Origin of the sequence: Streptomyces sp. UW30, from assembly GCF_008042075.1 — a bacterium.
Classification (GTDB): domain Bacteria; phylum Actinomycetota; class Actinomycetes; order Streptomycetales; family Streptomycetaceae; genus Streptomyces.
In genome coordinates, this window is the sequence record NZ_RDBN01000037.1 from 1,792,749 (window position 1) to 1,849,428 (window position 56,680).

The 56,680-nt window shown below is 71.9% G+C and carries 49 protein-coding genes (2 of these 49 only partly in view); 28 read left to right on the forward strand and 21 right to left on the reverse strand.

Going from position 1 to position 56,680, the window contains the following annotated elements:
• On the reverse strand, positions 1-156 hold the beginning of the coding sequence (locus tag EAO75_RS26950; protein ID WP_147997592.1) for a LacI family DNA-binding transcriptional regulator. It extends 894 nt beyond the left edge of the window; only the first 156 of its 1,050 coding nucleotides appear in the window; the start codon lies at positions 154-156; the stop codon falls past the left edge of the window.
• A 215-nt stretch (positions 157-371) separates the two neighbouring features.
• On the opposite strand from EAO75_RS26950, the gene EAO75_RS26955 reads away from it, so the two are divergent.
• Positions 372-1,325 (forward strand): ROK family protein, encoded by a 954-nt coding sequence (locus EAO75_RS26955; protein WP_147997593.1) that lies wholly within the window; start codon positions 372-374, stop codon positions 1,323-1,325.
• Positions 1,326-1,411: 86 nt separating this feature from the next.
• Here the strand turns inward: EAO75_RS26955 and EAO75_RS26960 are convergent, their stop codons facing one another.
• Complete coding sequence (locus EAO75_RS26960) at positions 1,412-3,424, reverse strand: NPCBM/NEW2 domain-containing protein (protein ID WP_187284585.1); 2,013 nt, start codon at positions 3,422-3,424, stop codon at positions 1,412-1,414.
• A 192-nt stretch (positions 3,425-3,616) separates the two neighbouring features.
• Between EAO75_RS26960 and EAO75_RS26965 the strand changes: the two genes are divergently transcribed.
• The 3 genes from EAO75_RS26965 to EAO75_RS26975 all read left to right on the forward strand — a co-directional run bounded on the left by EAO75_RS26965 (position 3,617) and on the right by EAO75_RS26975 (position 6,159).
• On the forward strand, positions 3,617-4,615 hold the full coding sequence (locus EAO75_RS26965; RefSeq protein WP_147997594.1) for a TIGR01777 family oxidoreductase: 999 nt from the start codon (positions 3,617-3,619) through the stop codon (positions 4,613-4,615).
• A 30-nt stretch (positions 4,616-4,645) separates the two neighbouring features.
• Positions 4,646-4,975: a hypothetical protein gene (locus EAO75_RS26970; RefSeq protein WP_147997595.1), complete on the forward strand. Its 330-nt coding sequence runs from the start codon at positions 4,646-4,648 to the stop codon at positions 4,973-4,975.
• A gap of 143 nt (positions 4,976-5,118) precedes the next feature.
• Positions 5,119-6,159: an NUDIX hydrolase gene (locus tag EAO75_RS26975; RefSeq protein WP_147997596.1), complete on the forward strand. Its 1,041-nt coding sequence runs from the start codon at positions 5,119-5,121 to the stop codon at positions 6,157-6,159.
• Here EAO75_RS26975 and EAO75_RS26980 read toward each other — a convergent pair.
• Together EAO75_RS26980 and EAO75_RS26985 are read right to left on the reverse strand one after the other, a co-directional pair.
• A complete protein-coding gene (locus tag EAO75_RS26980) occupies positions 6,129-7,175 on the reverse strand; it encodes a serine/threonine-protein kinase (RefSeq protein WP_147997597.1) in 1,047 nt (348 codons plus the stop codon). The two genes, EAO75_RS26975 and EAO75_RS26980, sit on opposite strands and share 31 nt — an antisense overlap.
• Positions 7,176-7,200: 25 nt before the next feature.
• Positions 7,201-8,556, reverse strand: coding sequence for a dipeptidase (locus EAO75_RS26985; protein WP_147997598.1), 1,356 nt, complete (start codon positions 8,554-8,556; stop codon positions 7,201-7,203).
• Positions 8,557-8,689: 133 nt separating this feature from the next.
• On the opposite strand from EAO75_RS26985, the gene EAO75_RS26990 reads away from it, so the two are divergent.
• Positions 8,690-9,928, forward strand: a complete 1,239-nt coding sequence (locus tag EAO75_RS26990; protein ID WP_147997599.1) for a geranylgeranyl reductase family protein — start codon at positions 8,690-8,692, stop codon at positions 9,926-9,928.
• Between the two features lie 12 nt (positions 9,929-9,940).
• Here the strand turns inward: EAO75_RS26990 and EAO75_RS26995 are convergent, their stop codons facing one another.
• Positions 9,941-10,390 (reverse strand): nitroreductase/quinone reductase family protein, encoded by a 450-nt coding sequence (locus EAO75_RS26995; protein WP_147997600.1) that lies wholly within the window; start codon positions 10,388-10,390, stop codon positions 9,941-9,943.
• A gap of 136 nt (positions 10,391-10,526) precedes the next feature.
• On the opposite strand from EAO75_RS26995, the gene EAO75_RS27000 reads away from it, so the two are divergent.
• From EAO75_RS27000 to EAO75_RS27010, 3 genes are all read left to right on the forward strand, one after another.
• Positions 10,527-11,219: a TetR/AcrR family transcriptional regulator gene (locus EAO75_RS27000; protein WP_147997601.1), complete on the forward strand. Its 693-nt coding sequence runs from the start codon at positions 10,527-10,529 to the stop codon at positions 11,217-11,219.
• 92 nt (positions 11,220-11,311) lie between these two features.
• Positions 11,312-12,556, forward strand: coding sequence for a sensor histidine kinase (locus EAO75_RS27005; RefSeq protein ID WP_147997602.1), 1,245 nt, complete (start codon positions 11,312-11,314; stop codon positions 12,554-12,556).
• Positions 12,553-13,218, forward strand: coding sequence for a response regulator (locus tag EAO75_RS27010; protein ID WP_147997603.1), 666 nt, complete (start codon positions 12,553-12,555; stop codon positions 13,216-13,218). The genes EAO75_RS27005 and EAO75_RS27010 overlap by 4 nt, the downstream gene beginning before the upstream one ends.
• On the opposite strand, the gene EAO75_RS27015 is transcribed toward EAO75_RS27010, so the two are convergent.
• Positions 13,179-13,484, reverse strand: a complete 306-nt coding sequence (locus EAO75_RS27015) for a DUF6332 family protein (protein WP_147997604.1) — start codon at positions 13,482-13,484, stop codon at positions 13,179-13,181. The two genes, EAO75_RS27010 and EAO75_RS27015, sit on opposite strands and share 40 nt — an antisense overlap.
• A 324-nt stretch (positions 13,485-13,808) precedes the next feature.
• Positions 13,809-15,296, reverse strand: a complete 1,488-nt coding sequence (locus EAO75_RS27020; RefSeq protein WP_147997605.1) for an MFS transporter — start codon at positions 15,294-15,296, stop codon at positions 13,809-13,811.
• An 85-nt stretch (positions 15,297-15,381) separates the two neighbouring features.
• Here EAO75_RS27020 and EAO75_RS27025 point away from each other — a divergent pair, with 85 nt between their 5' ends.
• Positions 15,382-15,783, forward strand: coding sequence for a MarR family winged helix-turn-helix transcriptional regulator (locus EAO75_RS27025; protein WP_147997606.1), 402 nt, complete (start codon positions 15,382-15,384; stop codon positions 15,781-15,783).
• A gap of 44 nt (positions 15,784-15,827) precedes the next feature.
• On the opposite strand, the gene EAO75_RS27030 is transcribed toward EAO75_RS27025, so the two are convergent.
• The gene (locus EAO75_RS27030) at positions 15,828-16,568 is read right to left on the reverse strand and encodes a maleylpyruvate isomerase family mycothiol-dependent enzyme (RefSeq protein WP_147997607.1); all 741 of its coding nucleotides are present in this window, start codon (positions 16,566-16,568) and stop codon (positions 15,828-15,830) included.
• Positions 16,569-16,703: 135 nt separating this feature from the next.
• On the opposite strand from EAO75_RS27030, the gene EAO75_RS27035 reads away from it, so the two are divergent.
• Positions 16,704-17,270 carry a DM13 domain-containing protein gene (locus EAO75_RS27035; RefSeq protein ID WP_147997608.1) on the forward strand — a complete coding sequence of 189 codons (567 nt, stop codon included), beginning with the start codon at positions 16,704-16,706 and terminating at the stop codon, positions 17,268-17,270.
• 6 nt (positions 17,271-17,276) lie between these two features.
• Here the strand turns inward: EAO75_RS27035 and EAO75_RS27040 are convergent, their stop codons facing one another.
• Together EAO75_RS27040 and EAO75_RS27045 are read right to left on the reverse strand one after the other, a co-directional pair.
• Positions 17,277-17,666 carry a VOC family protein gene (locus EAO75_RS27040; protein WP_147997609.1) on the reverse strand — a complete coding sequence of 130 codons (390 nt, stop codon included), beginning with the start codon at positions 17,664-17,666 and terminating at the stop codon, positions 17,277-17,279.
• A 68-nt stretch (positions 17,667-17,734) separates the two neighbouring features.
• Positions 17,735-18,907 carry an MFS transporter gene (locus EAO75_RS27045; RefSeq protein WP_147997610.1) on the reverse strand — a complete coding sequence of 391 codons (1,173 nt, stop codon included), beginning with the start codon at positions 18,905-18,907 and terminating at the stop codon, positions 17,735-17,737.
• A 212-nt stretch (positions 18,908-19,119) separates the two neighbouring features.
• On the opposite strand from EAO75_RS27045, the gene EAO75_RS27050 reads away from it, so the two are divergent.
• Positions 19,120-20,595, forward strand: a complete 1,476-nt coding sequence (locus EAO75_RS27050) for a glutamate-cysteine ligase family protein (protein ID WP_147997611.1) — start codon at positions 19,120-19,122, stop codon at positions 20,593-20,595.
• Between the two features lie 187 nt (positions 20,596-20,782).
• On the opposite strand, the gene EAO75_RS27055 is transcribed toward EAO75_RS27050, so the two are convergent.
• From EAO75_RS27055 to EAO75_RS27065, 3 genes are all read right to left on the reverse strand, one after another.
• A complete protein-coding gene (locus tag EAO75_RS27055; protein WP_147997612.1) occupies positions 20,783-21,895 on the reverse strand; it encodes a Gfo/Idh/MocA family protein in 1,113 nt (370 codons plus the stop codon).
• Positions 21,865-22,575 (reverse strand): ThuA domain-containing protein, encoded by a 711-nt coding sequence (locus EAO75_RS27060; RefSeq protein WP_147997613.1) that lies wholly within the window; start codon positions 22,573-22,575, stop codon positions 21,865-21,867. The genes EAO75_RS27055 and EAO75_RS27060 overlap by 31 nt, the downstream gene beginning before the upstream one ends.
• 132 nt (positions 22,576-22,707) lie before the next feature.
• Positions 22,708-24,264 (reverse strand): acyl-CoA carboxylase subunit beta, encoded by a 1,557-nt coding sequence (locus EAO75_RS27065; RefSeq protein ID WP_147997614.1) that lies wholly within the window; start codon positions 24,262-24,264, stop codon positions 22,708-22,710.
• A 172-nt stretch (positions 24,265-24,436) separates the two neighbouring features.
• Between EAO75_RS27065 and EAO75_RS27070 the strand changes: the two genes are divergently transcribed.
• From EAO75_RS27070 to EAO75_RS27120, 11 genes are all read left to right on the forward strand, one after another.
• Complete coding sequence (locus EAO75_RS27070; RefSeq protein WP_147997615.1) at positions 24,437-25,543, forward strand: AMP-binding protein; 1,107 nt, start codon at positions 24,437-24,439, stop codon at positions 25,541-25,543.
• On the forward strand, positions 25,543-26,970 hold the full coding sequence (locus EAO75_RS27075) for an aldehyde dehydrogenase family protein (RefSeq protein WP_147997616.1): 1,428 nt from the start codon (positions 25,543-25,545) through the stop codon (positions 26,968-26,970). Before EAO75_RS27070 ends, EAO75_RS27075 begins: the two co-directional genes overlap by 1 nt.
• A gap of 30 nt (positions 26,971-27,000) precedes the next feature.
• On the forward strand, positions 27,001-27,507 hold the full coding sequence (locus EAO75_RS27080; protein WP_147997617.1) for a MaoC family dehydratase N-terminal domain-containing protein: 507 nt from the start codon (positions 27,001-27,003) through the stop codon (positions 27,505-27,507).
• Between the two features lies 1 nt (position 27,508).
• Complete coding sequence (locus EAO75_RS27085) at positions 27,509-27,940, forward strand: MaoC/PaaZ C-terminal domain-containing protein (RefSeq protein WP_147997618.1); 432 nt, start codon at positions 27,509-27,511, stop codon at positions 27,938-27,940.
• A gap of 92 nt (positions 27,941-28,032) precedes the next feature.
• Entirely contained in the window at positions 28,033-28,296 is a 264-nt protein-coding gene (locus tag EAO75_RS27090) for an acyl carrier protein (RefSeq protein ID WP_147997619.1), read from the forward strand.
• Between the two features lie 20 nt (positions 28,297-28,316).
• Complete coding sequence (locus EAO75_RS27095) at positions 28,317-29,573, forward strand: beta-ketoacyl-[acyl-carrier-protein] synthase family protein (RefSeq protein WP_147998097.1); 1,257 nt, start codon at positions 28,317-28,319, stop codon at positions 29,571-29,573.
• A gap of 28 nt (positions 29,574-29,601) precedes the next feature.
• Positions 29,602-30,714, forward strand: a complete 1,113-nt coding sequence (locus EAO75_RS27100) for a beta-ketoacyl synthase N-terminal-like domain-containing protein (RefSeq protein WP_147997620.1) — start codon at positions 29,602-29,604, stop codon at positions 30,712-30,714.
• Between the two features lie 39 nt (positions 30,715-30,753).
• Positions 30,754-31,500 carry a 3-oxoacyl-[acyl-carrier-protein] reductase gene (fabG, locus tag EAO75_RS27105; RefSeq protein WP_147997621.1) on the forward strand — a complete coding sequence of 249 codons (747 nt, stop codon included), beginning with the start codon at positions 30,754-30,756 and terminating at the stop codon, positions 31,498-31,500.
• Positions 31,501-31,566: 66 nt separating this feature from the next.
• Complete coding sequence (locus EAO75_RS27110) at positions 31,567-32,229, forward strand: 2-hydroxychromene-2-carboxylate isomerase (protein WP_147997622.1); 663 nt, start codon at positions 31,567-31,569, stop codon at positions 32,227-32,229.
• Positions 32,230-32,563: 334 nt separating this feature from the next.
• On the forward strand, positions 32,564-39,799 hold the full coding sequence (locus EAO75_RS27115) for a non-ribosomal peptide synthetase (protein ID WP_261989421.1): 7,236 nt from the start codon (positions 32,564-32,566) through the stop codon (positions 39,797-39,799).
• Positions 39,800-39,827: 28 nt separating this feature from the next.
• A complete protein-coding gene (locus EAO75_RS27120; RefSeq protein WP_147997624.1) occupies positions 39,828-43,295 on the forward strand; it encodes a non-ribosomal peptide synthetase in 3,468 nt (1,155 codons plus the stop codon).
• Positions 43,296-43,355: 60 nt separating this feature from the next.
• Here the strand turns inward: EAO75_RS27120 and EAO75_RS27125 are convergent, their stop codons facing one another.
• Positions 43,356-44,372, reverse strand: a complete 1,017-nt coding sequence (locus EAO75_RS27125; RefSeq protein ID WP_147997625.1) for an iron-siderophore ABC transporter substrate-binding protein — start codon at positions 44,370-44,372, stop codon at positions 43,356-43,358.
• An 86-nt stretch (positions 44,373-44,458) separates the two neighbouring features.
• Entirely contained in the window at positions 44,459-45,412 is a 954-nt protein-coding gene (locus EAO75_RS27130) for a methionyl-tRNA formyltransferase (RefSeq protein ID WP_147997626.1), read from the reverse strand.
• 84 nt (positions 45,413-45,496) lie between these two features.
• Here EAO75_RS27130 and EAO75_RS27135 point away from each other — a divergent pair, with 84 nt between their 5' ends.
• The gene (locus tag EAO75_RS27135) at positions 45,497-46,822 is read left to right on the forward strand and encodes a lysine N(6)-hydroxylase/L-ornithine N(5)-oxygenase family protein (RefSeq protein ID WP_147997627.1); all 1,326 of its coding nucleotides are present in this window, start codon (positions 45,497-45,499) and stop codon (positions 46,820-46,822) included.
• Positions 46,823-46,827: 5 nt separating this feature from the next.
• On the opposite strand, the gene EAO75_RS27140 is transcribed toward EAO75_RS27135, so the two are convergent.
• From EAO75_RS27140 to EAO75_RS27150, 3 genes are all read right to left on the reverse strand, one after another.
• Positions 46,828-47,475 (reverse strand): isochorismatase family protein, encoded by a 648-nt coding sequence (locus EAO75_RS27140; RefSeq protein ID WP_147997628.1) that lies wholly within the window; start codon positions 47,473-47,475, stop codon positions 46,828-46,830.
• An 89-nt stretch (positions 47,476-47,564) separates the two neighbouring features.
• Positions 47,565-49,400 (reverse strand): glycoside hydrolase family 15 protein, encoded by a 1,836-nt coding sequence (locus EAO75_RS27145; RefSeq protein ID WP_147997629.1) that lies wholly within the window; start codon positions 49,398-49,400, stop codon positions 47,565-47,567.
• Between the two features lie 97 nt (positions 49,401-49,497).
• Complete coding sequence (locus EAO75_RS27150) at positions 49,498-50,277, reverse strand: DeoR/GlpR family DNA-binding transcription regulator (protein WP_147997630.1); 780 nt, start codon at positions 50,275-50,277, stop codon at positions 49,498-49,500.
• A 143-nt stretch (positions 50,278-50,420) separates the two neighbouring features.
• Between EAO75_RS27150 and EAO75_RS27155 the strand changes: the two genes are divergently transcribed.
• Positions 50,421-51,302 carry an SIS domain-containing protein gene (locus EAO75_RS27155; protein WP_147997631.1) on the forward strand — a complete coding sequence of 294 codons (882 nt, stop codon included), beginning with the start codon at positions 50,421-50,423 and terminating at the stop codon, positions 51,300-51,302.
• Between the two features lie 47 nt (positions 51,303-51,349).
• Positions 51,350-52,204, forward strand: coding sequence for a ketose-bisphosphate aldolase (locus EAO75_RS27160; protein ID WP_147997632.1), 855 nt, complete (start codon positions 51,350-51,352; stop codon positions 52,202-52,204).
• Positions 52,205-52,231: 27 nt separating this feature from the next.
• Here EAO75_RS27160 and EAO75_RS27165 read toward each other — a convergent pair whose 3' ends face one another.
• On the reverse strand, positions 52,232-53,365 hold the full coding sequence (locus EAO75_RS27165; protein ID WP_147998098.1) for a methyltransferase: 1,134 nt from the start codon (positions 53,363-53,365) through the stop codon (positions 52,232-52,234).
• Positions 53,366-53,433: 68 nt separating this feature from the next.
• Between EAO75_RS27165 and EAO75_RS27170 the strand changes: the two genes are divergently transcribed.
• On the forward strand, positions 53,434-54,075 hold the full coding sequence (locus EAO75_RS27170; RefSeq protein WP_147997633.1) for an alpha-ketoglutarate-dependent dioxygenase AlkB family protein: 642 nt from the start codon (positions 53,434-53,436) through the stop codon (positions 54,073-54,075).
• A 36-nt stretch (positions 54,076-54,111) separates the two neighbouring features.
• Positions 54,112-55,350 (forward strand): ROK family protein, encoded by a 1,239-nt coding sequence (locus EAO75_RS27175; protein ID WP_147997634.1) that lies wholly within the window; start codon positions 54,112-54,114, stop codon positions 55,348-55,350.
• Here EAO75_RS27175 and EAO75_RS27180 read toward each other — a convergent pair.
• Complete coding sequence (locus tag EAO75_RS27180) at positions 55,347-55,685, reverse strand: YybH family protein (protein ID WP_147997635.1); 339 nt, start codon at positions 55,683-55,685, stop codon at positions 55,347-55,349. The genes EAO75_RS27175 and EAO75_RS27180 overlap by 4 nt on opposite strands.
• Positions 55,686-55,778: 93 nt before the next feature.
• Between EAO75_RS27180 and EAO75_RS27185 the strand changes: the two genes are divergently transcribed.
• On the forward strand, positions 55,779-56,228 hold the full coding sequence (locus EAO75_RS27185) for an RpiB/LacA/LacB family sugar-phosphate isomerase (RefSeq protein ID WP_147997636.1): 450 nt from the start codon (positions 55,779-55,781) through the stop codon (positions 56,226-56,228).
• Here the strand turns inward: EAO75_RS27185 and EAO75_RS27190 are convergent.
• On the reverse strand, positions 56,225-56,680 hold the final stretch of the coding sequence (locus tag EAO75_RS27190) for a phosphotriesterase (protein ID WP_147997637.1). The gene runs 465 nt beyond the window's last position; 456 of the gene's 921 nt are visible here — the last part of the coding sequence; its start codon lies beyond the right edge, outside the window; its stop codon occupies positions 56,225-56,227. The genes EAO75_RS27185 and EAO75_RS27190 overlap by 4 nt on opposite strands.

The window sequence follows — 56,680 nt, forward strand, 5'->3', positions numbered from 1 at the left end:
GCGCTCCGTCTCCGGGGTGACCCCGGGTTCCCCGTTGACCACGCGCGAGACGGTCTTCAGGCCGACTCCGGCACGCGCGGCGACGTCCTTCATGGTGGGACGGTTCCCGTAGCGGTTCTCGGGCGCGCGGTCGGAGCGGCGGATGGTCTCGGGCACGATGCGGTGTCCTGTCCTGTCGGCGTCCACGGGGATGCGTCGTCCATGGGTTTGTATGAGGATGTGGCGTCGAGCATAGAGCCTGGACAACGTTGTCAGATCCGGGAGACACTGTCCACCGCAATCTCCGGCCTGCGTCCCCACCGCGAGACCGGCTCGCCCAATTCCCGTGGTTGACGGGGTTTCCGAATGGTTGACGGGGAGAACTGACACTGATGCACACCGACCTCGTGGCTGCGCTCGACATCGGCGGCACCAAGATCGCCGGAGCGCTGGTGGACGGCCACGGCACGATCGTGACCCGCGCCCAGCGCGCGACGCCGGCGCGGGAGGACGGCGAGACGGTGATGCGAGCCGTCGAGGAGGTCGTCGGCGAGCTCACCGTATCGCCGCTGTGGGGGCACGCCACGGCCCTCGGCATCGGCAGCGCGGGCCCGGTGGACGCCTCGGCGGGCACCGTGAGCCCGGTGAACGTGCCCGGCTGGCGCGACTATCCGCTGGTCCGGCGGGTCCGGGAGGCGGCCGGCGGCCTGCCCGTCGAGCTGATCGGCGACGGGGTCGCCATCACGGCGGCCGAGCACTGGCAGGGCGCCGCACGCGGCCATGACAACGCGCTCTGCATGGTCGTCTCCACGGGCGTCGGCGGCGGTCTGGTGCTGAACGGCCGGCTGCACCCCGGCCCCACCGGCAACGCAGGCCACATCGGTCACATCAGCGTCGATCTGGACGGCGATCTGTGCCCCTGTGGTTCGCGCGGTTGTGTGGAGCGCATCGCGAGCGGTCCCAACATCGCCCGGCGGGCGATCGAGAACGGCTGGAGTCCCGGACCGGACGGTGACACGTCCGCCGCCGCGGTGGCCGCCGCCGCGCAGGACGGCGATCCGGTCGCCGTGGCCTCCTTCGAGCGGGCGGCGCAGGCCCTGGCCGCCGGGATCGCGGCCACCGCGACTCTCGTCGAGATCGACATCGCCGTGATCGGCGGGGGAGTGGGCAAGGCGGGCGACGTCCTGTTCACGCCGCTGCGCAAGGCCCTCCACGACTACGCCACCCTGTCCTTCGTCCAGCGCCTGACGATCGTGCCGGCGCAGATGGGCACGGACGCGGGCCTGGTGGGCGCCGCCGCGGCCGCCCTCGCACGGAAGGCGGACACGACGGCGGCGGGGGTCTGAGGTCCCGACGGGGGCAGGAACGTTCAGTCGCAGGGATCGAGGGGTGAGCGGGCCGACCGCGGCGCGCTCACCCCGCCTCCCCGGCTTCAGCAGCTCAAGCGTGCCTCCGCCCAGTCCCCGTGGTCGGACGTGATGCCGTCGCCGCCGTCGGTGGCGACCAGCCGGACGACCTGGGCGCCGCTCACGTCGGCCGTGATCGGCTGGGCCGGCATCGCGTTGGTGAGGACTCCGGTCGAGGCCGCCTTGGTGCCGTCCGCCCAGATCTCGAAGGCGACGGTGCCGTCCGCGCCCTCCTCGTCGTCGACTCCGACCTGCGCGGTCACCGTCTCGCAGGCGCCGCCCGCGTAGTACTCGACGGCGCTCTCGGCGTGGACGCCGAGGCCCGTGCCGTACACCGCGGCGCCGATGGTGATCGGGTTGCCGTCTCCGGCGCCGCTCTCGCCGTTGCTCGTGTTGCGTTCGACGGGGCCCCATCCGTTGGTGGCCGACAGCCAGGAAAGGTCACCGAGTCCGGACGTCCCGGAGGGCGGTGGCGCCACCACGGTCGCGGTCAACGGCAGCGCGCTGTCGACGCGGACACCGGTCGGGGAGCGGTAACTCGCCCTGAGGGTAAGGCCGTACGACCCGGTCGGCGCCCCCTTCGGTGGTGTGAGCGCCCACTTGGTGCGCAGTGAGCGGCCCGTCGGGAGCGTCGGCGAGGTGGTCGCGGACGTCGCCTTCAGGGACCAGCCCTCGGGGCCGGTCAGCGTGACGGACACGTGCTTGGCCGGCGTACGCCCGAGGTCGGTGACCGTCGACGTGAGGCCGGCCGCCTTTCCCGCCTCGACCAGCGGGCTGCCCTCCAGGCCGAGTTCGACGGCGGGCGGGTGCTGGGCCCACTTGCCGTCGGGTGAGACGCGCAGGAGGACCGTGCCGTGCGCGGGGACGGTCGCGGAGACCGCGCCCGCGGTGTTGTAGCTGCGGTGCTGCCACAGGTCGCGCATCGTGTAGGCGTCGGCGGCGGGCAGGCCGACCGCCGCGGCGCTGGTGCTGATGCGCTGGGCGGTGCCGGACTCGTTGAAGAGCGCCACCGCGCGGCTGCCGTCCCGCAGCTCCTTGGCGACGACCCAGCGTCCGCCCTGGGAGGAGATGACGGTGCCCTGCTTGCCCAGCGGGTCCTGGTCGACGGCGATGACCTCGCGGTTGCCCAGGATCTCGAAGGTCTGCGCGGAGGCCGACCGCAGGTCGGAGCCGATGAGCAGCGGAGCCGCCATGATCGACCACATCGAGAAGTGCGAGCGGTACTCGGTGTCCGTCATGCCGCCGTTGCCGACCTCCAGCATGTCGGGGTCGTTCCAGCGGCCGGGGCCGGCGTGCGGCGCGAGCGGCAGGTTCTGCTTGAGGATCGACAGCATCGAGCCCCAGTTGTCGCTGATGTCACCGGTCGTGCGCCACAGATGACCGACGTCGGCAGCCCATTCCCAGGGCTTGTTCTCGCCCCATTCGCAGATGCTGTAGACGATCGGCCGGCCGGTCGCCCTGAGTGCGTCGCGCATGGTCGTGTAGCGCTGCTTGGCGTCCACGCCCTGGTTGTTGCAGTTGTCGTACTTGAGGTAGTCCACGCCCCAGTCCGCGAACTGCTGGGCGTCGCTGTATTCATGGCCGAGGGAGCCGGGGAATCCGGCGTCGTTGCACGTCTTCGTGCCCGCGCTGGTGTAGATGCCGAGCTTCAGGCCCTTGGCGTGGACGTAGTCCGCGACGGCCTTGATCCCGCCCGGGAAGCGGACCGGGTCGGGCACGAGCTTGCCGCCGGCGTCCCGGGCGGGCAGGGCCCAGCAGTCGTCGAGGTTGACGTACTCGTATCCGGCGTCCTTGAGGCCCCTCTCGACGAAGATGTCCGCGATCCCCTTGACCATGGACTCGTTGAACTCCGCACGGCAGTGGGTGGAGTTCCAGTTGTTGAAGCCCATGGGCGGGGTGAGCGCGAGGCCGTCGTCCACGGCGGGTGCGACGGGTGCCGCGGTGGCCGCGGGGACGGCGAGTCCCGTGGCACACAGCAGCCCGGCCGCGAGCGCTCCGACCAGCCTTCTTCGGGTTGTGCGGGTGTGAAGGTGACGCATCGTCACGTTCCTCCGTACCTGCGAAAGCGGGATGACGGCATGTACGCGTCATAGTTCGCTCACGGTAGAACCTGTCGGAGTGTGTTGGAAAGTGGTCTGTACCTGAAGCTGTGTTCCGGCACACTCCGGCGAGCATTTTTGAACATGTTCAACACTCTGCGCTAGGCTCGATCCATACCCGAGGGGGAGCCGATGAAGATAGTGATTCCCGGAGGAACCGGGCAGGTGGGCACGATCCTGAACCGTGCGCTGAGCGCGGCCGGCCACGAGGTCGTCGTCCTCACCAGGCGGCCCACGCGAGAGCGCGAGGTCGAGTGGGACGGCAAGAACCTGGGGCCGTGGGCCGAGGAGATCGACGGCAGCGACGTCGTGATCAACCTGGCCGGGCGCAGTGTCAGCTGCCGCTACACCCCGGCGAATTTGCAGGCCATGATGGATTCGCGGGTGCACTCCACCGAGATCGTGGGGGAGGCGATCGCGAACGCCGAACGGCCTCCTGGGGTCTGGCTCCAGATGAGCACGGCCACCATCTACGCCCACCGCTTCGACGCCCCCAACGACGAGGCGACCGGCGTGATCGGCGGCAGTGAGCCCGATGTGCCGGACTACTGGTCCTACAGCGTGGACATCGCCAGGGCCTGGGAGCGGGCGCAGGAGGTGGCCGACACGCCGCACACCCGCAAGGTCGCGCTGCGTTCCGCGATGGTGATGAGCCCTGATCGGGGCGGCGTGTTCGACGTCCTGCTACGGCTGGCGAGGCTGGGCCTCGGCGGCCCCGTGGCGGGCGGCGGACAGTACGTCTCCTGGATCCACGAACGGGACTTCGTGCGCGCGGTCGAGTTCCTGGTCGAGCGGGACGATCTCGTCGGGCCGGTGAACCTCGCCGCTCCCGAGCCGCTGCCCCAGCGGGCCTTCATGCGGGCCCTGCGTTCCGCCTGGGGCGTCCCCGTGGGCCTGCCTGCGACCAAGTGGATGGCCGAGCTCGGCGCCTTCGCGCTGCGCTCGGACACCGAGCTCCTGCTGAAGAGCCGGCGGGTCGTCCCCGGCCGGCTGCTCGCCGAGGGGTTCGACTTCGCCTGTGCCCGCTGGCCGGAAGCGGCCGACGATCTCGTACGGCGGCGCCGCGGCGATCGGGAGCGGCCCGGGGTCGAGGCGGCGGCGTTGTCCGGTTCGTCCGGAGGTGGGGCGTGACTCCGAGGCCGTTTCGTAGTTGAACCGGCCATGAAGAAGCGCAGCATGCTCGCCATCGCCTCCCTGGCCACCGGATTCGTCGTCGCGGCGGTCACTCCGTCCCACTCGGCCGAGTCCTCCGGCACCTCCGGCACCGGGTCTCCTTCGGCCGGGCTGCCCGGCACCACCGGTGGTCAGATCAAGGCCGCCGGCCTGGACATGACCGGCAAGAAGCTCGGCGGCCTCGGCACCACCGGTACGACCAAGCTCGCCGGGGTCAACGTGGACCAGGCGCTGGACACCTTCGGCAAGGCGATCAACCGCGAGACGGACCGGGCCGTGAACGACGCCCCGCACTCGAAGCCCGGCAAGAAAGGCTGACGAGCCCACCGAGTCGACCGCACGGCGCCGCTGCCCCGCACCGAGGGGCTCCGGCGCCGTTGTCTTGCGCTCTCTACGAGAGCTGGTTTCCGTGGCAGGGTGGAGCGGGCAAGCCACAGGGGGCCAACAGAAGAGGGGGAAACGTGATCGTCTGGATCAACGGCGCTTTCGGTGCGGGGAAGACCACCACCGCACGGGAACTGATCGAGCTGATCCCGAACAGCACGCTCTTCGACCCCGAGGTCATCGGCGGAGCGCTCACCCACCTGCTTCCGCCCAAACACCTCACCGAGGTCGGTGACTTCCAGGATCTGCCGATCTGGCGCCGTCTCGTGATCGACACGGCTGCAGCACTGCACGCCGAGCTCGACGGGACCCTCGTGATCCCCATGACGCTGCTGCGCCAGGAGTACCGCGACGAGATCTTCGGCGGCCTCGCCGCCCGCCGCATCACCGTCCAGCATGTGCTTCTCGCCCCGGCGGAAACGATCCTGCGGGAGCGCATAGCCGGTCGGGAGATACCGCCGGACCTGCCCGACGGCGAGATACGGATCAGACAGTGGTCGTACGACCACATAGAGCCGTATCGCGCCGCACTCGCCTCGTGGCTCACCGCCGACGCGCACCCCGTCGACAACAGCGGACTGACGCCGTACGAGACGGCCGTCCGCATCGCCGAGGCGGTCGGTGACGGTTCGGTTCCCGTCTGCGACATCGTGCAGACGCCCGAGCCCACCGCGGAGACCCTCGCCGCGGGCGTCCTCCTCTTCGACGAGCAGGGCCGGGTGCTGCTCGTCGATCCCACGTACAAGGCCGGCTGGGAGTTCCCCGGCGGCGTCGTCGAGCGCGGCGAGGCACCCGCGCGCGCGGGCATGCGTGAGGTCGCCGAGGAGACGGGCATACGGCTGGACGACGTACCGCGTCTCCTCGTCGTCGACTGGGAGCGGCCCTCGCCGCCCGGCTACGGCGGTCTGCGGCTGCTCTTCGACGGCGGTCAGCTCGACTCCGAGGAGGCCGAACGCCTCCTGTTGCCCGGCCCCGAGCTGCGCGACTGGCGCTTCGTCACCGAGGAGGAGGCCGCCGATCTGCTGCCGCCGGTGCGGTATGAGCGGCTGCGGTGGGCTTTGCGGGCGCGGGAACGTGGGGCGGCGCACTATCTGGAGGCGGGCATTCCGGCACCCTGAAGCTGGTCGTGCGGATACGGGGTCAGCCTGCTCTCGTTCTGGAGCCGCCGGGCGAAGTCCCCCATGACAGCGGCGAGCGGCGCGCTCCGCTCGATGATGTCCGCGGCGGCCCGCGGGATCCCCCGGGCCGGCTCGCCGTCGGCGCAGGCACGCACGAAGGCCTCGCGGCCGTCCCGGTCATAGCCGTACAGGGCGGTCGCGAGCCAGTTCACGAAGTGGAAGGCCGTGTAGGCGCGGTCGTAGTCCCGGTGCCGCTCGAAGAAGCCCCGCTCCTGCGGGGTGAGCGGGAAGCGGGCGGAGAGGGCGAGTCCGTAGTCGGCGAGGTAGAGCCGGTGCCCGTCGGTGAGGAAGTTCTGGAAGTGGGCGTCGAAGTGCAGCAGGCGCTCCTCGCGCAGGCAGTCGGTGACGGCCGTGAGCTCCTTCTCCACGAAGGCGCACGCGGCGTCGGCGTCGTCCGTCCGCACCCGGGCGTCCAGCCAGTCGTGCAGCGTGTGCGGGACGTACTCGAGGAACAGCGTCAGGCTCGCGGACGCCGTCCGCAGTTGCTCCAGGCGCTCGCGCACCGGCGGGCCGCCGCCCCAGTAGGCGACGGCCCGCTCCACGTCGGCCAGTTCGCCGTACAAGGGCTGCGGCGGCTGCGGCAGGACCCGCCAGTGGTGGGTCAACGGGAAACCCGGGAACCGGCCGGAGACGACCCAGTTGGTCGTCATGGTGTGCACGGCGAGCTCGCGCCAGGCACCGGACCCCGGACTGCCGATGCCGTAGTGGAAGTAGGTCGGCAGACCGAGGAGGTTCGCCGTGGAGCGGACGTTCCCCGGCCGCAGTTCGACGTCGGTGAGCGGGACCCGCTTCACGAACACCTGTCTGCCGTCCACCTCGACCAGCGCCGAACGCCCTCCGATCCCGGTGCCGAGCGCAGTGCCGGCCTCCACGAGGCCCGCGAGCTCGTCGTCGCAGAGCAGCGCGAGCGACGTGGCGATGTCGGTGTGGGCGGTGAGGCGTTCGGCGCGGGTCATGCACCCATCCTCAGGGCGACGTCCCTCAACTCGCCGCGTAATTGCGCAGGAACAGCGCCTCGGCGACCGACATCCGCTCCAGCTCCTGCGGCGACACACTCTCGTTCACGGCGTGGATCTGCGCCTCCGGCTCGCTCAGGCCGATCAGGAGGATCTCCGCGTTCGGGTAGAGGGCGGCGAGGGTGTTGCACAGCGGGATCGAGCCGCCCTGGCCGGCGTACTGCATCTCCTGGTCGGGGTAGGCCACCGCCATCGCGTCTGCCATGGCCTGGTACGCCGGGCTGCTCGTGTCGGCGCGGAACGGCTGGCCCTGGCCGATCTGCTCGATGCGCACCCGGGCACCCCACGGCGTGTGGTTCTCCAGGTGGGCCTGGAGCAGCTTGGTCGCCTCGGCCGCGTCCACGCCCGGCGGCACACGCAGGTTGAGCAGGGCACGCGCGCTCGCCTGCACCGAGGGGGTGGCGCCGACGACCGGCGGGCAGTCGATGCCGAGGACCGTGACGGCGGGGCGCGCCCAGATGCGGTCGGCGACCGTGCCGGAGCCGAGCAGCTCCACGCCGTCGAGGACCTTGGCGTCCTTGCGGAACTGCGCCTCCTCGTACTGGAGTCCCTCCCAGGACGACTCGCCGGTCAGCCCGTCCACCGTCGTCGAACCGTCCTCGGCCCGCAGCGAGTCCAGTACGCGGATCAGCGCGCCGAGCGCGTCCGGCGCGGCCCCGCCGAACTGGCCGGAGTGCAGGTTGCCTTCGAGCGTGTCGATCTGCACGCGCAGCGCGGTCATGCCCCGCAGCGTGGAGGTGACCGTCGGCAGCCCGACGCGGAAGTTGCCCGCGTCGCCGATCACGATGGTGTCGGCCGCCAGCAGGTCGGGGTGTTCCTCGGCGTACCGCTCCAGACCGCCCGTGCCCATCTCCTCCGAGCCCTCGGCGATCACCTTCACGTGCACCGGCACGCCGCCGTTCGCCTTGAGCGCGCGCAGCGCCAGCAGGTGCATGATCAGGCCGCCCTTGCAGTCGGCGGCGCCGCGCCCGTACCAGCGGCCGTCGCGCTCGGTCAGCTCGAAGGGCGGGGTGGTCCAGGCGGCCTCGTCAAGCGGGGGCTGCACGTCGTAGTGGGCGTACAGCAGGACCGTCCTCGCGCCCTCGGATCCGGGCAGGTGGCCGTACACCGACTGCGTGCCGTCGGGGGTGTCCAGCAGGGCCACGTCCTCGAAGCCCTCCGCGCGCAGCGCGTCGGCGACCCAGCGGGCGGCGCCCTCGCTCTCGCTCCGCGGGAACTGGTCGAAGTCCGCCACCGACTTGAACGCCACCAGCTCGCTGAGTTCCGCCCGCGCCTTCGGCATCAACGAGGCGACGGTCTCGGCGACCGGATTCGACGACATGGGCACGCTCCTTGTGGGTGCGACGTTGTACCTGTGAGTGCTGTGATCCTCCCACAGCAGCCTGCGACGATGCCCGCCGTAGGATGCGGGGGACAGCAGGCGTAGGCGGCTTGATCGGGAGCAGTAGACCATCGTGAGCAGCGAGAACTCTTCGGCGGACGACGTGCGGCAGGTGTGGGACGTCGTCGTGGTGGGTGCGGGACCCGCAGGGGCCTCGGCCGCGTATGCGGCGGCGGTCGCCGGGCGACGCGTGCTGATCCTGGAGAAAGCCGAGCTGCCGCGCTACAAGACATGCGGCGGTGGCATCATCGGCCCCTCGCGCGACTCGCTCCCGCCCGGCTTCGAGCTGCCCTTCCGGGACCGGGTGCACGCGGTGACGTTCTCGAACAACGGCCGCTTCACCCGCACCCGCCGCTCCAAGCAGATGCTGTTCGGGCTGATCAACCGGCCCGAGTTCGACCAGCAACTCGTCGAGCACGCACAGAAGGCGGGCGCCGAGCTGCGTACGGGCGTCACTGTCCAGCGCGTCGAGCAGCACGGCTCGGCGGTGCCGGACCGGCGCTCCGTCGCGATCGTCCTGCAGGGCGGCGAGACGCTGCTCGCCCGGGCCGTGGTCGGCGCGGACGGCAGTGCGAGCCGGATAGGGGCCCATGTCGGGGTGAAGCTCGACCAGGTGGATCTCGGTCTGGAGGCGGAGATCCCGGTGCCGGAGACGGTCGCCGAGGACTGGAAGGGGCGGGTCCTCATCGACTGGGGGCCGATTCCCGGCAGTTACGGCTGGGTGTTCCCCAAGGGGGACACGCTCACGGTCGGGGTGATCTCGGCACGCGGCGAAGGGGCGGCCACCAAGAGGTACTTGGAGGAGTTCATCGGGCGGCTCGGCCTCGCCGGCTTCGAACCGAGCATCTCCTCCGGGCACCTGACCCGCTGCCGCGCCGACGACTCGCCGCTGTCGCGCGGGCGTGTGCTGGTGTGCGGTGACGCGGCCGGTCTGCTGGAGCCGTGGACGCGCGAGGGCATTTCGTTCGCGCTGCGGTCGGGGCGGCTCGCGGGGGAGTGGGCGGTGCGGATCGCCGAGGCGCACGATGCCGTGGACGCCCGGCGCCAGGCCCTGAACTACGCCTTCGCGATCAAGGCGGGCCTCGGCGTCGAGATGAGCGTCGGCAAGCGGCTGCTGACGGTGTTCGAGCGCCGTCCCGGGCTCTTCCACGCGGGACTGACCGGTCTGCGGCCGGCCTGGAAGGCGTTCATGGACATCACCCGCGGCTCGTCGTCGCTGGGCGAGATGGTCCGCAACCACCCCATGGCCCAGCGCGCCCTCACGGCGATGGACCGCCGCCAGGATCCGGCCGCCGACGAAGCGACTTCTTGACGGTTGTCCGGATCACTTCTCGACGCTGATCCGGAAGACCGGGTGGTCCTTGGCGGCCGCGATGATCTCCTCGTCGGAGGACTTCGCGGTGACGCCCTGGAAGTACTGGTTGACCTCCCAGCCCCACTTCTCCAGATAGGTCCGCAGGATCGGGAGCTTCTCCGCGTCGGGAAGCTCCACCGCGGAGAACCCCCGGACCTTGCGCCCGACGCGCAGCTCCCCGCCCCCGGCGGCGCGCATGTTGCGCACCCACTGGGAGTGGCCGCGTGCCGAGACGAGGTACTGCGTGGCGTCGTAGGTGTGCGGGTTGACCGGGATGCGCTGCATCCGGCCGCTCTTGCGCCCGCGTACGGACATCTCCGCGGTGCCCGCGATGCTGAGCCCGTGGCGGGCCAGCCAGCCGATGACGTTGTTGAGGCGGACGGTCAGCGGGCTGCCCTTGAGGTAGTACGGCGACGACATGGTGACCCCTGGAGAGTGGCGATTGAGAGAGCGGTGCTCTCGCTTGAGAGCAGTGTGCACGAGAAAGCCGATCCAAATCAAGAGCAGTGCTCTCGATTGTGTGCACTGCTCCGTCTTTCATGGGAGACTGCCTCACATGAGCAGCACCGCACAGGGCGCACGTGCCCGCGCCAGGATGGAAGTCACCGCGGCCATCAAGGACGAGGCCCGCAGACAGCTCGCGGCAGAAGGCGCCGCCAAGCTCTCGCTGCGCGCCGTGGCCCGCGAACTCGGCATGGTCTCCTCCGCGCTCTACCGCTACTTCCCCAGCCGGGACGACCTGCTGACCGCTCTCATCATCGACGCCTACGACTCCCTCGGCGAGAGCGCGGAAGCGGCGCACGCCGACGCCGCGGACGCCGGGCCCGTTCAGCGCTGGACGGCGGTGGCAGAGGCCGTACGCGCGTGGGGGCTGCGGCATCCGCACGAGTACGCCCTGATCTACGGCTCGCCCGTGCCGGGCTACACCGCCCCCGACACCACCGTCCCACCCGCCTCCCGCGTCGGCCTCCTCTTCATCGGCATCGTCCGTGACGCCCACCAGGGCTCCGGCCTCAGCGAGCTGCCGCCCCTTTCCGGCGAACTGCGCCCCGAGGCCGAGCGCATGGCGGCCGACCTGGCCCCCGACCTTCCCCCGGCGACGGTCGTGGCGCTCGCCGGAGCCTGGGCGCAGCTCTTCGGGCTGGTCGGGTTCGAGCTGTTCGGGCAGTTCCACCGGGTCGTGGAGGACAGGGAGCCGTTCTTCCGGCATGCGGTGACCCGGCTCGCGCAGGGCGTGGGCCTGGAGTGAGCCGGCTCGGGGGACGTACTTCGCCGGGAGTAGGCGTGATCACCACGCGCGGGTGACGCCGCCCGGCGGCCTTCGCGTCTAGCGTGGCGGGCATGGACGAGCAGCAGGCACGCCCCGGCGGCGGTCCGCCGATGTGGTGGCGGCACGGGCCGCCGTGGTGGAACCGGGGGGAGGACGGCGAGGAGCGCGCCCCTCGCTGGCCCTGGCGCTCGACCCTGCTGATCGCGGCCTTCGTGATGGCCGGCTCGAACTTCGCGGCGCAGGGCCAGCACGACCGGGAGGATCTCGACCCCTTCGCCCGCGTCCTGCTGTTCGTGGCCGCGGGTCTGCTCCTGTGGCGCAAGCGCCACCCGGTGGCCGTCGCGTTCGGCACGGCCGCGGCCGCCATGCTCTACCTCGGTGCCGGCTACCCCTACGGACCGGTCTTCCTGACCGTCGCCGTGGCCTGCTTCAACGCCGTCATCACAGGCCATCGCAAGGCCGCCTGGGCCGCGGTCGGAGTGCTCTGGGTCGGCCACGTCCTGGTCGCCCACTGGCTGTATCAGTGGCTGCCGCCAACCGGTGACTCGGCCGCCCCCTGGGGACAGGAAGGCGTGATCGCCGCCTGGGTCGCGGCGATCGTGGCGGTGTCGGAGCTGGCCAGGACGCGTCGCGAACAGTGGGTGAAGGAACGGGCCGAGCGGGCACAGGCGGCCCGGCGGCGTGCCGACGAGGAGCGGCTGCGGATCGCCCGCGAGCTGCACGACGTCCTCGCGCACAGCATCTCCGTGATCAACGTCCAGGCGGGCGTCGGCCTCGCACTCCTCGACACCGACCCCGAGCAGGCGCGCACGGCACTCACCACCATCAAGGCCCAGAGCAAGGAGGCGCTCGGCGAGGTCCGCCAGGTCCTCGACACCCTGCGCACCCCCGGCGACGCCCCCCGCGCACCGGCCCCCGGCCTCGACCGGCTGCCCGAACTGGTGGAGCAGGCGGCGAGCGCGGGCCTCACCGTCGAGGTCGAGGGCGAGCCGCCCCGCCTGGCACCCGGCACGGACCTCGCCGCCTTCCGGATCGTCCAGGAGGCCCTCACCAACGTCGTACGCCACTCGGAGTCGCGGCACGCGCGCGTGCACCTCGATCACGACGACGGGTCGACGCTACGGTTGCGTATCGACGACGACGGTCCGGCGACCGGCGCCGACGCGGGCGGCAGCGGCAACGGATTGGCCGGAATGCGGGAGCGGGCGGCCGCGCTCGGTGGCACGATCGAGGCGGGCGCGCGTGCCGACGGCGGCTTCCGGGTGCTCGCCGCACTGCCGTTGAAGGCGCCCGCCGAGACCAAGGAGGACCGGTGATCCGCGTACTGCTCGCCGACGACCAGTCACTGGTGCGGGCCGGCTTCCGGGCGCTGCTCGACGCACAGCCCGACATCGAGGTGGCCGGCGAGGCGGCCGACGGCGAGCAGGCTCTGCGCAAGGTGGGCGAACTGCGGCCCGACGTCGTCCTGATGGACATCCGCATGCCGCTCCTCGACGGACTCGCCGCGACCCGCCGGATTACCGACGACGATGCGCTGACGGGCGTGAAGGTGGTCATGCTGACCACCTTCGAACTCGACGAGTACGTCTTCGAGGCCATCCGCTCGGGAGCCTCCGGCTTCCTGGTCAAGGACACCGAACCGGAGGAACTCCTGCGTGCCGTAAGGGCCGTGGTCGAGGGTGACGCGCTGCTGTCGCCCGGGGTGACCCGGCGGCTCATCGCCGAGTTCGCCGCCCGTTCCAAGGAGCCCGCGGCGGCCGACGCCCTCGCGGAACTCACCGAGCGCGAGCGGGAGGTGATGGCGCTGGTCGGCATCGGCCTGTCCAACGAGGAGATCGCCCGCCGCCTGGTGGTCAGCCCGCTCACCGCGAAGACCCACGTCAGCCGGACGATGGTGAAGCTCGGCGCCCGCGACCGGGCCCAACTCGTGGTGCTGGCCTACGAGTCCGGATTGGTGCGGCCCGGCTGGTTGGGCTGAGCCGCCTCGTCCGCGCCGGCCTCGCGCCGCTGGAAGCGGACCAGCACGGCGGCGACCCGGGCGACGAACAGCACGGCGGCCGCGCTCGCGCCCGCCGCGACGAGTGTGCCGCGCACCCCGGCCGACAGATCGAACGCGTACGCCGGTCCCACCACGGCCCCGAACACCAAGGCCGCGGCGAAGGCCGCACTGAACAGCGCGTATCCGATCTCGACGGTGATCGCGTCCCGCTCGGCCTGACTGCGCCGTCCCCCGTGCATGCTCATACAGGGAGTTTCACAGGCGTGTGCCCGGCGGAGCAAGAGAGCTCCGCCGGGCACACGGTGGGGGAGGCCGCCCCCTAGGGTCTGTCGTTTGGATCAGGCCGGCTGAGAGAGGCTGCGCCTTTCAGCGGACCCGAGCGGGGTCTGGTGCGTGCAGCTGCAAGGCGGAGGAGGGCGGCGACGCGATGGGGGTCCCCCCGCGCGAGCTCGTTCGAGCGTGGGGGAGTCGGCGACCGACGACAACGCGGCTGGGGGTCCCCCTGCTCGAAGAGCTTGGGGGAGTGCGTGCCAGGCCCCGCGACGCCGGGATGATCCAAACGACAGGCCCTAGTCGCGTACGGTGACGCGCTCGGCCTCCAGGGAGGTGGACTTGGCGACCACGACGGTTCGCTGCTTGCGAGGTGAGCGCAGTCCGGTCAGGGCGATCAGCAGCCCCGCGACCGCGATGACGGTGATCACGACCAGGGCGGGCAGATAGCTGTCCAGCACAGCCTGCGGGGACGCGGGCTCCTCGGGGGCGTTCGCGGTCAGGACCGCCGTCACGACCGCCAGGAACAGTGCGCCGCCCACCTGCACCGAGGTGTTCAGCAGGCCCGAGACCATGCCCTGCTCGTGCTCGTCGACGCCGTTGGTGGCCTGGACGTTGAGCGAGGGGAAGGTCAGCGCGAAGGCCGAGCCGACCAGCAGCATGGTGGGCAGGATCACCACCGCGTAGACCGGGTCGAGGTCGATGCGCAGGAACAGGATGTAGCCCGCGACCATCAGCGCGAAGCCGATCGCGATCAGCCGCGGCGTGCCGAACCGGTCGATGACGGCACCGACCTTCGTCGCCGACAGCGCCACGAGCGCCCCCGCCGGCAGGAAGGCCAGCGCCGTGTGCAGCGCCGACCAGCCGAGCAACTGCTGCATGTAGAGCGTGACCAGGAACTGGAACCCGATATAGCTGCCGACGAACGTCAACGCGCCCAGCTGCGCCCGCACCTGCGCTCCGGAGCGCAGCACACCCAGCCGGATCAGCGGGCTCGGGCTGCGCCGCTCGACGAGGACGAAGGCCGTGAGGAGGACGGCGACGGCGATGAAGGACAGGATCGTGCGGGCCGAGCCCCAGCCCGCCCCGGGCGCCTCGACGACGGTGAACACGAGCAGCAGCATGGAGGCGGTGCCGAGGATGGCGCCGGGGATGTCGTAGCCGCCGTCCGTCTTCTCGCGCTCGCTGCGCGGCAGCAGCTTCAGGCCGACGGCCAGGGCGATCAAAGCGATCGGGGCGGGCAGCAACATGGTCAGGCGCCAACTCGCCTCGGTGAGCAGGCCGGAGAAGACGAGCCCCATCGAGTAGCCGGTGGCGCCGCAGGTGGTGTAGATCGCGAGTGCACGGTTGCGTACGGGGCCCTCGGCGAACGTCGTGGTGATGATGGACAGGCCGGCCGGTGCCGTGAAGGCCGCGGCCAGGCCCTTGATGAAGCGGCTGGCGATCAGCAGCGGGCCCGAGTCGACGAGTCCGCCGAGCAGCGAGGCGAGCGCGAAGACGGCCAGCGCCACCAGGAACACCTGGCGCCGGCCCAGCAGGTCGGCGGTGCGTCCGCCGAGGAGGAGCAGGCCGCCGTAGCCCAGGATGTAGCCGCTGACGATCCATTGCAGGGTCGAGGTGGACAGGCCCAGGTCGGCGCCTATGGACGGCAGGGCGACACCCACCATCGACACGTCGAGCGCGTCCAGGAACATCGCGGCGCACAGCACCAGCAGGGTGCCCCACAGTCGCGGGGTCCAGCGAACCGCCGAGGCCGCGGTCGCGGGGGAGTTGAGCGGAGAGGTCATGCCGAGGACACTACATGCGTATGCATGAGATGCAAGTGCATTTAATGTGGGTGCAATGATCCGGGAATTCTGTTACGGTGCGCCCATGGCGGCGAAGAAGGCCGAGCAGGCGCTCGTGGACCAGTGGCGGGACATCCTGGCGCTGCACGCGCGCACCCAGTGCGAACTCGACCGGGTACTGCACCAACACGGCCTGTGCGCCAGTGACTTCGAGGTCCTGGACGTCCTGGCCGACGGCCCGGCGCGAGGCGGCTCGGACAGCGGTCCGTCGTACCGCGTGCAGGAGATCTCCGAGCGGGTGCACCTCAGTCAGAGCGCGCTGTCCCGGCTGATCGCCCGGCTGGAGAAGGACGGCCTCGTCCAGCGTTGCATGTGCCCGGAGGACCGGCGGGGCGTACGCGTCGCCCTCACGGTGAAGGGCCGCACGCTGCACGGCGAGGTGCTGCCGGTGCAGCGCGCGGTGCTGACGAGGATGCTGGCGAGCTGACGGTCGCGCCGACGCCGCTCAACTGACGGGCGTGCGGGCCGGGTTCAGCTCCAGGTGATGGCGGAGTTCGCGCGCCACAGTTCGGCGAGCGAGGCGTCGCCGGTCACGTGCGGGAAGGGCAGCCGGTTCCACAGCGACAGATACAGGCGGTCGGCCGGCCCGGAGATCTCGCAGTCCGCGCGAGCGGTCTCGCCCCGCTCGGTCGCGGGCGGCTCCTGCGACAGCCGTACGGTCCACACGGCGTCGTCCGCGTCCGTCGCCCGCACCCGCAGCACCCGCGGTTCGGCGCTGCGGACGCGGCTCTTGGCCCTTGCGTGGAAGCCGCGCAGCAACTCGTCGACGCCGTCCGCCGCGAAGCCGGGGTCGAGCTCGTCCGGGGTGCCTGCGCGGGCCGTCTGCGCGTCGAAGCGGTGCACGGTCGTCTCGTGCGCCTGCCTGCGTGCCCAGAACTCCAGCGGCGACGGGGCGGGCAGGAAGTGCCAGCACCGCAGGTCGGCCGGAGCGCCCGCGAGCGTGTCGACCAGGTGGCGGTGGCCCTCCCGGAACCAGGCGAACAGCTCCGCCCCGTCGAGGTCGGGCAGCCCGCCGTCCGGCTGGTAGGAGGTGTGCCCCTCGGCCACGAACGCCGCCGCCCAGCGATGCACCATCCCCGTGTGCCGCACCAGGTCCCGCACCTGCCACTGCGGACAGGTCGGCACCTTGGCCTCGGCCCCGGCCTCCTCGGCGGCCGCGGCCAGCAGCAGTCCCTCACGGTCCAGGGTTCGAACGAAGTCGGCTGTCTCCATGGAGGTGAGTGTGCCGGATGGAGCGCGGTCACGGCGCGACGTAAGGGTTTCGTCATCACGCTCGGTGTACACGGCGGGAAGCGGGTCGCGTTGGATGGTGTGGCGACGGGACAACTCTCCGGAGGCGGGACGGGTATGAGGCGTGTGCGGCAGGTGCTCGGTGGTCCGCTGGGCATCGGAGTGCTGGTGCTGGTGGTCGTCGCGGGCGGCTTCGGGCTGTACTGGTTCCAGCCGTGGAGGCTGTGGCAGGACAAGACCGTGGAGGAGGCCCTGCCCGGCACCGTGCGGACTTCCGGCCCGCCCGCCACGGCATCCCCCTCGGCCGGCGCGACCTCTCCCGCGCCCGGACCGGTGACACTGGCCGGCGGTGAGCTGGTCAGCCATGAGCACGCGACGTCGGGCACGGTGAAACTCGTCCGGTTGGCCGACGGCTCCCATGTCGTACGACTGGAGAACCTCGACACCAGCAACGGGCCGGACCTGCGGGTGTGGCTGACGGACGCGCCGGTGAAGGAGGGGGTGGGCGGCTGGCGCGTCTTCGACGACGGCGCGTATGTCAGCCTCGGCAGGCTGAAGGGCAACAAGGGCAGCCAGAACTATGTCGTGCCGCAGGACGTCGACCTGTCGCGCTACAGCAGCGTCAGCATCTGGTGCGACCGGTTCGACGTGTCCTTCGGGGCGGCGGAACTCGCCAAGGTGTGAGGGCGCTCAGGACGAAGTCGGGAACAGGCAGAACTCGTTGCCCTCGGGGTCGGCCAGGACCCAGTGGTCCTCGTGCCGGGTCCGGACGGCCGCGCCGAGTGCGGTGAGCCGGCCGAGCTCGGTCTCCGCGTCCCGCGAGACCAGGTCCAGGTGCAGGCGGTTCTTGCCGCGCTTGGGCTCCGGGACGAGCTGACACCAAAGGCGCGGGCCGCCGTCGGCGGGTTCCACGAGCACGGTGGGGTCGTCCTCCGGGCCGGCGATCCCCCGGGCTCGCAGTCGGGCGAGCTCGGCGTCGTCGTACGGGGCGACGGCGTAACCGTCGAGGGCGGCGGCCCAGAAACGAGCGGTGGCGGCCGGACGGGCACAGTCGATGACGATGTCGTGGAGTCGTGCCATCCGGCCATCATCCGCGGCGAGGGCGGGACGGACAATGCGCCGCCCCGCGGGCGGCGTGCCCGCCAGGGTCAGTTCGGCGTCGCCCGCCGTGTCGCGACCCCGATGAGCGTGGCGATCGCCGCCAGTACGGCGACGCTGGTCAGGGCCACCGGCAAGGAGAGCCAGTCCGCCATGAAGCCGATGGCGGGCGGGCCCAGGAGCATGCCGCCGTATCCGAAGGTGGACGCCATGGCGACGCCGCTCGGGCCCGCGAGGGTGCCCGCGCGTTCGACGGCCACCGGGAACAGGTTGGCCAGGCCGAGTCCGGTCACCGCGAAGCCGAGCAGCGCCGCCCACAGGGAGGGTGCGAGCGAGCCGAGCAGCATCCCGGCCGCCGCGGTGGCGCCGCCCGCGACGACGGTACGGCCGTGACCGAGCCGTTCGAGGAGGGCCGTACCGCTGAGCCGGCCGATGGTCATGGCCAGCGCGAAGCAGGAGTAGCCGACGGCGGCGACGCCCGGCGAGGCGTCGAGGTCCTGTTCCAGGTGCAGGGCGCCCCAGTCGGCCATGGCACCCTCGCCGTAGGCCGTGCACAGGGCGATCAGGCCGAAGACGAACACCAGGCCACGGGTTCTGCCGTGCAGACGGCGCGGGCTCCGGTCGCCCTCGCGCGTGGGGTCCGCGGCCGGGGTCGGTGGCTCATGGCGCAACAGCGTGCGGCCCGCCACCGCCGTGACCAGCAGCCCGATGACGGCGAGGCCCAGCAGATGCCGGGTGGGGGAGAGGGACGCGGCGACCAGTGCGCCGAGGCCCGCGCCGACCATGCCGCCCAGGCTGAAGGCCGCGTGGAAGCTGGGCATGATGGGCCGGCGCAGTGCGGTGACCAGGACCACGGCCGCGCTGTTGAAGGCGACGTTGATGCCGCCGTAGGCCGCGCCGAAGATCAGCAGGACGGCGCCGAGGGCCAGGACCGAGTGCGTCAGCGGGGGCAGGGCCACGCTGAGCGAGAGCAGGACCGCGCAGACCACGGTGACCTGATGGCTGCCGTAGCGGCGGCAGAGCCGGCCGGTCAGCGTCATGGTGAGGACGGCGCCGGCGGAGACGCCGAGCAGGGCCAGGCCCAGGTCGCTCGCGGAGGCGCCGGTCTGCTGCTTGATGGCGGGGATACGGACGACCCAGCCGGCGAAGAGGAAGCCGTCCAGGGCGAAGAAGGCGGTGATGGCCGTACGCAGACGGGTGAGATCGCTGCTGGTGCCCGGCACGACGTTGTGGATCCGGGTTTTGTTTATTAGCGGCACAAAGTCAGGCTAGGCGGGTGCGGGGCGAACGACAAGGGGACCTTCGGCGGCGGGCCGGTGCGCCGCCCGCTCGCCCGGTGGCCGGGAACGCCTCCGTCCCCTGACTGTCCCGGTGCCGTCCGAAGTGCCACTCTTGGGACAAGAGGTATCCGCCGAGGGAACTCGGGAGGGGCACGATGGGACGTGACGTGCCGGCCCTGGTGTTCACGCGGGAGGATCGCCGCCGGTACCGGCAGAAGATGCACACCTGCCTCGACGTGCTGGCGCAGATGCTGCGCGAGTCGACCTTCGAGAGCGAGCGGCCCAAGGTCGGGCTGGAGATCGAGCTCAATCTCGTGGACGACGACGGGCGGCCCGCGATGCGCAACACCGACGTCCTGCGGGCCATCGCCGATCCCGCCTGGTCGAGCGAGCTGGGCCGTTTCAACCTGGAGATCAACATCCCGCCGCGTGAGCTGACGACGGGCGGCCCCGGGGCGTGGGAGCTGGCCATCCGCGACGCGCTCAACCACGCCGAGGAGCGTGCCTCCGCCGTGGGTGCGCACCTGATCATGATCGGCATCCTGCCGACGCTGGGGGAGACCGACGTCGGCGAGTCCGCCCTGTCCGGCGACCCCCGCTACCGGCTGCTCAACGAGCAGATCTTCGCGGCGCGGGGCGAGGACCTGCGGATCACGGTGGACGGCGTGGAGCGCCTGTCGACGTACGCCGACACCATCACTCCCGAGGCCGCCTGCACCAGCACCCAGTACCACCTCCAGGTCTCGCCGAGGGAGTTCGCCGACTACTGGAACGCGGCCCAGGCCGTCGCCGGCGTACAGATCGCCCTCGCGGCGAACTCGCCGTACCTCTTCGGCAAGGAGCTGTGGCGCGAGACCCGCATCCCCCTCTTCGAGCAGGCCACGGACACCCGTCCGGTGGAGATCAAGGCCCAGGGCGTACGGCCCCGGGTGTGGTTCGGAGAGCGCTGGATCACCAGCGTCTTCGACCTCTTCGAGGAGAACGTGCGCTACTTCCCGGCCCTGTTGCCGCTGTGCGACGACGAGGACCCGCAGGAGGCGCACGACCGCGGGAGCGCACCGCAGCTGGGCGAACTGACCCTGCACAACGGCACGATCTACCGCTGGAACCGCCCCGTCTACGCCGTCACCGACAGCGGCCCCCATCTGCGCATCGAGAACCGGGTCCTGCCCGCCGGCCCCACCGTGGCCGACACCATCGCCAACGGCGCCTTCTACTACGGCCTCACCCGCGCCCTGGTCGACGACGACCGGCCGGTCTGGACGCGGATGTCCTTCTCGGTCGCCGAGGAGAACCTCCACACGGCCGCCCGCGACGGGATCGACGCCCGCATGTACTGGCCCGGCATGGGCGAAGTCCCGGTCACGGAACTGGTGTTGCGGCGCCTGCTGCCCCAGGCCCACCGGGGCCTGGAACTGGCCGGCATGGACGCGGCCTGGCGCGAGCCTCTGCTCGGCATCATCGAGCAGCGCTGCGTCACCGCCCGCAACGGCGCCCTGTGGCAGGCGGAGGCGGTCCACCACCTGGAGAAGGCCGGCTCCGACCGGGGCGAGGCACTGCGGCGCATGACCAGGACGTACATGGAGTACATGCATCTGAACGCCGCCGCGCACACCTGGCCGGTGGACTGACCGGAGCCGGAGCCGGAGCCGGAGCCGGAGCCGGAGCCGGGGCCGAGCCAGAGGCGCGGTCGATTGCCGGAGTCGTGGTCGGGGCCAGGGGTGTTGCCCGCCCCGGGCCGTGACTCGGAGTCGAGGTCGCAGTGGGAGCCGCGAGGCGGAGCCGGGGCCGTGAGCCGGAGGCGGGGCGTGAGCCGGGTCACCGGGCCCCGGTGCCCCGCCATTCCTCGGCGGCCGTCAGTGGTACGGCGGCCGGCGGCTGCGTCGAAGTCGTCAGTTCGATGCGGCGGCCCTCGGCCGCGGAGCGCAGGAGTGCGGTCATCGTCTCCAGCACGTGCAGGGCGAGTTCGCCGTTCGCGCGGGGTGCCCGGCGCCCGTCGGCGGCGACGAAGTCGAGCAGACCGACGCCCCGGGCGCCGTCGACGTAGCCCGCGGAGGGCGGCAGCGTGCGCCACCGGGTGTCGCCGAGTGCGAAGAGCCGGACCTCGCCGTCGAAGCGGTTCGGATCGGGCACGGCGAGTGTGCCCCTCTCGCCGTGCACCTCGATCGGCGCGGCGGTCGTGGCCACGCCGTCGAAGCTCGTCGTGATCGTCGTCAGGGTCCCGCCGACGTGCTCCAGCACCCCGCTGACGTGCGTGTCGACCTCGACCGGAATCCGCTCGCCCGCGCGCGGACCGGAGCCGATGACGCGCTCGCCGCGCAGCCGGCCGGCCGCCCCGGTCACGGCACGCACCGGCCCCAGCAGATGGACCAGGGACGCGAGATAGTACGGCCCCATGTCCAGCAGGGGGCCGCCCCCGGCGGTGTAGTAGAAGTCCGGGTGCGGATGCCAGCGCTCGTGCCCCGGCGTGACCATCACCGCCGACGCGAACTGGGGACGTCCGATGCTCCCCGCCGCCACGGCCGCCCGCGCCGTCTGGATGCCGGTGCCCAGGACGGTGTCGGGTGCGCAGCCCACGGCGACGCCCGCCTTCGCCGCTGCCTCCAACACCGCCTGTGCGTCGCCGAGTTCGGCCGTCAGCGGCTTCTCCCCGTAGACGTTCTTCCCATGGCTGATCGCGCCCAGCGCGATCTCGGCGTGCGCCGCGGGGACGGTGAGGTTCAGCACCGTGTCCACGTCCGGGCTGCTCAGCAACTCCTCGACGCTCATGGCCTCGACGCCGGGCACCTCCGCCGCGACCGCCGCCGAACGGGAGGCGTCGAGGTCGGCGACCGCCGTGACGCGGACCGTTGGGTGGCCGACCAGCGTGTCCAGGTAGGCGCGGGAGATCACGCCGAGTCCTACGACGCCGACGCGGTGCGCGTCGCCCACAGCATGCCCCTCTCGATGACGGTGCGGACGGCGGGGTGTTCCAGTACGTCGAGGCTGTGCCCCGGCGTCGTCACCAGGACGCGTCCGGCGCCCCACCGGCGGGTCCAGACCGCGGGCGAGGTGACCGGGCGGTGCCAGGGCTGCCACGGCCGGGTGGGATGGGTCGTGGTGGCCAGCACGTCGATCAGGTCGTCGTGGAGCACCCAGTACTGCTCGGTGTGCAGCTCGAAGTCGTCGATGCCGGCGGTGACGGGGTGTTCGCGGCCGAGCTCGGTGATGTGCACGACGTGCGGCAGGTAGTTGTCCTCCTGACCGCCCCGGCGCTCGCACGGCTCCTTGCCCGGGTGGGTCGCGAACTGTCCGCCCACCAGATGGAGATAGTCGCAGGAGGCCCGGAACGAGTCCGCGATCCCGCCGTGCCAGCCGGTGAAGCCGGTCCCGGCCACGACCGCCGCGCTCAGCCCCGCCACCTGCTCGGCGCTGATCTGCGACATCGTCACGCACTGCACGACGAGATCGGTGCCCGCCATCGCGTCGGCGTCGGCGTAGACGTCGGTGGACTCCTCGATCCTGACGGCGTATCCGTTGTCGCGCAGGAAGGGCAGGAACAGCTCCGTCGCCCGGACCGGCTGATGCCCCTCCCACCCGCCTCGGACCACCAGGGCGTTCTTCCGCGTCATCTCGTCCCTTCACGGGGCGTGACAGCCCCCGTCGCCAACAGCTCCCTCACTATGCGCCGACCGCTCACGCAGGCGAAAGGCCGACGGGACGACGCGAAAGTTTCGCCCCGGGCGGGCCTTCGAAGGCCCCGCCTACTGCGGTGGGTTGCCGTGCTTGCGGTACGGCAGATCGACGTGTTTCGTGCGCAGCATGGCCAGGGTGCGCACGAGGGTCTCGCGGGTCTCGGTGGGGTCGATGACGTCGTCGACGAGGCCGCGTTCGGCCGCGTAGTACGGGTGGATCAGCTCGGCGGCGTACTCCTTGACCAGCGCCGCCCGGACGGCCTCGGGATCGTCGGCCTCGGCGATCTGCCGACGGAAGACGACGTCGGCCGCGGCCTGTGCGCCCATCACGGCGATCTCGTTGGTCGGCCACGCGTAGGTCACGTCGGAGCCGATGGACCCGGAGTCCATCACGATGTACGCCCCGCCGTAGGCCTTGCGCAGGACGACCGAGACACGCGGCACGGTGGCGTTGCAGTACGCGTACAGCAGCTTCGCGCCGTGCCGGACGATGCCGCCGTGCTCCTGGTCGACGCCGGGCAGGAACCCGGGTACGTCCACCAGCGTGACCAACGGGATGTTGAACGCGTCGCACATCTGGACGAAGCGGGCCGCCTTCTCGCTGGCCCGGGTGTCCAACACCCCGGCGAGCCGGGCGGGTTGGTTGGCGACGACGCCGACGACCTGGCCGTCCAGGCGGGCCAGGCCCACGACGACATTGGCGGCCCAGCGCTCGTGCACCTCGAAGAACTCGCCGTCGTCGACCAGTTCCTCGATCACCGCGTGCATGTCGTAGGCGCGGTTGCCGTCGGCGGGGACCAGGTCGAGCAGCACTGTGCCGGGCCGGTCGGGAGGGTCGGTGGGCCGCACATCAGGAGGCTGCTCCCGGTTGTTGGACGGGAGCATCGACAGCAGGTACCGCACCTCCTCCAGGCACGTCTCCTCGTCGTCGTACGCGAAGTGGCACACGCCGCTCGTCCCGGCGTGCACGTCCGCGCCGCCCAGCCCGTCGTGGCCGATCTCCTCGCCGGTGACCGCCTTGACCACGTCCGGGCCGGTGACGAACACCTGGGAGGTGTCCCGCACCATGAACACGAAGTCCGTCAGGGCGGGGCTGTAGGCCGCGCCGCCCGCGCACGGGCCCAGCATCACGCTGATCTGCGGGATCACGCCGGACGCCCGGGTGTTGCGCAGGAAGATGCCGCCGTATCCGGCGAGCGCGGTGACGCCCTCCTGGATCCGGGCGCCGGCACCGTCGTTGAGCGAGACGAGCGGGGCTCCGGCGGCCAGCGCCATGTCCATCAGCTTGTGGATCTTCTGCGCGTGGGCCTCGCCGAGAGCGCCGCCGAAGATGCGGAAGTCATGGGCGTAGACGAAGACGGTACGGCCGTGGACGGTGCCCCAGCCGGTGATCACGCCGTCGGTGTGCGGGCGTTTGTTCTCCAGCCCGAATCCCTGCGCCCGGTGCCGCCGCAGTTGCTCCGTCTCGTGGAACGTCCCTGCGTCCAGCAGCAGTTCTATCCGTTGACGTGCCGTCAGCTTCCCCTTGGCGTGCTGGGCCGCGGTCGCCCGCTCGCTCGGTCCGCGCCGCACCCGCTCGCGCAACTCGTGTAATTCCGCGGTCCGGCCGCGGGAGTCTGCGTGCATGTGGTTCCCCCGTCCGCGGATGCCAACGGGCGGCCCGTCCGGCGCTGGTCCGTGCATCCGCTCCCCTCGACCCTAACTCGCCGTCAAAGTTTGCACATCCCTTGACTGGGAATGTAACTCTGTGCGAGCGTGGAATCGCAGCAGATCGCCATGCCCCTGGGGAAGGACGCACATGTCGGACCACGGCCGCACGGACCCGGTTCTCGACTGCCCGGCCGACGAGACACCGGACGGCGAGGAACTCATCACCGCGGCGATGCGGTGGCACTTCAGCCCGGAGACCGGATCACCGTTCTGGCTCGAGCGGGCCGGGAAGCTCGACTTCGACCCGCTCACGGACGTCAAGGGCTTCGCCGACCTGAAGCTGTTCCCCAACATCGTCAACGAACTGCGTGACGTGCGCGTGGAGGAACTGATCCCGCGCGGCCTCACGCTGCCGGACGACCTGTACGGCGTCTACGAGAGCGGCGGCACCACCGGCGCGCCCAAGCGGGTCGTCTGCACGCCCGACTGGATGGACCGCTGGCTCGCCTTCAGCCAGCGCCACCTCGACGCCCGCGGGTGTCCGCGAGGCGTCAACTGGCTGGCCCTGATGCCCGACGGCCCGCACATCTTCGGCGCCGCGCTGCGCGAGGGCGCCCGACGCAGCGGGGGCATCCTCTTCACGGTCGACATGGACCCGCGCTGGGTGAAGAAGGCCATCGCCGAGGGCCGCGCCGAGGACGCCGCACGCTACGCCGACCACCTCGTCACGCAAGCCGGGTTCCTGCTGGAGACCCAGGACGTCGGCGTACTGATCACGACCCCGCCGCTGCTCCAGCGGCTCGCTCAGGACGACCGGCTGGTCGCGCTGATCAACGAGAAGGTCCGTCACATCCAGTGGGGCGGCGCCCACATGGACGCCGACACCCGCCACCTGTTCCGCACCGAGGTCTTCCCGGGCATCCAGCTCCAGGGCGCCTACGGCAGCACGATGATCCTCGGCGGCTCCCTGGAGCGCATCGAGCCGACGGGCGAGGACAGGTGCGTCTTCGACCCCTTCGCGCCGTACATCACCTTCTCCGTCATCGACCCCGAGACCGGCGACAACGTTCCGTACGGCGAGCGCGGTCAGGTCGTCATGAACCACGTCAGCAAGGCCATGCTGCTGCCCAACAACCTCGAACGCGACACAGCCGTGCGCATCCGGCCGCCCGAGGGGCAGATGGGCGACTCGGTCGCCGACGTCAGCCCGGTGGCCACCTTCGACGACCAGGCCGTCATCGAAGGGGTCTACTGATGCCCCGACAGGCCGCCGCGGCCACGGCACCGGGCGACCGGGACGCGAGGGAGCGGCTCGTCCAGCTCGACGCGTTCGGCTCGAACGGCCCCTACCGTGCCCGCAATCGCCTGACGGTGCCCGATGTCACCGGCGAGCCGCTCGCCGAACTGAGCATCGTGCCGCCGCTGTTCGTGCAGCGCGCCCTCGCCGCACTGCGGTCGGCCGATCCGCTGCCGCCCGGCGAGCGGGCCGCCGCACTGGAGCGGGCCGGCCGGCTGTTCGCCTCCGGCACCGTCGGCGGCATGGACCCCGACACCTACCGGCAGCTGGTCAGCCGCTGTTCCGGACTGCCGATCCCGGTGGTCCGGGCCGCGACCGGGATCGTCGCGGACGCGGCGGCACAGGCCGCCACCACGGTCCTCCAGGCCCGGCCCCAGGCCGCGGTCGGCGACTGGAGGGATCCCTCGACCCGGGCCGGCGGCGCGGTGTGGACGCGGCGCGGCAACGTCTTCGCCGTGCACGCCGCCGGCAACCATCCCGGGGTGCACGCCCTGTGGCTGGAGGCCCTCGCTCTCGGCTACCGCATCGTCGTACGGCCCTCGCGGCGCGAGCCGTTCACACCGCACCGCCTGGTCGCCGCCCTGCGCGAGGCGGGCTTCGGCGCCGATCACGTGGCGCTGACCCCCACCGACCACACCGTCGCCGACACCGTCGTCGCCGGCGCGGACCTCGCCCTCGTGTACGGCGGCGACGACGTGGTGCGCAAGTACGCAGGACACAACACGGTCCTGCCCCAAGGGCCCGGCCGGGCGAAGATCCTGGTCACCGGCGCGGACTGGCGAGCCCACCTGGACATGATCGTCGACTCGGTCGCCGACGAGGGCGGCACCGCCTGCGTCAACGCCACCGCCGTACTCGTCGAGGGCGGGCCCGCCGAGGCGGCCGCCGTCGCCGACGCGCTCGCCGCCCGGCTGGCGGCCATCCCGAGCCTGCCGCCGCAGGACCCGAAGGCCGTCCTGCCGGTCCAGCCCCTGGCCGCGGCGCGGGCACTCGAGGCGTACCTGCTGCGCAGCGCAGGCGGGGCCACGGCCCACCTGGGCGGTGACGGCATCGTCGACGAGCTGGGCGACGGCAGCGCCGTCCTGCGCCCGGCGGTGTTCCGGCTCGACCGCGCCGACGCCCCGCAGACCGGCGTCGAACTGGGCTTCCCCTGCGTATGGGTGGCGCCCTGGACCAGCGCCGACGGTGTCGCACCACTGCGCGACTCCCTCGTCGTGACCGCGATCACCGACGACGAGGACCTCCTCGGGCAACTGGTCGACGAGCCGACCATCAGCAACGTCCACGTCGGCGACCACCCGACGTACTGGATGCGACCGGGCCTGCCGCACGACCGGTACCTCGCGGAATTCCTCATGCGGACCAAGACCGTCATCCGGGACTGACCCGCCGAACAGCGCACAGCAGGGGGCGACATGGCACTGAACCACGACTTCATCGGCCGCACCCACGGGCCGAGCGAGGTCTACGAAGTCAGCCGGGAGAAGATCCGCGACTACGCGATCGCGACCGGCGACACCCATCCGGTCTACCTCGACCCCGAGGCGGCACGGGCGCTCGGCCACCCGGATGTCATCGCGCCGCCCTCCTTCGCCGTCATGCTCTTCTTCCGCTTCGGCGGCTGGCCGCTGTACGACCCCGAGTTCGGCAAGCGGAAGGAACCGGTGTGCGTGCACCGGGCCCAACGGGTCGAGCACCGAAGGCCGATCAGGCCGGGCGACCGGCTCGTGCAGACCACGACCGTCGACGACATGAGCGTGATGGGCGAACACGAGCAGTGGGTGATGACCCATCGGATCAGCACGGTGGACGGCGAGCACGTGTGCACCGTGGTCAACACGATCCTCTCCCGCGGCACCGCTGCCCTGCCCCGGGACCTGGGTGGGACACCCGCCCCGGCGCTCCAGGCCCAGGAGGTGTGACATGGCCGCCAAGGTCGCCCACGACGACATCGAGGTCGGCACCGAGATACCCGCCCAGGACATCACCGTGCGACGGATCGACCTGCTCCGCTACTGCGGGGCGTGCTCGGACTTCACCGCCACCCACTGGAACGAACGGATCGCCAAGTCCGTCGGCCTGCCCGACGTCATCGTCCACGGCACCTACACCATCGCCGCCGCCGTACGCGTCGTCACCGACTGGGTGGGCGACCCCTCGGCCCTGATCGAGTACAGCGTGCGCCGCTTCACCCGGCCGGTCGCCGTGCCCGACGACGACGCCGGGGCGACCATGCGGATCACCGGGGTCGTCGAGCGGAAGCTGGACGACCGCCGCGCCGTGATCCGGCTGCGCGCCCGCTTCGAGGGGCTGGAGGTGATGTCCGGGGCGCGAGCCGTCGTACGGCTCGCCTGAGCCCGCACCGCGCACCGCCGGGCCCCGGCCGGTGCCGCGTCAGACAGGGGGCCGCCCGACGCGGCGGCTGATGCGACAGAAGGAGCACAGACATGACCAGCACGGACATCGCCGCGGAGCGGGAGAACCAGATCAAGGAGCTCGTGGCGGACATCCTCGAACTCGAACCCGACGAGATGACCCGCACCAGCCGCTTCAAGGAGGACCACGAGGCCGACTCCCTGCTCGCCATCGAGATCCTCGCCTCCCTGGAGAAGACGTTCAAGATCACCATCGCCCAGCAGGAACTCGCCCGCATGGTGAACCTGGAGAGCGTGTACGAGGTGGTGGCCGAGGCCGCCGCGGCCCGGCAGTAGGCGGCGGCGTGTCACCGACCATGACACCGCGGCGCGTCGTCGTCACCGGCCTCGGCGCCGTGACCAGCATCGGGATCGGCGCCGAGGAGTTCCTCACCGGGCTGCGCGCCGGACGCAGCGGGGCCGGGCCCATCACCTCCTTCGACGCGAGCGGCTTCGACCACTCCCGGGCGTGCGAGATCACCGACTTCGACGCCGCCCGCTTCGTCACCCGGCTGCCGCTGCGCGAGTACGGCAGGGCGAGCCACTTCGCCGCCGCTGCCGCCCGGATGGCCGTGGCGGACGCGGCCCTCCCCATCGAGGACCTGCGCGCCGTCCGCTCGCTGGTCTCCGTCGGCACCACCGACGGCGAGTCCCGCGACCTCGACGGGCTGACCCGGCAGGAAGTGGAACTCGGCCCGGAGCGCATGGACCCGGTCGTGGCCCGCCGGGTCCCGGCCGGCCGGCTGTCGGTGGCCGCGGCACGGGAACTCGGGCTGGTCGACGTCGAGGCCGTGACCCTGCCGACCGCCTGCGCGGCCGGCAACTACGCCATCGGCTACGGCTACGACGCGGTGCGCACCGGCGAGTTCGAGTTCGCGCTGTGCGGCGGGGCGGACGCCGTCTGCCTGAAGACCTTCGCCGGCTTCTACCGCCTGGGCACCATCGCGCCCGAGCGCTGCCAGCCCTTCGACCGTGACCGCAAGGGCATCCTCACCGGCGAGGGCGCCGGCATGATGCTGCTGGAGAGCCTGGAGTCGGCCCTCGCGCGGGGCGCGCGCATCCACGCCGAGGTGCTGGGCTACGGCCTGAACTGCGACGCCGACCATCCGGTCGCGCCCAACGAGGACAGCTTCGCCCGCTGTGTGCGCCTGGCCCACGACAACGCCGGCGTCACCGCCGACGACGTCGACCTGATCTCCGCGCACGGCACCGGCACCAAGGCCAACGACGTCAGCGAGGCCCGTGCGATCCGTCAGGTCTTCGGCGGCACACCGCCCCGCATGGTCTCCATCAAGTCGATGATCGGCCACACCATGGGCGCGGCCAGCGCCCTCGCCGCGATCGCCTGCACCCTCGCCCTGCGCGAGGGCTTCATCCCGCCGACGATCAACCATGTGGAGACCGACCCGGAATGCGACATCGACTGCGTGCCCAACCGGGCGATCGACGCCGACCTGAAGGTGGTGCAGAACAACGCGCTGGCCTTCGGCGGCAACAACGCCGTCCTGATCCTGGGCCGTTACGAGCACGACGGCGCCCTGGACGCCCGCCTGGAGGAAAGGGGAGCGGCATGAACGGCCGTACGCCGCACGGAGGTTGCCGATGAGCACCGTGGGACCGGTCATCTCCGCCTGGTCGGCGGCTTCCGCGTTCGGCGTCGGACGAGAGGCGTTCAGCGCCGGCGTACGGTCGAAGCGGCAGGCCGTCACCACTGTGGACCCCGAGCGATGGGCCGCGCCCACCGACCGGGCCTGCCTCGTACCCGGCGGGGAGCCGCGCGAGTTGCTGGGCCGCAAGGGCACCCGGTCGATGGACCGGGTCACCGCGCTCGCCGTCGCCGCCGTGGGCCGGCTGCTCGACGACGGCCACGGCGCGCGCATCCCGGGGCTCGACGAGGACACCGGCCTGGTCCTCGGCACCTCGAACGGCAGCGTGGGCAGCATCATGAGCTTCACCCGGGACTCGCTGACCCAGGACCGGCCCTATCTGGTCGACCCCGCCCGCTTCCCCAACACCGTCATGAACTGCGCCGCGGGACAGTCGGCGATCCGGCACGGGCTGCGCGGGCCCAACGTGACCATCGCCGGGGGCCGGGCCTCCGCCCTGCTCGCCCTCAACCACGCCCAGCGGCTACAGCGCTGTGGCCACGCGCGCACCGTCGTGTGCGGCGCGGCCGAGGAGTTCTCCGCCGAACGCGCCTGGCTGGACTGGCACGCCCACGCCGGACGGGCACCGGCCGAGCCCGACGAGGCGCCGCTGACCGGTGAGGGGTGCGCGGTGCTGCTGCTCGAAGCGGGCAGCGACGCCGGCACCGGCGCCGCCCGGGCGCCTCTCGCCGAGGTGGCGGCCGTCGAGATCGCCCTGCCTGCCGACGAGAAGGACGCCGGACCCGTACTCGCCGACTGCGTACGCCGCGCCCTGCGGCGCACCGGCCTGACGGCGGCCGACCTGTGGGCCATCGCCCCCGCGGACACACCCGGACCGTACGCGGACCGGGAACGCACCGCGCTCGCCGAGGTGCTGGGCGACCACGACCCGCTCCGCCTGTCCTGCACCGACCTGCTCGGCGACACGGGCGCCGCGTCCGCCGCCTTCCAGATCGCCGCCCTCCTGGCGAGCGCCGAGGGCGATCCGACGGCGACCGGACGGCCGGCACTGGTCACCACCGCCGACCCCGACGGCGTGGTCGGCTGTGCCGTGCTGCGCCTCGCCTGAACCGCCTGCCGACCGACACCGTTCACGAGAGGATCACCCATGGACCACGACCGGCGGCCCGTCGCGCTGGTGACCGGCGGCTCCCGCGGCATCGGCCGCGCCGTCGTACGCCAACTCGCCGGGGACGGACACGACGTGGCCTTCTGCTACCGCGCCCGCTCCGACGCGGCCCGGGAGGTCGAGAAGGAGGCCGAGGAGCTCGGCGCCCGGGTCCTGTCCCGTCAGGTCGACGTGACCGACCCGGACGACGTCAGGGCCCTGGTCCGGGACGTCGAGGAGGAGTTGGGGCCCGTCGAGGTGCTCGTCACCTCGGCCGGAGTCACCCGGGACAACCCCGTGGTGACCATGACCGACGAGGACTGGCGACAGGTCCTGCGGATCAACCTGGACGGCACCTTCACCGCCTGCCACGCGGTGATCATGGGCATGATGAAGCGGCGGCGCGGGGTCGTCGTCACCCTGTCCTCGGTCTCGGGCGTCTACGGCAATCCCCGCCAGGCCAACTACTCCGCCTCCAAGGCCGGGATCATCGGCTTCACCCGCGCGCTCGCGAAGGAGGTGGGCGGCTTCGGCGTCCGGGCGAACGCCGTCGCGCCGGGATTCATCGAAACCGACATGACGGCGGTGCTGCGCGAGCGCGAACACCAACGGGCCGTCGACAGCGTGCCGTTGGGCCGGTTCGGCACGGTGGAGGAGGTGGCGGGACTGGTCGGGTTCCTGGCGTCGGACCGGGCGTCGTACATCACCGGAGCCGTGGTGCAGGTGGACGGCGGGATCACGATCTAGCGACCGACTGCATCCGACCGCATCCGACTGCGTCCGACTGCTCCGCCCGCGCCCGAGGAGGTCGCCATGGCGCCCGCACCGCGTCGTCCCCGTATGTACTTCTCCTTCCGCAGCCCGTACTCCTGGCTGGCCTTCCACGATCTCACCACCCACCGTCCGCATGTCGTGGACGCCCTGGAGTGGCGGCCGTTCTGGGAGCCCGACGCGCACAGCGAGCGGCTGCTCGCCGAGGCCGGCGGGCGCTTCCCCTACACGCCGATGTCACGCGAGAAGCACCTGTACATGCTCGGGGACGTGCGCCGCCTGGCCACCCGGCGCGGACTCACGGTGACTTGGCCGCAGGACGTCGAGCCCTGGTGGGAGGCGTCCCACCTCGCCTATGTGGTGGCGGCGGCCGAGGGGCGGGGCCTCGCGTTCATCGACCGCGTCTACCGCGCCCGTTGGCAGGAGAACCTCGACATCTGCGACCGCGCGACCATCGGCCGACTCGCCGCCGACGTCGGAGTCGACCCGGCCGCCGCGGCGAACGCCTCCGACGACGACCACGTCCGCGCCGAGGGCGTCCGGGCACTCCTCGACATCCACCGCGACGACGTCTTCGGCGTCCCGTTCTTCATCCACCGCCGCCAGAAGTTCTGGGGCGTCGACCGGCTCGCGGACTTCCTGGAGGCTCGGCGGTCGGCGGATGAGCCGTCGGGTGAGCAAGGCGTAGGCGCGCTGGTCGGGTGATCAGTCGGCTCAGCAGGGCCGCGGCCGGCCGTTCGGCCGAGTTGGCAAGTCCCGTCACCCGTCGGCAGATGAGCCGGTCCCGTCACCCGTCGGCAGATGAGCCAGGCGCGTCACCAGTCGGCCGARCRGCCGGCCGTGCTCCTGGTCGGCCGCGTCGGCAGTCGCCACGCGGATGTCGCCGTCGTCACCGGGCAGTCGCGCGGCGAGCAGATCGAGGCGGGTGTGCCAACGGGGCCCCCGTCGCGCGGGGGCGGCCGGCCGTGACATCGGGTGCGACCCATTCCGTCTTGCTCAGAGGGCGCCACCAACTCGAACGGCGCCATCGGCCCACCCGGTGCCGCCCACGCGCCGACGTCGTCGGACCACCCGACGTCGCCTGCTCCGCAGACCCCGCCTGCCCCTGGGACGCCACCAACTGACCCGATGTCACCCGCCCACCGGCACCATCGGCCCACCCGCCGCCCCAGCCCCGTCCAACTACCACCCCCTCGCCCTGCCCACGGACGCGCCACGCACCGCCCGTCCCACCGCGGCCGGCGACCGCCGCTTCCACACCTTCGCCCCCGACGTCACCGACCGCCTCACCGCCTTCGCGCGGGGCGCCGGCGTCACCCCCTTCATGGTCCTGCTCGCGGGACTGGCGGCCCTGCTGCACCGCACCACCGGCGCCACCGACGTCCCCATCGGCTCGGCCGTCATGAACCGCGACCTGCCCGGCCTGGAGAAGCTGATCGGCAACTTCGGCAACACCCTCGCCCTGCGCGCCGACCTCGCGGGCGACCCCGGATTCGCCGAACTCGTCAATCGGGCACGGCAGTTGTGCACCGACGGTTACGCCCACCAGGACATGCCCTTCGACCGACTGGTGGAGGTGCTGAAGCCGGAGCGGCAGCCGGGGCGCTCCGTCTACTTCGACGTCATGCTCCTCTTCCTCACCCAGGGACTCGAAGGGCCGCAGTTCCCCGGGGTGAGCGCCGAATGGGAGACCGTCCACAACGACACCACCCAGTTCGACCTGAGCCTGGAGGCGTTCCTGACGGGCGGCCGGCTGCGGATCGAGGCCACCTACAGCAGCGCCCTGTTCGCCCCGGACACCGTCGACCGACTGCTCCAGCACCTGGAGACACTCCTCGCCGCAGCCCTCAGCGACCCCGAACTCGCCCTGTTCCGCCTGCCGTTGATGACCGGCGCCGAGGAACACCGGGTCCTGGAGGAGTGGAACGCCACCGCCCACCCCGTCCCGGGCACCCACCTCACCGACCTCCTCTCCCGGCAGGCCGCACGCACCCCCGACGCCCCCGCCCTCATCGCCGACGACGGCACACCCGCCCTCGACCACGCCGGCCTGCATGCCCGCGCCAACCGCCTCGCCCGGCTGCTCATCTCCCGAGGAGTGGGCCCCGAGCACCTGGTGGGCGTCGCACTGGACCGCGGCACCGACCTCGTCGTGGCGCTGCTCGCCGTACTCAAGGCGGGCGCCGCTTACGTCCCGCTGGACACCGGATACCCCGCCGACCGGCTGGCGTTCCTGGTCGAGGACACCGCGCCCACCCTGGTACTGACCTGCGCACAGGCCGCCGGGAACCTGCCCGACCGGGCGCCCCTGCTGCTGCTCGACGCCCTGCCGAGCGACGACTTCGACACCGCGGAACTCACCGACGCCGACCGGCTCCAGCCCCTGCGCCCCGAGCACCCCGCCTATGTCATCCACACCTCCGGCTCCACCGGCCGCCCCAAGGGAGCCGTCGTCCCGCACGCGGCGATCGTCAACCGGCTGCTGTGGATGCAGGAGACGTACCAACTCGGTCCCGAGGACCGTGTGCTGCAGAAGACACCGGCCGGCTTCGACGTGTCCGTCTGGGAGTTCTTCGGGCCGTTGATCACCGGGGCCGTGCTGGTCCTCGCCCGGCCCGGCGGCCACCGCGACCCCGCCTACCTCGCCGAGCTGATCCATGACCGGCGGGTCACGACCGCGCACTTCGTCCCGTCGATGCTGCGGGTCTTCCTCGACGACCCGGCCGCCGAGCGGGCACGCGGCGTGCTGCGCCGGCTCGTGTGCAGCGGCGAGGCCCTGCCCACCGAACTCGCCGAGCGCTGCGCCGAGTCCCTCCCCGGCACCGAACTGCACAACCTGTACGGGCCCACCGAGGCCGCCGTGGACGTCACCGCCTGGCCCTGCGCCGAGGGGACGAGGTCCGCCGCCGGTTCCGTGCCGATCGGACGCCCGGTGTGGAACACCCGCACCCTCGTCCTGGACGCGTCCCTGCGCCCGGTGCCGCCGGGCGTCCCCGGCGAGCTCTACCTGGGCGGCGCCCAGCTGGCCCGCGGCTACCTCCGCCGCCCCGGCCTGACCGCCGACCGCTTCGTCGCCGACCCCTACGGCCCGCCCGGCGCCCGCCTCTACCGCACCGGGGACCTGGCGCGCTGGAGCGCGCAGGGGGCACTGGAGTTTCTCGGCCGGTCCGACGACCAGGTGAAGATCCGCGGCTTCCGTGTCGAGCCGGGCGAGACCGAGGCCGCCGTGGCCGCGCTGCCCGGAGTGTCCCAGGCAGCTGTGACGGTACGTCAGGATCAGCCGGGCGAACCGAGGCTGGTCGCCTACGCCGTCCCGCAGCCCGGGGCCACGCTGGAGCCGTTGCGGGTCAGGCACGCTCTCAAGGCGACGCTCCCCGAGCACCTGCTCCCCGCAGTGGTCGTGGTCCTCGACGACCTGCCGCTGACCCCCAACGGCAAGCTCGACCGCGCGGCCCTGCCCGCCCCCGACCTCTCCGACCTCACCACCGCCACCGCGCCCCGCACCGAGGCGGAGGCCACCCTGTGCGCCCTGTTCGCCGGCCTGCTCGGGCTGCCCTCCGTCGGCATCCACGACGAGTTCTTCGCCCTCGGCGGCCACTCCGTCCTGGCCACGCGCCTGGTCGCCCGGATCCGGGCCGAGCTGGGGGCTCTCGTCCCGCTGCGAGCTGTCTTCGACACCCCGACCGTGGCCGGACTCGCCCCGCTCCTCAAGCCCGCTGCCGCCGAGCGACGCCCCGCACTGCTGCCGGTCCGGCGTCCCGACCCGGTGCCGCTGTCCTCCGCGCAGGCCAGGCTCTGGTTCCTGTACCGGCTGGAGGGGCCGAGCCCGACGTACAACATCCACACCGCCGTACGCCTCAGGGGACGGGTCGACTCCGAGGCGCTGAGGACCGCGCTCCATGACGTCGTGACCCGGCACGAGGCGCTGCGCACGGTCTTCCCGGACGACGACGGCACGCCCTACCAGCGGATCCTCCCCGACCCGGCCGTGCCCTTCGCCGTCGTGCCGACCCGCGCCGACGCACTCGACGGGCTGCTGCGCGAGGCCGCCGCCCACTCCTTCGCGCTGGACACCGAGATCCCCGTACGGGCCACGCTGTACGCCCTGAGCCCGGACGAGCACGTCCTGTTCCTCCTCGTCCATCACATCGCGACCGACGGCTGGTCCGCGGAGCCGCTGCTGCGGGACCTGGAGACGGCCTACGCGGCAAGGCGGCACGGCATCCGCCCCGCATGGCCGCCGCTCGCGGTGCAGTACGCCGACTACACGCTCTGGCAACGGCAGTTGCTCGCGGACGGGCACGTGATCGACGCCGAACTCGACTACTGGGCACGTAAGTTGGAAGGAGTTCCGGAGGAACTCCAGCTGCCCGTCGACCGGCCGCGCCCGGCCGTCGCCGGATACCGGGCCGGTGCCGTGGACTTCGCGATCGACGCCGAGGTGCACGGGACGCTGAGGCACCTCGCGGCGGACGCCGGCGGCACCGTCTTCATGGCGCTCCAGGCCGCCCTCGCCGTCCTGCTCGGCCGTATGGGCGCCGGGGACGACATCCCCCTCGGCACGCCGGTCGCCGGACGGGGCGACGCGGCCCTCGACGACCTCGTGGGCCTCTTCGTCAACACCCTCGTGCTGCGCACCGACGTATCCGGCGACCCGACGTTCCGTACCCTGCTCGCCCGGGTGCGCGAGACCGACGTGGACGCCTACGCCCACCCGGAGCTGCCCTTCGAGCGGCTGGTGGACGCGCTCGCCCCGGCCCGCTCGATGGGACGGCATCCGCTGTTCCAGGTGATGCTCGCCCATCAGCAAGCCCCGGCGCAGACAAGGGACTTCGCGGGGCTGACGCTCGACGAACTGCGCGTCGACCACTACACGGCCAAGACCGACCTCGCCTTCCACGTCTTCGAGCGGCCGGACGGTGGTGGCGTCACCGGCTCGCTCGTGTACAGCCGCGACCTGTACGACCACGACACCGCCCAGGACATGGTGGAGCGGTTCGTGCGGCTGGTGGGCGAACTGGCCCGGCGCCCGGACGTGCCGGTAGCCCTCACCGACCTCCTCACCCCGCGTGAGCGCGCCCTGATGTTGGGGGAGTGGAACGACACCGCCCACCCGCTGCCCGCCACCACCCTGACCGCCCTGGTCGAGGAACAGGTCGCGAAGACTCCCAGGCTCACCGCCGTGGAGTACGGCATCGAGGGCGGCACACGACTGACGTACGGCGAGCTGAACGCGCGCGCCAACGCGCTGGCCCAGGAACTGCGTTCACTCGGGGTCGGGCCCGAGCGCCTCGTCGGCATCCATCTGGAACGCTCGGTGGAGATGGTCGTGGGACTGCTCGCCGTGCTGAAGGCGGGCGGGGCCTTCGTGCCGCTGGAGCCGTCCTGGCCGGCCCGCCGGATCGCCGAGGTGTGCCGGAGCGCGGCTCTGACGGCGGTGCTGGGGAAGCCGGGGCACGGCAGGGGCCTCGGGGACGACGCCCCACCCTTCGTGACGGTGCGCCTGGACGGCCCGGAACAGCACGAAAACCCGGCCGTGCCCGTCGATCCCGAGGGCCTGGCCTACGTCATCCACACCTCCGGCTCCACCGGCGTCCCCAAGGGCGCCATGATCCGCCACCGCGCCATCGCGCACCGGCTGCTGTGGCAGCGCGCTCTGCTCGGCTTCGGCACCGACGACGCGGCCCTGTTCAAGGCGCCGCTCGGCTTCGACATCTCCATCAACGAGATCTTCCTGCCGCTCGTGAACGGGGGACGTGTCGTCATCGCCGAGCCCGGCGGCGAACGCGACGTCGACTACCTCCTCGACACCGTCGAACGCCACCGGGTCACCTTCACCTACCTCGTCTCCTCGATGCTCGACCTGCTCCTGGAGCTGGACGGCTTCGCCGGGCGCGCCCGCTCGCTGAGGCACGTGTGGTGCGGCGGCGAGGTGCTCACCCCGGAGCTGTTCGCCCGCTTCCGCGCCGCGAGCCCCGCGGTGATGTACCACGGGTACGGGCCGGCCGAGGCCACCATCGGCGTCAGCCACGTCGTCTACCGCACCGGCGCCATCCGCAGCGCCGTCTCCATCGGACGGCCCAACGGCAACACCCGGCTGTACGTTCTGGACGACCGGCTCCAGCCGGTGCCGGTCGGGGTGCCCGGCGAGCTGTACGCCGGTGGCGTCTACCTCGGCCGCGGCTATGTGAACGACCCCCGCCGCACCGCCGACCACTGGGTGGCCGACCCGTTCGGCACGCCCGGCGAGCGGCTCTACCGCACCGGTGACCTGGTGCGATGGCAGCGCGACGGCACTCTGGAGTTCCTCGGCCGGGCCGACAACCAGGTGAAGATCCGTGGCATGCGGGTCGAGCTGGAGGAGATCGAGGCGATCCTCGAACAGCACCCGGGCGTCCGGCGCGGGGTCGTGGTGATCCGCGAGGACGCCCCCGGCGTCAAGCAGCTCGCCGGGTACTACCTGGCCGCCGGCGGCCCCGGCGACCTGCACACCTGGCTGCGGGAGCGGCTGCCCGAACACATGGTGCCGCGCACCCTCACCGCCCTGGACGCCTTCCCGCTGCTGCCCTCCGGCAAGGTCGACCGCGGCTCCCTGCCCGCGCCCGAGACCACGACCCTTGGCGCACCGACCCGCGAGCCCGCGGATGAACGCGAGCGCCGGCTCTGCGAGTTGTTCGCCTCAGTTCTCGGACGGAGCCACGTCGGCGTCGACGACAACTTCTTCGAGCTCGGCGGCGACAGCATCGTCTCCATCCGCCTGGTGACCCTGGCCCGCAAGGCCGGCATCGCGCTCAGCCCACGGCACGTCTTCCAGACACCGACCCCGGCCCGGCTGGCCGCCTCCGCCGAACGCACCGACACCGGTCCCGTCGACGACCCGATCGGCGAGGCGGCACCGACCCCGGTCATGCACTGGACGGCGGGCCCCGACGGTTCCCACGACGGGCTCGCCCAGGCGGTCCTGCTCGTGACCCCGCCGGATCTCACCTACGACGCCGCCGTCGACGTACTCCAAGCCGTGCTGGACCGCCACGACATGCTCCGGGCCCGGATGACGGACACGTTGGTGATACCCGGCGAAGGGGCGGTACGCGCGGGCGATCTGCTGGGCCGGGTGCGGGACGCGGCGCTCGACGATCAGCTGGCCGCCGCCGTGGACCGGCTCGACCCGGCCGCCGGGCGCATGCTCCAGGCCGTCTGGTTCACCGACTCGGGCCGGCTGCTCCTCGTGGCCCATCACCTGGTCGTCGACGGTGTGTCCTGGCGGATCCTCAGCTCCGCCCTGGCCGAGGCGTGGCAGTCGGGCGGGGCCCTCCCGCGCGGCGGCACCTCCTTCCGGACCTGGAGCAGACTTCTCGGCGAGGAGGCCCGCAAGCCCGACCGGGTGCGCGAACTGACCTGGTGGAACCGGGAGTTGGAGGGGGCGCGCCCCCTGCTGGAGCGTGACCTCGGCAGTACGGCGGGCGTGCGCGAACACACCCTCGTCCTCCCGGCCGACGTCACCGCCCCCCTGCTGACAGCCGTCCCCGCCGCCTATCACGCCGCCGCCCCCGACGTCCTGCTCACCGCCCTCGCCCTCGCCGTCGCGGCCTGGCGGGAGCGGCGCGGCGACGTGGCCGGTGGCCCACTGCTCGTCGGCCTGGAGGGCCACGGACGTGAGGAGCACATCGCCGAGGGCGTCGATCTGTCGGCCACCGTGGGCTGGTTCACGACCTTCCACCCGGTCGGCATCGACCCCGGCCCGCTGGACATCGACGAGGCGCTGTCCGGCGGGCCCGCCGCGGGCACCGCGATCAAGCGGGTCAAGGAGCAGCTGCGCGCCGTACCGGACCACGGACTCGGCTACGGCCTCCTGCGCCACCTCAACCCCGACACCGCGCCCGCACTGGAGAAACTTCCGCAACCGCAGATCCTCTTCAACTACCTGGGACGATTCGCCGCCTCCGGCTCGGCCGACGAACCCTGGGAGCTGGCCCCGGAGGCCCCCATGCTGCGGGTGCCGTCACCGCAGAGCGGCTTCGGTCTGGAGATCAACGCCGTCGCCGTCGAGGAGGCGGGCGACGTCCGGCTGCATGTATCCGCCTCCTGGCCGGACACGTTCCTGACCGAGTCCGAGGCGGGAGACCTGCTCGGGCTCTGGGAGCGCGCCCTGCACGGCCTCGCCCGGCACGCCGCCCACTCCCCGGCAGGCGCCCTCACCCCGTCGGACGTCCCCCTGGTCGAACTGACCCAGGAGGACATCGACGACTTCGAGAACGACCTCGACGACTTCTGAGCCACCACGGACGACTTCGGAGGAACCGGTGACGCAGCACCCCCCGACCGCGGACGAGCTGCTCCGTTCGGTCACCGACACCATCGGCTCGGATGCACCGCCGAGCGACGACGACAGCCTGATCGCCTGGGGCCTGGACTCGATCACCCTGATGAAGATCGCGGGCGGCTGGCGCAAGCGGGGCATCCGGATCAGCTTCGCCGAGCTGGCCAAGGATCCGACCCTGCGCGCCTGGCGGACACTGCTTCAGGCCCACGTCCCGGCGGTCCGGGCCGCGGGGAGCACCCCGGGCGCGGCACCCGCCCGGCCCGAGCCCCGCGAGCCCTTCCCGCTGGCCGTGATGCAGCACGCGTACTGGATCGGCCGCGGCGACGAGACCACGCTCGGCTCCGTCGCCGCCCACCTCTACGTCGAGTTCGACGGCGCCGGCGTCGACCCCGACCGGCTCGACGAGGCCGTGCGCGCCCTCGCCGCCCGCCATGGAATGCTCCGCGCCCGCTTCACCGACGACGGCCGCCAGCAGATCCTGCCCGACCTCGCCGGCCCCGCGACGACCGTCCACGACCTGCGCACGCCGGATGCCCGGACCGTGGCGGACCGGCTGGAGGAGGTCCGGCACGCCGCCTCGCACGCGCGCCTGGACATCGCCGCCGGCGAGGTCTTCTCCGTGCAGCTCTCCCTCCTGCCGGACGGCACGAGCCGGCTGCACGTGGACGTCGACATGCTCGCCGCCGACGCCCTGAGCTACCGGGTGCTCCTGTCCGACCTCGCCAAGCTCTACGAGAACCCCGGCGCCGCGCTGCCCCCGATCCGCACCAGCTATCCCGAGTACCTCGAAGAGCGCGCGGACGTACGGCGGCTGAGCCGGGAGCAGGCGCGCCAGTGGTGGCAGCGACGCATCCCCGAACTGCCGAGCGCCCCCGAACTCCCGCTCGTGCCCGAGGCGGAGCGCACGGACCCGACACGGGTGACCCGCCGGCACCACTGGCTGCCGCCCCAGGAGAAGCGGCGTCTGACCGCCCGCGCCCACCAGCACGGGCTGACCCCGGCGATGGCGGTGGCGACCGCCTTCTCGGAGGTCCTGGCGGCCTGGAGCGGACAGCCGCGGTTCCTGCTCAACGTGCCGATGTTCGACCGCAGGGGCTCCCATCCCGACGTCGACCTGCTCGTCGGCGACTTCACCAGCTCGGTGCTGCTCGACGTCGACCTGGCCGAGTCGGGCTCGTTCACCGAGCACGCACGGCGCCTCCAGGACCGTATGCACACCGACGCGGCGCAGTCCGACTACTCCGGCGTCGAGGTGCTGCGCGACCTGTCCCGGTACAACGGCGAACAGGTGCTGGCGCCCGTCGTGTTCACCAGCGCCCTCAACCTGGGCGAGCTCTTCGACGCGGGCGTGCGGCAGTCCTTCGGGAAGCCGGTGTGGATCATCTCGCAGGGGCCGCAGGTGCTGCTCGACGCCCAGGTCACCGAGGTCGACGGCGGTCTGCTGGTCAACTGGGACGTACGGGAGGACGCCTTCCCGGCCGGCATGGTCGACGCGATGTTCGCCGCCTTCCACGGGCTCGTCACCCGGCTCGGCACCGACCGCGCGGTCTGGGAGCAGCCGGTGCCCGCCCTGTTGCCGGCCGAGCAGACGGCACTGCGCGCGAAGGTCAACGCCACCGAGGGCCCGCGCAGTCACCGGCTGCTCCATCAGGGCTTCTTCGAGCGGGCCGGCGCGCAGCCGGATGCCCCGGCCCTGCTGTGGGGCACCGAAGGCGCCCTGTCCTACGGCGAGTTGGCCGACCGGGCGCTGCGGACCGCCGCCGCGCTGGGGGAGCGGGGCGTGCGGCCCGGCGACACGGTCGCGGTCAGTCTGCCCAAGGGGGCCGACCAGATCACCGCCGTCCTGGGCGTGCTGGCCGCGGGCGCCGCCTACGTGCCGATCGGCGTCGAGCAGCCGGCCGCCCGCCGCGACCGTATCCGCGCCACCGCGGGGTTCCGCGTCGCGCTGACCGACGGACGCCCGGTCGAGGGCCCGGACACCCTGCCGGTCGCCGAGGCGGTACGCGCCGCCCCGCTGCCGGAGCCGGTCGCGGTGGACGAGGAACAGCCCGCCTACGTGCTGTTCACCTCGGGATCCACCGGTGAACCCAAGGGGGTCGAAGTGCCGCACCGGGCGGCCATGAACACCATCGACGACCTCAACGACCGCTTCGGCGTGGGCCCTTCGGACCGCTGTCTCGCCCTGTCCGCCCTGGACTTCGACCTGTCCGTCTACGACGTCTTCGGGCTGCTGAGCGCGGGCGGCGCGGTCGTGCTCGTGGAGGACGGCGACCGGCGCGAGGCGAGCGAGTGGGCGGACCTCGTGCGCACCCACCGGGTCACGCTCCTCAACTGCGTGCCGCCGCTGCTCGACATGCTGCTGCTGGCCACCGCGCCCGGCGAACTCGCCGGTCTCCGGGCGGTGTTGCTCGGCGGGGACTGGGTCGGCACCGACCTGCCGGGGCGGCTCGCCGAGCGGGCGCCCGGCTGCCGGTTCACCGGTCTGGGCGGTACGACGGAGACCGCGATCCACTCCACGGTCTGCGAGGTGACGCAGGCTCAGGTCCCGGCGCACTGGCGGTCGGTGCCGTACGGCACCCCGTTGCGGGGCGTGCGCTGCCGGGTCGTCGACGCCCACGGGCGGGACTGTCCGGACTGGGTGCCGGGGGAGCTGTGGATCGGCGGGGACGGGGTGGCGCTCGGCTACCGTGCCGATCCCTCACGCACGGCGCAGAAGTTCACCGAGGCGGACGGGCTGCGCTGGTACCGCACCGGGGACCTCGCACGGTACTGGCCCGACGGCACCCTGGAGTTCGTCGGACGCCGGGACCACCAGGTCAAGGTGCGCGGCTTCCGGATCGAGCTGGGCGAGGTGGAGGCGGCGCTCGCCGCGCACCCCGCCGTACGGCGTGCCGTCGCCGGGCTGACCCGGGGGCAGGGCGTGCAGTTGGCCGCCGCGGTCGCCGCCGACGCCGGGACGGCCGAGGATGCGCTGCGGGAGTGGGTGCGCTCCGTGCTGCCGCCGCACATGGTCCCGGCCCGGGTCGCCGTGGCCGGGGAACTGCCCCTCACCTCCAACGGCAAGCTCGACCGCCGTGCCGTACAGGAGCTGTGGCGGGTGGCGGAGGCGGAACAGCACCGGGCACCCGGCACCGCCCTGGAGACGGTCGTGGCGAGCGTCTGGCAGGACGTCCTCGGCGTGGAACGCGTCGGCCTCGACGACGGCTTCTTCGCCCTCGGCGGCGACTCGGTCCTCGCCACCGTCATCGTCGGCCGGCTGCGCGAGACGCTGGACACCTCCGAGGTGACCGTGCGCTCCCTGTTCGCGACCCTCACGGCCGGCGGCATGGCCAAGCGGCTCTCGGCCGAGGAGCAGACGCCCGGACGGCTCGAACAGGTCGCCGCGATCCATCTGGAGATCGAGGGCATGTCGGCGGACGAGATCGACTCCGCACTGCGCGACACATGAGAAGGAGGGGTGAGGTGCCGCACGGCACCCCACCCCTCCTCCGATGCCCCCCTCGGGCCGTCAGTCGAGCTTCTTGAAGCCGGGCTCCAGGTTGTTCAGCGCCCACGGGATGCCCAGCGCCGACGGGCTGCGCAGCTGGCTGATGGTCGCGACGTCCGTCACGACGTACCGGCCGTCCTTCACCGCGGACATGTTCTTCACCAGGTCACTGGCCTCGAAGGCCTTCTTCAGGTCCGGCGTGGTGAACGCGATGATCGCGAGATCGGCGTCGAGCTTGTCCAGTTGCTCGAAGGACAGCTCACCGGTCGGGCTGCCGTTGACCGTCTTGATGTTCTTCACCGACGGCGTCAGGCTCATCCCGACCTGGCTCATCAGCTTGGCGGCGAAGTCCTCCTCGGAGGCGATGGTGAAGATCTTCGCCGGGGTGTTGCCGATGGACAGGCTGTAGGTCTTGCCCTGAAGCTTCGGATGCTTCGTCTGCACGGCGGCGATGCTGTCCTCGGTCTCCTTGATGACCTGCTCGCCCTGTTCCTTCTTGCCGACGGCCCGGGCGACCACCTGCACGTGCTCCTGCCAGGTCTGCTGCCCCCAGGCCGTCTCGTAGCCGATGGTCGGCGCCACCGCGGCGAGCTTCTTGTAGTCCTTGTCCAGGGTGAAGTCGGAGGTGGCGAGGATCAGGTCGGGCTGGAGGGAGGCGACCTTCTCGTAGTCGACGGCGGTGAGTGTGTCGAGCAGCTCGGTCTTCTTGGTGTCGATCCTGTCCTTGAGCCAGGGGTAGACACCGTCCGAGCTGAGGGCGTCCTTCGAGATGGCGACCGGTGTGACGCCGAGTGCGTACAGCGCGTCGATGTCGTCCGTGCCGCCGTTGCCGATCACCACGATCCGTTCCGGCGCCTTGGCGATCTTCGTGGTGGCGAACTTGTGCTTGATCGACACCGGGAAGGCGGACGAGGTGTCCGCCTTCGCGTCGCCCGAGGCGTCGGAGGAGGTGTTGGAGTCGTCCTTGACGGAGCCGCAGGCTGCCAGCGCGGCGGCCAGGGTGACGGTGAGAAGGGTGCTGAGAAGCTTTCTCGACATGCGCGCCAGTAAAGCAAGGTAAGCCTTGCCTTAGCAACGCGTATCGGACAACTTCTTTGATTCTGACCGTAGTTGACCTTGCGAGATCACGGTTGAGCGGTGAGATAGCCCCCCATCGTGCGGAAGTAGTCGGTCGCCGCGTACTCCGTGCCGTCGTCGGTGCGCAGCCGCTTGAGGACCAGCCCCGGGTGCCGGCCCGTGTGGGCGTCGGCGCCCGCGACGATGACGATGCCGTCGCCCTCGCGGATGAAGATGCGCCCGGAAGTGCCGCCGTAGCGGCCCTCGGAGACGGCGGCCGAGACGATCCGGATCCGCTGTCCGCGATGGAAGGTGTAGGCGTTGGGATACGGGTCCGACTGCGCCCGTACGAGGCGCTCCAGACGCTCCGCCGGCCAGCTCCAGTCGATGCGGCTGTCCTGCACCGAGCGCTTGTGGAAGAAGCTCGCGCGGCTGCGGTCCTGCGGCTGCCAGTGGGTGGCGTCCTTGCCGGACGCGATGAGGTCGAGGGACTCGCGCACGATGGGGGCGATGAGGTCGACGGTGCGGTGGAACAGGTCCGTCGCGGTGTCGGCCGGCCCGACGCCCACCGAGCGCTGCACCAGGATGTCCCCGGCGTCCAGTTCGGCGTTCATGCGGTGCGCGGTGACGCCGACGCGCTCCTCGCCGTTGATGAGCGCCCAGATGATGGGGGAGAAGCCCGCGTAGGACGGCAGCAGCGAATCGTGGACGTTGAGCGTGCCGTGCGGCGGCAGGTCGAAGAGCTCCGGCGGCAGCCAGGTGCGCCAGTTGTTGGCGACCAGGATGTCGGGCCGGGCGTCGCGCAGGGCGGCGAGGAGTTCGGGGTCGTCGGGGCGGTTGCGCAGGAGTACGGGGACGTCGTTCTTCTCGGCGAGTTCGGCGACGGAGTCGTCCCAGATCTTCTCGTAGGCGTGGTCGCTCTTGGGGTGGGTGACCACGAGGACGACCTCGTGGTCGGAGTCCAGCAGGGCCTGGAGTGTGCGGTGGCCCCAGGTCTGGTAGCCGAACATGGCGACGCGCATGCGGTTCTCCCCTTCGGCGGGCTCCATTGCAAGGTAAGGCTAACCTTATCTAACATGTGGCTGCCTGAGGGAGGCGATGCCACGGTGAAGTCACCGCTCACGGGATCGGACACCACCCACGACGTCCTCGGAATCGGTTTCGGGCCGTCAAATCTCGCACTGGCCATAGCGATTGACGAACACAACGCAGGCCTTCCGGCCGACCGTCGGATCAACGCCCTGTTCCTGGAGCGCCAGCCACGTTTCGGCTGGCACCGGGGGATGCTCATCGACGACGCCACGATGCAGGTGTCGTTCCTCAAGGACCTTGTCACGCTGCGCGATCCGGCCAGCGACTTCAGCTTCCTGTGCTTCCTGCGCGAACGCGGACGGCTGATCGACTTCCTGAACCAGAAGACCCTCTTCCCGCTCCGCGTCGAGTTCCACGAGTACTTCGAGTGGGCCGCCGAGCGGGTGCGCCACCTCGTGGCCTACGAGCACCACGTGAGCGCCATCGACCCCGTACGCGACGACACGGGCGCGGTCACGCACTTCGACGTCGTCTGCCGTGACCCCGAGCGCCCCGGGCGCACCCTCACCCACCGGGCCCGCGACATCAGCGTGGCGGTCGGTCTGGAACCCCATGTCCCGCCCGGCGTCGAACTCTCCGAACGCGTCTGGCACAACAGCCAGTTACTGCCCAGCGTCACCGAACTCGCCGCCTCCGGTGCCCCGGTGCGCCGCGCGGTCGTCCTCGGCGCCGGGCAGAGCGCCGCCGAGACCGTCGACTATCTGCACCGTTCCTTCCCGCAGGCCGAGGTCTGCGCGGTGTTCGCCAAGTACGGCTACACCCCGGCCGACGACAGCCCGTTCGCCAACCGCATCTTCGACCCGGAGGCGGTGGACGTGTACTTCGGCGCGCCCTCCGAGGTGAAACAGTCCCTGTTCGACTATCACCGCTCCACCAACTACTCCGTCGTCGACATGGAGTTGATCGAGTCCCTGTACGCCACCGCCTACCAGGAGAAGGTCGCCGGCCGGGAGCGGCTGCGCTTCCTCAACGTCTCCCGCATCCGCGACGTACGACAGCGCGGCGACGGCGTGCTCGACGTCTCGGTGGAGTTCCTGCCGACCGGTCGGGAGCAGGTCCTGGAGGCCGATGTGCTGGTGCACGCCACCGGATACCGGCCCCGCGACCTCACCGCCCTGCTCGGCGAGGCGGCGAAGGTCTGTCTGCGGGACGACGGTGACGCCATCCGTGTCTCACGCGACCACCGGGTGCAGACCGCGCCCGACGTCACCGCGGGGATCTATCTCCAGGGCGGCACCGAGCACACCCATGGGCTCACCTCGACCCTGCTGTCGACTACAGCGATCCGCGCGGGGGAGATCCACCGCTCCCTGCTGGACCGTCGCACGGCATCCGTCTGAACCGGTCAGACCGCTTCCGCCGCGGGCACGGCGGGGTCGAAGACCGCCACCACCCGGTCCGTGGACGTCACCGCCCCGCACGTGTCCGCCACCCACTCCAGCGCGAACCCATGGCTCCCGGCCGACGCGTCGGCGATGGCGTCCGCGACGACGAAGGGCTCCAGGTCCTGCACCCAGGCGTCCGCGGCCGTCATCAGCACCCCGACCCGGGCGAACAGCCCCGCTATCACGACCTGATCGCGCCGCAGGTCGCGCAGCCGGCCGTCCAGCCGGGTCCGGGCGAACGCGCTGTGCTTGCGGGCGGTGAGCACGCAGTCCCCGGTGCGCGGCTCGACCTGCTCCGCGAACGCCTCGCCGTCCCGGTCGGCCGGCCCGCCCGGTCGCCGTACGTACAGGGCGGGTCCGCGCTCCCCGGCGGGCACCGAGTGGACGACGGGCACGCCCGCGGCATGCGCGGAGTCCACCAACCGGGCGGTGTTCGCGAGGAGTTCGGCGACCGGGGCGCCCTCCTGCGCCAGGACCCGCACGAAGCGCCTTTGTAAGTTCAGGACCACGAGCGCCGCACGGCCCGGATCGAGGGTCCACCCCGTGGTGTCGTCGGGCAGCATGGCGGGGGTCGGCATGACGTACGGGAAGATCGAGCCAGTCGTCATCTCGGGTTGCCCTTCGGTGAGTTGGGGAACCCTTCTTAGGTTAGCCTCACCTAAGTTCGATGTCTTGCCGATAACACCTGTGAACGCGCCTATCCCAGGGCACGGTCCAGGTTGAACGCGGCACTGATCAGCGCGAGATGGGTGAACGCCTGCGGGAAGTTGCCCTGTTGCTCGCCCGTCTGGCTGATCTCCTCGGCGTACAGGCCCAGATGGTTGGCGTACGTCAGCATCTTTTCGAAGGCCAGCTGCGCCTCGTCGACCCGGCCGGCCCGGACCATGGCCTCGACGTACCAGAACGAGCAGATCGAGAACGTGCCCTCGTCGCCGCGCAGTCCGTCGGGGCTGGCCGCCGGGTCGTAGCGGTAGACCAGCGAGTCCGACACCAGGTCCTGGGTGAGGGCGTCCAGCGTGGACAGCCACTTGGGGTCGGTCGGCGCGATGAACTTCGTCAGCGGCATCATCAGCACCGACGCGTCGAGTACGTCGCTGTCCTCGTGCTGGACGAACGCCTGGCGCGTCTCGGACCAGCCGCGCTTCATGATCCGCCGGTAGATCGTGTCCCGCGTCTCCTGCCAGCGCGGCAGATCGGCCGGCAGACCGCGCCGGTTGGCCGTGCGGATGGCCCGCTCGATCGCCACCCAGCACATCAGCCGCGAGTACAGGAACTTCTTGCGGCCGCCGCGGGTCTCCCAGATGCCCTCGTCGGGCTGGTCCCAGTGCTCACACACCCACTCCACCAGCGCGCACACGTCGTCCCACTGGTCGCTGGAGATGGGCTGCGCCCACTTGTCGTAGAGGTAGATCGAGTCGATCAGCGCGCCGTAGATGTCGAGCTGGAGCTGGTCGGAAGCGGCGTTGCCGATGCGCACCGGGGCGGAGCCGAGGTGGCCCTCCAGATGGTCGAGTTCGCGTTCGGGCAGATCGGTGCGGCCGTCGATGCCGTACATGATCTGCAACGGACCGGTGGGCGAGCCGTCGCCCCGGCTGACGTGGTCGGTCAGGAACTTCATGAAGGCCTCGGCCTCGGTCGTGAAGCCCAGCCGCAGCATCGCGTACACGCAGAATGCCGCGTCGCGCACCCACATGTACCGGTAGTCCCAGTTGCGTTCGCCGCCCAGCTGCTCGGGCAGGCTCGTCGTCGGCGCGGCGACGATGGCGCCGGTGGGCGCGTAGGTGAGGAGCTTCAGGGTCAGGGCGGAGCGGTGCACCATCTCCCGCCAGCGGCCCCGGTACTTGGAGGCGGACAGCCACTTCCGCCAGTACTCGACCGTGCTGTGCAGCTGCCGCTCGGCTTCGGACCGCGCACAGCGGCGGAGGTTCACCGCACCGCCGACCTGGTCCAGCGCGAACACCGCCGAATCGCCCTCGGAGATCTTGAAGTCGGCGTACACGTCCGGCCCGTCGATCTCCAGCGGCACGGTCGACGTCAGCGCTAGCGACAGCGGGTCGGCCTCGAAGACCGCGACCTCGCCCTGCATGCGGACGGTGTGCTGCCGGGTGCCGTACTCGAAGCGCGGCGCGACCCGCGCGCGGAACGGGATCGAGCCGCGTACGCACACCACCCGCCGGATCAGCCGATGCCGCTCGACCTCGGCCGGGTTGCCGTCCATCGGCATGAAGTCCTGGATCTCGCCGACGCCGTCCTCGGTGAAGAACCTGGTGATCAGGACGTTCGTGTCGGGGAAGTAGAACTGCTTGGTCCGGGCCGGCACCGTGGCCGCCAGCTCGAAGCAGCCGCCCCGCTCGGCGTCCAGGATCGCCGCGAAGACGCTGGGCGCGTCGAAGGAGGGGCAGCAGTACCAGTCGATGGTGCCGTCCATGCCCACCAGGGCCACGCTGCGCAAGTCGCCGATCAGGCCGTGGTCGGCGATCGGCACATAGCGCGACGCGGCCGGTGTGGCCGTCTCGATCGGAGTAGTGCTCATCGCAGCCTCCCTGGCCCGCCATGCGCCTCGGTCCCAGGGTAGGTGGAATCGGCCGCGGGAGGGTCGGGGTGGTGCCTGGTTCCTGTGGTTCGGGGGCTCAGACCGCGATGACCCGCACGCCCGCCTCCTCGAAGCGCCGCAGTGTCTCCGGTTCGGCCGCCGTGTCCGTGACCAGCGTGTCCACGGCGTCGGCCGCACAGATCCGGGCGAACGCGCGCCGGCCCAGCTTGCTGGAGTCCGCCGCGACGATCACCCGCGCGGCGCGCTCGCACAGCAGCCGGTTGATCGCCGCCTCCGCCTCGTCGTGCGCGGCCGCGCCGTGCGCGGCGTCGAAGGCGACCACGCCGAGGACCGCCACGTCGATCGTGATCTGGGCGAGCACCGCGTCCGCGAGCGGCCCGATGAGCTCGTACGACTGGGGGCGGGCGACCCCGCCGGTGACCACGATCTTGAACTGGGGGCGCACGGCGAGCTCATTGGCGATGTTGAGCGCGTTCGTGACGACGGTCAGCGCGGGCGAGCCCGACGTCAGGTCGCTGCGCACGGCCAGGGCGCGTGCCACCTCGGTGGTCGTCGTGCCGCCGGTCAGACCGACCGCCTCGCCGGGCGCGATGAGGTCGGCCACCGCCTTGGCGACGCGCTGCTTCTCCGAGGCGTGACGGGCCGTCTTGTAGCGCAGCGGCAGTTCGTACGACACTCCGTGCACGACCGCGCCGCCCCGCGTGCGCACGAGCATCTGCTGTTCCGCCAACTGGTCGAAGTCACGGCGGATCGTGGCGGACGACACCTCCAGCTCGGCGGCCGCCTGTTCGACGTCCAGCCGGCCCCGCTCGACGAGCAGCTCCAGCAGCGCCTTCCAGCGGGCGTCGCGCGACATCCGCCCTCCATTCCTCGGCATTCCTCGACCTGGCGGTGACCTTAGCGCACTCCCATTCCACCCCGGTGCTTGATTTTGCTCGAAAGCTCGCTATATCTTGCAGAAAAAAGCATGAAGGTTCATGGAAGCCCGGAGGATGGCGCATGACGCATGTCGAGGACGAGCTCAACAGCCAGCCGGAGTGCTGGACGCGCGCCGCGGCCGAGGCGGCCGGCCACCGCGGAGCGCTGCCGGCGGCGGGGGAGCGGGTCGCGGTCGTCGGCTGCGGGACGTCGTACTTCATGGCGCAGGCGTTCGCCGCCCTGCGCGAGGGCTCGGACCAGGGAGAGACCGACGCCTTCGCCGCGTCGGAGTTCCCGCACGGGCGCACCTACGACCGTGTCCTCGCCCTCACCCGATCCGGCACCACCACCGAGGTCCTCGACCTGCTGGCGCGGCTGAAGGGGCGCACGCCCACCACGGCGATCACCGCCGACCCGGACACGCCCGTCATGGCGGCCGCCGACGACGTCGTCGTCCTCGACTACGCGGACGAAAGGTCCGTCGTGCAGACCCGCTTCGCGACCACCGCCCTCACCCTGCTGCGCGCCCACCTCGGCCTGCACACGGACGCCGCGGTGGCCGACGCGCGCACGGTGCTCGCCGACGCTCTGCCCGAAGGGCTCGTGGAGTGCGGGCAGTTCACCTTCCTCGGCCGCGGCTGGACCGTGGGACTGGCGAACGAGGCCGGGCTGAAGATGCGCGAGGCGTCGCTGTCCTGGACCGAGGCCTACCCGGCCATGGAGTACCGGCACGGTCCGATCAGCATCACCACCGGCGGCACCGCGGCCTGGATGTTCGGCGAGGCGCCCGAGGGGCTGGCGGAACAGGTGCGCGCCACCGGCGGACTGTGGATCGAGGGCCGCCTCGACCCCCTCGCCGAACTGGTCCGCGCCCAGCGGCTCGCCGTCGCCGTCGCCGCGGCCCGCGGCCTCGACCCGGACCAGCCCCGCCACCTCACCCGGTCGGTGATCCTCGCGCCCTGACGCGTCCGCCCCACGCACCGAGACAGGAACAGGAGAAAGGACAGGCCGTGCCCCTCGCGACCACCGGCGAGCTCATCACCCGTGCCGCCGCAGCCCGTTCAGCCGTCGCCGCTTTCAACGTCATCACCCTGGAGCACATCGAGGCCGTCATCGCCGGTGCGGAGTCGATGAGTTCGCCCGTCGTCCTCCAAGTCAGCGAGAACGCCGTCAAGTTCCGCTACGGACGGCTGCTGCCGCTCGCCCGCGCGGCCGTCGCCGCCGCCGAACGCGCCGGCGTGCCCGTCGCGCTGCACCTCGACCACGTCCAGAGCGACGACCTGCTGCGCCAGGCGCCGGACGCCGGGTTCAGCTCCGTGATGTACGACGCGGCCCGGCTGCCGTACCTGGAGAACCTCGCCGCCACGAAGGCGGCCGTCGACTGGGCGCACGCCCAAGGCCTGTGGATCGAGGCCGAGTTGGGGCGCCTGGGCGGCAAGAGCGGCGAGCCGCCCCTGGACGCCCACGCCCCGGGTGCCCGCACCGACCCCACCGAGGCCCACGCCTTCGTCACCGACTCCGGCGTCGACGCCCTCGCCGTCGCGATCGGCAGCTCGCACGCCATGACGACCCGCACCGCCACCCTCGACCACGACCTCCTCAAGCGCCTCGCCGCCGCCCTGGACGTCCCCCTCGTCCTGCACGGCTCCTCCGGCGTTCCCGACGACGAACTGACCGCGGCGGTCGCGGGCGGTATCGCCAAGGTCAACGTCGGTACGGCCCTCAACATCGCCATGACCAGCGCGATCCGCGACTTCCTCGCCGCCCATCCCGAGGCGGTCGACTCGCGCAAGTACCTGAGCGTGGGCCGGGAGGCGATGGTGCGGGCGGTGGCCGACATCATCGGGGTGCTGGGGGCTCGCTGACCCGGCCGCCGACGCGGGCCGTGACGGCTAGCGCTTGACGGCCCGCAGCACCACGAACTTCGGGTCCCCGGCGACCAGTTCACTGTTCCCGAACAGCCGCCGCAGCTTCACGTGGTACCCGAGATGCCGGTTGCCGATCACCCACAGTTCGCCGCCCGGCCGCAGCGCGCGCTTGGCGCCCGTGAACATCCGCCAGGCCGTCGCGTCGGTCGTCGCCTGGTGCGAGTGGAACGGCGGGTTATTGAGCACCAGGTCGACACTCCCGGCCGGCACGCCCGCCATCCCGTCCCCGACCCGGAACTCGGCGTGCCCCGGCACCCCGTTCGCCCGGTACGTCGCCTCCGCCGAGGCCACGGCCTGGAACGACTCGTCCACGAACAGCACCTCGGCCTCGGGGTTCGCCAGCGCCACCGCCGTACCGACGATGCCGTTGCCGCACCCGAGGTCCACCACCCGCCGGGCGCCCTTGCCGTCCGGCAGATGCCCCAGGAAGAACCGCGTCCCGATGTCGAGCCGGTCGGCGCAGAAGACGCCCGCGTGATTGACGACCGTGCTGTGCGAGACCGCGCCGATGCCGTCGGGGAGCGTGTAGGTGTACGGCCACGGGTTGACGGGCGGCTCCGGCACCGGCTCGGGGGTGCAGAAGATCAGCCGGGCCTTCTTCTGCGCGAGCGAGGTGCGGGTCGGGCCGAGCACCCGCTCGAACAGCTGGAGCGTCGAGGTGTGGATCTCCTTCACCATGCCCGTGCCGACCACCACCGTGCCCTCGTGCACCGCGGGCGCCAGCCCGATCAGCTGGTCCTCCAGCAGCGCGAGGCTCTTGGGCACCCGCACCAGCAGGACGTCGACCCGGTCCGGCGGCGGGTCCTGCGTGGTGAGAAGCCGGACGGTGCCGGGCTCGACGCCGTGCCGGGCGAGGTTCGCGCGGGTCGCCTCCTGCGTCAGGTACGAGTCCGTGATCTGTGTCGGCCGGTGCCCGGCGAGCGCCGTGACCAGGGCGCCCCAGCGGTCGCCGACGACCACGACCGTGCCGGACAGCGAGATGTCCCGCTCCGCCAGGTGCCGCAGCAGGTACTCGTCGGAGGCGTCCCAGGCACGCAGCCTGTCGCGCGGGTCCTCGGGGAATCGGGTCAGCGCGAGTTCGCCCCACGGCGTCGTCATACGGTCGTTCATCGTGCCTCAAGGCTAGCCGAGCCGCAGCTCACGACCGGTGGGGGAGGATGGGAGGCATGGACGCCGAGCTGTTCCCCCGGGAGCGTACGGAGGTCGCGCCGGGCGCGGTGCATGTGCCCGACTGGCTGGACGCGCGGGCCCAGCGCGAGCTGCTGGAGGCCTGCCGCACATGGGCAGGCCCACCGGCGGGCCTGCGCACGGTCCGCACCCCCGGAGGCGCCGCGATGACCGCCCGGCAGGTCTGCCTCGGCTGGCACTGGTACCCGTACGCCTACGCCCGCACGGTCGTCGACGGCGACGGCACCCCGGTGAAACCCTTCCCCGAGTGGCTCGGCGAGCTGGGCCGCCGCGCGGTCCGCGACACCTTGGGGGAGCAGGAGACGGCGTACGACATCGCACTGATCAACTTCTACGACGCCGACGCCCGCATGGGCATGCACCGCGACAGCGACGAGAAGTCGCCCGCGCCGGTCGTGTCCCTGAGCCTCGGCGACACCTGTGTCTTCCGCTTCGGCAACACCGACACCCGGACCCGGCCCTACACGGACGTAGCACTGCGCAGCGGCGACCTGTTCGTGTTCGGCGGCCCCTCCCGGCTCGCCTACCACGGTGTGCCGAAGGTGCACCCGGGCACCGCACCGCCGGAGTTGGGACTGACCGGGCGGCTGAACGTCACGCTCAGGGTGAGCGGGCTGTAGGCCGCCGAATTCGCGGATCATGGGAGACTCGCCCTCATGAGCGGCAAGGCGGACCCCCGGCCGGCGGGGGAAGGGACCACCTCGAGGACGCGCTTGGACCGGGGGCGCGGTGCGCTCGGGCCCGCGTTGGAGCTCGTGCACACCGGACGCGCGCCCACGCGTGCCGTCCTCACCGCCGAGCTCGGGGTGACCCGGGCCACGGCCGGCGCGGTCGCCGCCGAGCTGGAGGCGCTCGGGCTGATCCGGGTCGACGCCCGGCCCGGCGCGGCGGCCGGTTCGCAGGGGCGGCCATCGCACCGTCTGTCGGTCGCCGAGGACGGGCCCGTCGTCCTCGCCGCGCAGGTCCACGCCGACGGGTTCCGGGCGGCGCTGGTCGGCCTCGGCGGCCGTATCGTCGCCACCGCGCCCGGCTGCGAGACCGTGGACGCCGACCCGGCCAAGGTGCTCGGCTCCGTCGTCGAAGCGGGCGCCGACCTGCTGCGCACGACCGGACGGCGCTGCGTCGGCGCCGGTCTCGCCGTCCCGTCCGCCGTCGCCGAACCGGACGGTCTCGCGCTGAACCCCCTGCACCTGGCATGGCCCGTGGGTGCTCCGGTGCGCCGCATCTTCACGGAGTGCGTGCGCGAGGCCGGGATCACCGGACCGGCGTTCACCGGCAACGACGTCAACCTCGCCGCGCTCGCCGAGCACCGGCACGGCGCGGGGCGCGGCGCCCGGGACCTGCTGTGCGTGGCCACCGGGCACCGGGGCGTCGGCGGGGCACTCGTGCTGGACGGCCGTCTGCACACCGGCAGTTCGGGCCTGGCCCTGGAGGTCGGCCACCTCACGGTGAACCCCGAAGGCAGACCCTGCCACTGCGGCAGCCGCGGCTGTCTGGACGTCGAGGCCGACCCGCTCGCCTTCCTCACGGCGGCGGGGCGGGAGCCTGGCCCCGAGGTCTCGTTGCTCCAGCAGGCCAACGACCTGATCCGCAACCACTACGACGACCTGACGGTCCGCACCGCGACCGAGGCCCTCATCGACCGCCTCGGGCTGGGCCTCGCGGGCCTGGTCAACATCCTCAACCCGGACCGCATCATCCTCGGCGGCCTGCACCGCACCCTCCTCGACGCCGACCCCGAACGCCTGCGCGCCGTCGTCGCCGACCGCAGCCTGTGGGGCCAGAGCGGCGGCGTCCCGATCCTCGCGTGCACCCTCGACCACAACAGCCTGGTCGGCGCGGCCGAGTTGGCCTGGCAGCCGGTCCTGGACGATCCGCTGGGGGCGCTGGCCTAGGGGGTTTGTGCGGTGACCCGCCACTCGCGGACCAGCGGCCCCGTGACACGGGCGGTCCACAGCGCGGGCCCGGCCGGCTCCGGCCGCGAGCAGTCGGAGTACCCGGTCACCACCACGACGTCGCCTCGCACGGTCAACCCGGTGAACGTGTTGCGATAGTCCGGGAAGGCCGCGAAGAACCCCCGCCAGGCGTCCAGACACGCCCGCTTCCCGCGGACCGTGCCGCCCTCGGAGTCGACGAACGTGTGGTCGTCCGACATCAACGACGCCAGGCCGTCGAGGTCCCGGTCGTTGATCGCGGCGTTGAAGCGGTGGACGACGTCGGTGGGATCCATGACGCCATTCCTTCCCGGCCTGCCCCCCGCTCCGACCCTACAGACGCCCACCCGGACCCGCTCCTGACGAGCCTCGCCGAGTAGGCTCGTGACATGCGGATCTCCGTTTCCTCGGACATGGACAAACCGGTGGCGCGCTCGCTCGTCACCCAACTGCGCGAGCGCGGCCACGAGGTGGTGACGTACGGCGCGCTCAGCCCCGGCGCCGACCCGCAGTGGGCCGCCTGTTCCGAGGCGGCCGCCCGCGAGGTCGCCGCCGGCACGGCGGACCAGGCGATCGTGTGCTGCTGGACCGGCACGGGCGCCTCGATCGCCGCGAACAAGGTGCCGGGCGTACGGGCCGCCCTGTGCACGGACGCCTACACGGCCAATGGCGCCCGCCGCTGGAACGACGCCAATGTGCTCGCCCTCGGCCTGCGGCTGACGTCCGAGCCGCTGCTCAAGGAGATCCTCGACGCCTGGTTCGCGGCGGAGGCCAGCGCGGACGCCGAGGACCGGGAGAACGTGGCGCGCGTCGACCGACTGGATCTCGGCCGGGCCTAGGGCGGTGCTTCCCCCCACTCGGCGGCGAAGGCCCGGCCGGGGTTGTCGGTGAGGACGCGCTCAGCGAGCTCCTCGCCGAGCGCGAGCGCCAGCCGTGGCCGCACCCGGCGCAGCAGATACGGCATTCCGGGACCGCCGTCGACCGACCGCGCCCCGGCGGCGACGGTGTCCCCGCCCAGCAGCAGCCGGTGCCCGAACCCGGCCTCGGCCAGCGCCCCCACCGCGTCCGGCATGCGCCAGTCGGTGGCGTGATGGGCGCGCGAGGGCCCGTCGAAGGCGAGCCAGCAGCCCGACTCGGCGGCCTGGCGGTGGACCGCGAGGTCGGGGGAGCGGTTGAGATGGCCGAGGATCACCCGGTGCGGCGGGACGCCCAACTCGCCGCACAGCAGGTCCAGTACGTCGAGCGCGCCGGTTCCCATCTCCAGGTGCACGGCGATGGGCGCGTCCGTCGC

Bases quoted from the DNA above. Each gene is read 5' to 3' on its own strand.
- EAO75_RS27165 (WP_147998098.1), bottom strand. From the start codon at position 53,365: ATGACGACGCCGTGGGGCGAACTCGCGCTGACCCGATTCCCCGAGGAC.
- EAO75_RS27170 (WP_147997633.1), top strand. From the start codon at position 53,434: ATGGACGCCGAGCTGTTCCCCCGGGAGCGTACGGAGGTCGCGCCGGGC.
- EAO75_RS27035 (WP_147997608.1), top strand. From the start codon at position 16,704: ATGAGGCGTGTGCGGCAGGTGCTCGGTGGTCCGCTGGGCATCGGAGTG.
- EAO75_RS27150 (WP_147997630.1), bottom strand. From the start codon at position 50,277: ATGTCGCGCGACGCCCGCTGGAAGGCGCTGCTGGAGCTGCTCGTCGAG.
- EAO75_RS27175 (WP_147997634.1), top strand. From the start codon at position 54,112: ATGAGCGGCAAGGCGGACCCCCGGCCGGCGGGGGAAGGGACCACCTCG.
- EAO75_RS27090 (WP_147997619.1), top strand. From the start codon at position 28,033: ATGACCAGCACGGACATCGCCGCGGAGCGGGAGAACCAGATCAAGGAG.
- EAO75_RS27145 (WP_147997629.1), bottom strand. From the start codon at position 49,400: ATGAGCACTACTCCGATCGAGACGGCCACACCGGCCGCGTCGCGCTAT.
- EAO75_RS27000 (WP_147997601.1), top strand. From the start codon at position 10,527: ATGAGCAGCACCGCACAGGGCGCACGTGCCCGCGCCAGGATGGAAGTC.
- EAO75_RS26980 (WP_147997597.1), bottom strand. From the start codon at position 7,175: ATGACCCGCGCCGAACGCCTCACCGCCCACACCGACATCGCCACGTCG.
- EAO75_RS27110 (WP_147997622.1), top strand. From the start codon at position 31,567: ATGGCGCCCGCACCGCGTCGTCCCCGTATGTACTTCTCCTTCCGCAGC.
- EAO75_RS27025 (WP_147997606.1), top strand. From the start codon at position 15,382: ATGGCGGCGAAGAAGGCCGAGCAGGCGCTCGTGGACCAGTGGCGGGAC.
- EAO75_RS27005 (WP_147997602.1), top strand. From the start codon at position 11,312: ATGGACGAGCAGCAGGCACGCCCCGGCGGCGGTCCGCCGATGTGGTGG.
- EAO75_RS27020 (WP_147997605.1), bottom strand. From the start codon at position 15,296: ATGACCTCTCCGCTCAACTCCCCCGCGACCGCGGCCTCGGCGGTTCGC.
- EAO75_RS27085 (WP_147997618.1), top strand. From the start codon at position 27,509: ATGGCCGCCAAGGTCGCCCACGACGACATCGAGGTCGGCACCGAGATA.
- EAO75_RS27050 (WP_147997611.1), top strand. From the start codon at position 19,120: ATGGGACGTGACGTGCCGGCCCTGGTGTTCACGCGGGAGGATCGCCGC.
- EAO75_RS27080 (WP_147997617.1), top strand. From the start codon at position 27,001: ATGGCACTGAACCACGACTTCATCGGCCGCACCCACGGGCCGAGCGAG.
- EAO75_RS27180 (WP_147997635.1), bottom strand. From the start codon at position 55,685: ATGGATCCCACCGACGTCGTCCACCGCTTCAACGCCGCGATCAACGAC.
- EAO75_RS27100 (WP_147997620.1), top strand. From the start codon at position 29,602: ATGAGCACCGTGGGACCGGTCATCTCCGCCTGGTCGGCGGCTTCCGCG.
- EAO75_RS27030 (WP_147997607.1), bottom strand. From the start codon at position 16,568: ATGGAGACAGCCGACTTCGTTCGAACCCTGGACCGTGAGGGACTGCTG.
- EAO75_RS27065 (WP_147997614.1), bottom strand. From the start codon at position 24,264: ATGCACGCAGACTCCCGCGGCCGGACCGCGGAATTACACGAGTTGCGC.
- EAO75_RS27015 (WP_147997604.1), bottom strand. From the start codon at position 13,484: ATGAGCATGCACGGGGGACGGCGCAGTCAGGCCGAGCGGGACGCGATC.
- EAO75_RS26965 (WP_147997594.1), top strand. From the start codon at position 3,617: ATGAAGATAGTGATTCCCGGAGGAACCGGGCAGGTGGGCACGATCCTG.
- EAO75_RS27155 (WP_147997631.1), top strand. From the start codon at position 50,421: ATGACGCATGTCGAGGACGAGCTCAACAGCCAGCCGGAGTGCTGGACG.
- EAO75_RS26955 (WP_147997593.1), top strand. From the start codon at position 372: ATGCACACCGACCTCGTGGCTGCGCTCGACATCGGCGGCACCAAGATC.
- EAO75_RS27075 (WP_147997616.1), top strand. From the start codon at position 25,543: ATGCCCCGACAGGCCGCCGCGGCCACGGCACCGGGCGACCGGGACGCG.
- EAO75_RS27185 (WP_147997636.1), top strand. From the start codon at position 55,779: ATGCGGATCTCCGTTTCCTCGGACATGGACAAACCGGTGGCGCGCTCG.
- EAO75_RS27060 (WP_147997613.1), bottom strand. From the start codon at position 22,575: ATGACGCGGAAGAACGCCCTGGTGGTCCGAGGCGGGTGGGAGGGGCAT.
- EAO75_RS27095 (WP_147998097.1), top strand. From the start codon at position 28,317: ATGACACCGCGGCGCGTCGTCGTCACCGGCCTCGGCGCCGTGACCAGC.
- EAO75_RS27125 (WP_147997625.1), bottom strand. From the start codon at position 44,372: ATGTCGAGAAAGCTTCTCAGCACCCTTCTCACCGTCACCCTGGCCGCC.
- EAO75_RS27130 (WP_147997626.1), bottom strand. From the start codon at position 45,412: ATGCGCGTCGCCATGTTCGGCTACCAGACCTGGGGCCACCGCACACTC.
- EAO75_RS26970 (WP_147997595.1), top strand. From the start codon at position 4,646: ATGAAGAAGCGCAGCATGCTCGCCATCGCCTCCCTGGCCACCGGATTC.
- EAO75_RS26985 (WP_147997598.1), bottom strand. From the start codon at position 8,556: ATGTCGTCGAATCCGGTCGCCGAGACCGTCGCCTCGTTGATGCCGAAG.
- EAO75_RS26960 (WP_187284585.1), bottom strand. From the start codon at position 3,424: ATGCGTCACCTTCACACCCGCACAACCCGAAGAAGGCTGGTCGGAGCG.
- EAO75_RS27040 (WP_147997609.1), bottom strand. From the start codon at position 17,666: ATGGCACGACTCCACGACATCGTCATCGACTGTGCCCGTCCGGCCGCC.
- fabG (WP_147997621.1), top strand. From the start codon at position 30,754: ATGGACCACGACCGGCGGCCCGTCGCGCTGGTGACCGGCGGCTCCCGC.
- EAO75_RS26995 (WP_147997600.1), bottom strand. From the start codon at position 10,390: ATGTCGTCGCCGTACTACCTCAAGGGCAGCCCGCTGACCGTCCGCCTC.
- EAO75_RS27140 (WP_147997628.1), bottom strand. From the start codon at position 47,475: ATGACGACTGGCTCGATCTTCCCGTACGTCATGCCGACCCCCGCCATG.
- EAO75_RS27070 (WP_147997615.1), top strand. From the start codon at position 24,437: ATGTCGGACCACGGCCGCACGGACCCGGTTCTCGACTGCCCGGCCGAC.